The organism is Xenorhabdus lircayensis (assembly GCF_016306625.1).
Lineage (GTDB): Bacteria > Pseudomonadota > Gammaproteobacteria > Enterobacterales > Enterobacteriaceae > Xenorhabdus > Xenorhabdus lircayensis.
In genome coordinates this window covers 1-45,486 of sequence record NZ_JACOII010000036.1, presented here as the reverse complement: position 1 = coordinate 45,486, position 45,486 = coordinate 1, and the positions used below count along the sequence as shown (strand labels likewise).

Below are 45,486 nucleotides of genomic sequence, written 5' to 3'. Positions count from 1 at the left end.
CTAACTATTTAATACATAACCCATTATTTGGCCTGTTTATATTCTCATTTACATATGGATATTTCGCAGGCTATCTGCTCGTCTTCAAGAAAAAGGGATGAGTGCGTTTATCAATACGTGGTGGAATCCATATACTTTTTACGGATTTTGCAGATTCGTCGTTTACTTACCCATCATCTTTCTTTTGTATATTTTGGTTCGCATCATTATTGGAAGATAAACAGAGAATTTCAAAAAAACCCAGCCAACACCAACAATGACTGGGTCTTTAATATAGCTTCTTTAGATTATTGTCTTACAAAACGCTTTTCGCCTGCTGAACAATATCAATCAGCGGTTGTGGCCAAACACCGAGGATCAGCACCAGTAATCCGGTAAGCAATACGACAATCCCGCCAGCGGTGAATGCCCAGTTATTTGGTGTATCACGGTTCAGTGCTTTCGGTGCTGGCAGGTACAAACTCACCATCACTCGCAGGTAGTAGTAAAGGCCGATGGCACTACCCAATACTACCGCGCCGGTCAGCCACCATAGTTTGGCTTCAACACCTGTTGCAATGACGTAGAACTTACCGATGAAACCGAAGGTTAATGGTATCCCCGCCAGTGACAGCATCATGATGGTCATGACGGCGGACAGGATCGGTTTATGCCAGAACAGGCCGCGATATGAGAACAGTGAATCCGCATCTGGCCCTCTGTATGGGCTGGACATCAAGCTGACTATGCCAAATGCCCCGATACTGGCAAGCAAATAACCGACCAGATAGATACCCGCCGTCTCTTCTGCCAGTGTGTGATCTTTGATGGCAATCAATACCACCAGCAAATATCCCAGATGTGCAATGGATGAGTAACCCAGCAGACGTTTGATATTGCTTTGTGTCAACGCCAGCAAGTTACCAAACAGGATAGATGCAATGGCAATAACAGTCAGCACAATGCGCAGGGTTTCACTTTCGGTGACCGGCGCTTCAATGAACAAGCGCATGACCACCGCGAAGATAGCCACTTTACTTGCCGTCGCCAGAAAGGTTGATACCGGTGCTGGTGCGCCTTGATAAACATCCGGTGTCCACAGTTGGAACGGTACAAGGGAGAGTTTGAAGCCCAGTCCCACAAGCATCATGCCCAACCCTGCCAAAACTAGCGGTTCATGCAGTTTGCTGTCACTCAGGCTTTTGCCCAGTGATGCGAAGGACAAATCACCCGATTCTGCATACAGCAGCGCAATACCAAATAGCAGGAACGAGGATGCCGCGGCAGACAGCAGCATATATTTGATACTCGCTTCCAACGAACGCTTCTGGCGATACGCATAACCCACCAAACCAAACAGCGGCAGAGTGATCAGTTCAATACCGATAAACAGCGATGCCATGTGGTTGGCAGAAGAAAGCAGAATTCCCCCAACAGCCGCAATCAGCACTAAAAGATAAAATTCTTCTTTGTTATCGGGATAATTCTCCAGCCACGAGTAAGCAAATGTCGTCGTTGCAAGGCTCGCAATCAGCACAAGAGCCGTATAGAACATTGCAAAACGATCCACATGAATCAGTGGCGTGACATCCATTGGCTCCTGCTGCCCCACAAAATAGAGGGAAAACAGAGCCAGGTTGAGACCAATCACTGTCAGGGTGACATTGGTGAAATGATCGCGTCGCCACGCAATGGACAGCATCACAACCACCACCGTCAATCCGACGATCAATAGCGGCAACAGTGCGATCAATTGTTCAGAAGTTATTGTCATGGCGAATTACGGCCTTGTAGTTAAAAGTGAAGCTGAATACCAATTCTGGATGTTACTCATCGCTGCGGCTGAGGTATCAAGGATTGGTTGCGGGTAGACACCCAAAATCACCAGCAAGACAACCAGCAGCAACAAGATGGAAATTTCACGCACATCCATCGGCGGTAGGGGTTTATCCGTTTTTGGCGTGCCGTAATAAGCCTTCTGCATTAAGTACAGCGCGTAAACAGACGCAAAAACCAAACCAAACACGGATACCGTAGTAATCAGAGTGAATTTGCCGAAGCTGCCGAACAGGATCATGAATTCACCAACAAAGTTACCGGTTCCCGGCATACCCAATGTCGCTACCGCGAAAAACAGGGATATCGCAGGCAAGAGTTGAATTCTTCCCCACAAACCGCCCATTTCACGCATGTCACGGGTATGCAGGCGTTCATATAGCTGACCACACAGGATGAACAGACCCGCGGCTGACAGGCCATGTGCAATCATCTGGATCACCGCTCCCTGATAAGCCAGCTGGCTGCCCGTGTAAATGGCGATAAGAACGAAGCCCATGTGGGAAACACTGGTATAGGCGATCAGGCGTTTGATGTCAGTCTGGCTGAAGGCCATCCATGCACCGTAGAAGATACCAATGACGCCCAGCCACATGGCAATCGGAGCAAACTCCGCAGAGGCTTGTGGAAACAGGGGCAGACCGAAACGCAGCAGACCATATGCCGCGGTTTTCAACAAGATCCCCGCGAGGTCAACCGAACCCGCCGTTGGCGCCTGACTATGGGCATCCGGCAACCAGCCGTGCAGAGGAACAACCGGCATTTTCACGGCAAACGCAATGAAGAAACCCAGCATCAGCAAGTATTGAACGGTATATGACATCGGCGTATTCAACAGTTTTTCATAGTTGAATGACCATTCACCCGTTGCATCATGATGAATGAAGGCCAGTGCCAGAATCGAAATCAGCATCACCAGACCACTGGCTTGGGTATAGATGAAGAATTTCGTTGCCGCCGTAATACGGGTTTTACCTTCCGAACCCCTGTGACCCCAAAGTGCGATCAAGAAGTACATTGGAACCAGCATCACTTCCCAGAAGAAGAAGAACAAGAACAGGTCGATGGCAAGGAAGACCCCCATCACACCGCCGAGTATCCACAACAAGTTCAGGTGGAAGAACCCTTGGTATGGCTGGTTTTCATTCCACGAACAGAGGATTGCCATCAAGCCCAGCAATGCCGTCAGCACCACCATCAGCAAAGATAGACCATCCAGAGCCAGATGAATGCTAATGCCAAAGCGTGGGATCCACGGAAGCAGGAATTCTGATTGCCACTGAGGAATGCCCTGTGGGTTGGTGAGTGTATAACCACCCTGCAACCACAGTTGCAGGGAGAGTAACAGCGTCAGCCCCATCGCCAGAAGCGCTATCCAACGCGGCATACGGGTGCCGAAGCGCTCCGCCTGCCAGCACAGCAGGCCTCCGATGAAGGGCAGAAGAATTAGCCAAGGTAATAGCATGGCGCAATGTGTCCCTTAATTAAACCAAAAGCAGCAGAGCTAAAACCAGCACTGCACCCAACCCCATAGAGGTAGCGTACCAACGGACTTGTCCGTTCTCACTCCAACGAAGCCCTTTATTGCCCCAACGTGACAATATGGCAGGAATGTTCATCAGTGAGTTCAAAGGATCATTTTGCAATAAACTGGTAATGCCTTTGAATGGTTTCACGAGTACCCAATCATACAGCGCATCGAATCCCCACGCATGAAACCACCATGTGGAGAAGAAGCGCCCCAGCGCACTGTTTGCCGTGGCATTGACCACACTGCGTTTGCCAAGATACAGCGCTGCGGCCAGCAAGATACCGACAACGGCAATCACACCAGAAACGATTTCCAGTGTCACTTTACCATCATGCCCTGCATCACTTTCTGGCAGAACACCCGCCAATGGCGGCACAATCAGTGCACCAACAAAGGTGGACAACACCAGCAATACGGACAGTGGCAAGGTATGGGTAATACCCTTAACCGGATGAGCATGGGTATTTTCTTCACCGTGAAACACGATGAAGATCATGCGGAAGGTGTACAGAGATGTCATCAATGCCCCAATCAGCCCCGCGAGCATCAGGTTCATATGACCATTTGCCAGTGCGCCCCACAGAATTTCATCTTTACTGTAGAAGCCAGCGGTCAGCAGTGGCAGCGCCGACAATGCAGAACCACCCACGAGGAAGCAGAGATAAACAAACGGAATACGCTTGCTCAGCCCACCCATTTTGAAGATGTTCTGTTCATGATGGCAGGCCAGAATCACCGAGCCAGAGGCAAGGAACAGCAATGCTTTGAAGAACGCATGAGTCATGAGGTGGAAGATGGCTGCATCCCATGCCTGCACGCCCAACGCCAGAAACATGTAACCAATCTGGCTCATGGTGGAATAGGCCAGCACGCGTTTGATATCGGTCTGTACCAGCGCTGCGAAACCCGCCAGCAGCAAGGTAACAGCACCAATAATACCCACCAAATGCAGAATGTCAGGCGCCATCAAAAACAGGGCATGGCTGCGGGCAATCAGGTAAACACCAGCAGTAACCATCGTCGCCGCGTGGATCAGGGCAGAAACCGGTGTTGGACCTGCCATCGCATCCGCCAACCACGTTTGCAGTGGCAACTGAGCTGATTTACCGACTGCACCACCCAGAATCATCAAGGTTGCCCAAGTAATCGCGGTGGAACCCGCTTCGATATGTTGTGGGGCCAATACCGCCAGTTCGCGGAAACTCAATGTACCGAGCTGGTCATAAAGGATAAACATGCCAATGGCAAGGAACACGTCACCGACACGGGTCACGATGAAGGCTTTCATTGCCGCTGCACCATTGGCAGGGGTTTTGTAGTAGAAACCGATCAGCAGGTAACTGCACAGACCCACGCCTTCCCAACCGAGGTACATCAGCAGCATGTTATCTGCCAGTACCAATACCACCATGCTAGCGATAAACAGGTTGGTATAAGCGAAGAAGCGAGAGTAGCCCTCTTCACCGCGCATGTACCATGAAGCGTAAATGTGGATCAGGAAACCGATGCCAGTCACAACACTCAGCATGGTCAGTGACAACCCGTCCAGTACCAGATTAATGGGGATACTGAAATTATCCACGGCCATCCAGTTCCACAATGTCTGACTGTAGACCTGCCCTCCAGCCCCATTCTGGGAAAGGCTATTTTGGGAAAGAAAGTCTATTCCTGCCCAGAGCGTAACCAATGCTGCCAGCCCAATAGAACCAATCCCAATGGTAGCTGACAGATTTTCAGACCAGCGGCCACGGGAAAATGCCAATAGCAAAAATCCCAGCAATGGAAGCAGAATTGTTAAATAGAGTAAGTTCATCCGCGCATCTCACTGACTGTATCAATATTCAGGTTTTGGCGACGACGGTGCAACTGTAGTAACAGTGCCAAACCGATACTCGCCTCGGCTGCTGCCAACGTGATGGCCAGAATGTACATCACCTGACCATCAGGCTGGAGCCAATAGCTACCGGCAACGACAAACGCCAGCGCTGAAGCATTGATCATGATTTCCAGCCCGATCAGCATGAATAACAGATTGCGGCGGATAATCAGGCAAGTGAAGCCCAATGTAAACAGAATGGCCGCCAGAATAAGACCATGTTGTAACGCTATCATTGTTGGTCCTCCGCACGATTGCTGACTACTTCACCCTGACGATTTTCACGGCCAATGTGGTAAGCCACCACCAGCCCAGCCAGTAGCAGTAAGGATGCCAGTTCGACCGCCAGGACATAAGGGCCAAACAGGCTAATGCCCACTTCTTTGGCACTGACTACTTCGCCACTGATTGCAGCAGGTGGCAGGGTGCTGATGGCGTAAGCCAACACAATCAGCAGCACGATAGACAAGATGGACGGGCCAATCCAAGCCCGGGGCTGCAACCATGCCCGCTCCTGTTCAACGACCGATTTTCCTAGATTCAGCATCATTACGACGAAGACGAACAACACCATGATCGCACCTGCGTAAACGATGATTTCCAGTGCACCAGCAAAATAGGCACCCATTGAAAAAAACACGACAGACAATGCCAGCAAGGAGATAATCAGGTACAACAGTGCATGTACCGGATTGGTATGGGTTATCACCCTGAGTGTAGCGAGGATGGCAACCAGCCCTGCGACATAAAATGTAAATTCCATGAATATCGCTCCTTATGGCAACAGGCTTTTAACGTCGATAGGCTTGGCTTCATTGTCAGCTTCGCCTTTATCCTTGCCGTCAATCGCCATGCCTGTCTTACGGTAAAAGTTATAATCAGGATATTTGCCCGGCCCTGAAATCAGCAGATCTTCTTTTTCGTACACCAGATCCTGACGCCTGAATTCACCCAGTTCGAAATCAGGAGTTAACTGGATAGCGGTAGTCGGGCAAGCTTCTTCACACAGGCCGCAGAAAATGCAACGCGAGAAGTTGACGCGGAAAAATTCAGGATACCAGCGACCATCTTTATGCTCGGCTTTTTGCAGAGAGATACATCCCACTGGGCACACCGCCGCACACAAGTTACAAGCAACACAACGCTCTTCACCGTCAGGATCACGCGTCAGAACGATGCGCCCACGGTAACGGGGTGGCAGATAAACTGGCTCTTCCGGATACATTTTTGTTTCGCGTTTATGGAAGGCATGGAGCCCTATCATCCAAATACTGCGTACCTGGGTGGCGAAACCGACCACTAACTCTTTCAATGTCATGGTTCAATCACCCCTTTATTGAGCGTTGTATAAAATCACTGCGGCAGTCGCCAGCATATTGAGTAATGTTAACGGCAGACAGATTTTCCAGCCAAACGACATCACCTGGTCATAACGTGGGCGCGGCAATGAGGCACGGATCAAAATGAACATCATCATGAAAAAGGCCGTTTTCAGCGCAAACCAGATGAATGGAGGCAAGAGAGGCCCATTCCAGCCACCAAAGAACAGTGTGACGATTAAGGCTGATACCGTCACGATAGCGATATATTCCCCGACAAAGAACAAACCGAACTTCATACCGGAATATTCGACGTGATAACCGTCGGCCAATTCTTGCTCTGCTTCCGGCTGGTCAAAGGGGTGACGGTGACACACCGCCACACCAGCAATGGCGAAGGTCAAGAAGCCGAAGAATTGGGGAATGATATTCCACACATGTTGCTGTGAGTTGACGATATCCACCATATTAAAAGAGCCAGCTTGTGCCACAACTCCCATCATGGACAGACCGAGGAAGACTTCATAACTCAACGTCTGCGCTGATGCACGCATCGCGCCCAGCAGGGAATATTTGTTGTTACTCGCCCAACCAGCAAACAACACGGCATAAACCGCCAGACCTGCCATCATCATGAAAAATAAGATGCCGATGTTCAGGTCTGCCACCATCCACGTTGGGCTTACTGGCACGATAGCAAAAGCCAGAAGCAATGAGCAGAACGCAATGACAGGGGCCAGGGTAAAAATGGCCCGATCAGAGAAGCGTGGTGCCCAGTCTTCTTTAAAGAACATTTTGATCATGTCTGCGACGAGCTGCAATGAACCGCCCCAACCGACACGGTTTGGTCCGTAACGGTTCTGGAACAGCCCAAGGATGCGGCGTTCAAAGAAACTCATGAACGCCCCGCAGACAACCACGACCAGCAGAATGACAGCCGCTTTCAGTACGGCAATCAGAATTTCAATCACGTCGGGAGTAAACCAACTCATTATGCAACCTCCCGTAAATTATTGACTGATTTGCCCGCCAGAACCGGAGGAATACCCGGCATTCCCAGCGGCAGACCAACTTGCCCCTGAGCCAGATTGCCACTCAAGCGCACTGCTAGACGCAGTTGCTGCCCTTCACAATCAAACGCCATTACGGTACCTTCTTTCACATTCAAATGTTCCGCATCTTTATGATTGATCATCACATACGGCTCAGGCATACGCTCTTGTATTACATCAGAACGCTGTGACAGTTCATCACTGCCGAACAAATGGAAATAAGGAGCAACATACCATTGATTTTTTTGCGCAGTGAATGCAGTCGGAATACTGTCAAAGTAGTTCAGCCCACCATCAACCGCTTCAATCAAACGCACCCCTGGATCACCGAAGCGCAGTTTACCACCCACTTCAGCTTGGAATTTGTTCCACGCCTGTGGTGAGTTCCAGCCGGGTGCCCACGCAAATGGAATTTGCTGACGCGGTGCATATGGGCTGTTGTTCCCTTCCATTGAGAAAGCAAATGCGGTGTCAATATCCTGCGGCTGACGCTGCTCATGCACACTGACATCAGCCAGCATGGCAGTACGGCCACTGTAACGATGAGGTGAGCGTGCCAATTTTTGCCCACGAATACGGAATGTGGCATCTGGTGCCGCAGTAACGATGCCTTTGAACTGCGGCATGGCTTTGACACAAGCGGCAATAACGTGGTCAAGTTGCGTCCAGTCAGTCTGGCATTGTGTATAAGTGGTATACAGAGAGTGCATCCAACGCCAGCTTTCCAGCATAACGATAGATTTGTCATAAAATGCGGGTTCGTAGACTTGGAAATAACGCTGTGCGCGGCCTTCCTGATTCACCAACGTACCGTCACTTTCAGCAAAGCTGGACGCTGACAGAATCAAATGTGCCTTGTCCATGATAGCGCTACGCTGATGATCAACAACGATAAGGTTTTTCAGGCTATCCAGTGCACGGTCAATTTTATCCGCCGGTGCATGACGATAGAGATCATTTTCCACCACAATGGCAGTATCTGAATTCCCTTTGGCAATACGCTGTAAAGCCGCATCCAATGGCTGCGCTTCCATCATCGCCAGACCAAGGCTATTGGCATATGCGGCAACATAAGAAAGCCCGACATTCGCACCTTTATCTTTCAGTGCCCACGCAATATTTGCCGCGGCCTGAATCAAGGTATCACTACCTGGATTGCTGCCACTGATAATCAGTGGTTTTTTCGCATCACGCAGAGCCTGTGCGATAATTTCCACTTTCGCTTTCAGTTCATCCGGCAGATCATTGACAGCAGGAGCGATGCTATTCAGAGCATGTGCCACAGCAAAACCAAAGCGTGCTTGATCATCAACTGGTGCGTGGTAACTCCATGCTGAAACATCATCCAGCCGAGTATTATCAACACTGGTCAGGAACAGAGGATATTTGGCCCGCTGACCGATATTCATGACTGCCGCGATCTGCCAATCTGCCACTTTCTGGGCAGCAGCCATTTCACGTGCCTTACCCTTCACTGCCTGACGCACTGATAACGCCATGCGAGCAGCGGTTTGGGTCAGATCTTCCCCTAAAACCAATACAGCATCGTAATCTTCAATTTCACGCAGGGGTGGCGTATAAACTCCGCCTTGCTGGAGAATTTCCAACATCATATCCAGACGGTGCTGTTCTTCCGCTGAAATACCGCTGTAGAAATTTTCCGCACCAACCAATTCACGCAAGGCAAAGTTACTTTCAATGCTGGCACGCGGTGAGCCGATACCAATGGCATTTTTTGCCTGACGCAAGATATCTGCGCCCCCTTGCATGACCTGCTCGGCATTCAGTGAAATCCACTGATCGCCACGCAATTGTTGTGGCTGGCGGGGACGGTCATCACGATTGACATAACCGTAACCGAAGCGCCCTCGGTCACACATAAAGTAATGGTTGACAGTACCGTTGTAACGGTTTTCGATCCGGCGCAATTCACCGGAGCGCTCACCGGGACTGGTGTTACAGCCAATACTGCACTGCTGGCAGATACTTGGCGCAAACTGCATGTCCCATTTACGGTTATAACGTTCTGAATGGGTCTTATCGGTAAATACCCCTGTTGGGCAGATTTCGACAAGGTTACCGGAAAATTCACTTTCCAACGTGCCACTTTCAGGACGACCAAAATAGACGTTGTCATGAGCGCCATAAACGCCAAAATCCGCTCCATCCGCATAATCTTTGTAGTAGCGAACACAACGGTAACAGGCGATACAGCGGTTCATTTCATGAGCAACGAATGGCCCCAGCTCCTGATTTTGGTGAGTACGTTTGGTAAAACGGTATTTACGGAATGAATGCCCCGTCATTACCGTCATATCCTGCAAATGGCAGTTTCCCCCTTCCTCACAAACAGGGCAGTCGTGGGGATGGTTGGTCATCAGCCATTCCACAACACTTGCGCGGAACTGCTTTGCTTCTTCATCATCAATGGAGATATACGAGCCATCTGATGCGGGTGTCATACAGGACATCACCAGACGACCGCGCGTATCTTCCGCGTTCTGATATTGCTTCACCGCACACTGGCGGCAAGCGCCAACGCTTCCCAGCGCTGGATGCCAGCAAAAATAAGGTATATCAAGCCCCAATGAGAGGCAGGCTTGTAACAGGTTATCAGCCCCGTTTACATCATAATCTTTGCCGTCTACATGTATCGTAGCCATAGTCAGCATGCTTCCCAATGGCCTGCCGTGGCAGGCGTTAATCAAAAATTCTGCTTTAGCGAATTATTTGTTTTTGCAAACTATTCTTGCAAAAGCAACCTTACCAACGCTGCTTAAGCAAGTTTGGTTGAATGCCCGCAATCAGGCTGGTATTGCCATAATCGTTGGTGACAATGCCCGCTTCAAACTCTTCACGGAAGTATTTGATAGCGCTCTGCAAAGGCTCTACGGCACCGGGTGCATGGGCACAGAAAGTTTTACCGGGGCCAAGAAAGCGACAGAGTTGTTCCAACGTTTCGATATCACCCGGCTGACCTTTGCCACTCTCAATAGCACGGAGTATTTTGACGCTCCACGGCAAACCATCACGACATGGTGTACACCAACCGCAAGATTCACGAGAGAAAAACTCTTCAAGGTTGCGGGTCAAGGAAACCATATTGATCTCATGATCCACTGCCATCGCCAGTGCGGTTCCCAAACGGCTGCCGGCTTTGGCGATGCTTTCGAAATCCATGGGTAGATCAAGATGATCTTCTGTTAGAAAGTCGGTTCCAGCACCACCCGGTTGCCATGCTTTGAATTTCAGCCCGTCACGCATACCACCCGCGTAATCTTCGAGAATTTCACGAGCCGTCGTACCAAAAGGCAGCTCCCAAAGACCCGGATTTTTGACTCGGCCGGAGAAACCCATCAGTTTAGTGCCAGCATCTTTACTTTTGCCTTCACTCAAACCGATGTACCACTCTTTTCCATGCTCAAGGATGGCAGGAACATTACACAGGGTTTCAACGTTATTTACGCATGTTGGCTTGCCCCATGCCCCAGATGTCGCAGGGAATGGCGGTTTTGAACGAGGATTTGCCCGACGCCCTTCAAGCGAGTTAATCAGTGCGGTTTCTTCACCGCAGATATAACGTCCCGCGCCGGTATGAACAAACAGTTCAAAATCAAAACCACTGCCCAGGATATTCTTGCCAAGTAATCCCGCAGCTTTGGCTTCTTCAATCGCTCTGCGCAAATGAACGGCAGCCTCGACATATTCACCACGTAAGAAGATGTAGCCACGATAAGCTTTCAGCGCAAAGGCACTGATTAACATGCCTTCTACCAGCAGATGAGGCAGTTGTTCCATCAACAGACGGTCTTTGTAGGTCCCCGGCTCCATCTCATCCGCATTACACAGTAAATAACGGATGTTCATGCTTTCGTCTTTTGGCATCAGGCTCCATTTCAAGCCTGTGGAGAAGCCCGCACCACCGCGGCCTTTTAAGCCAGCGTCTTTCACCAGTGCGGTAATTTCATCAGGAGCCATGCCCTTCAGTGCTTTTTCGGCTCCTTTGTAACCATTTTGGCTTCGGTATTCATCCAGCCAGACAGGTTGTTGGTCATCACGCAACCGCCATGTCAGGGGATGAGTTTCCGCTGCGCGGATAATTTCTTTCACTCCTGAATGCGTTGTCATGGATACTGCTCCAGTAATTTTTCAATTTCTTCAGGTTTTACGTAACTGTGGGTGTCCTCATCAATCATCATGGCTGGCCCCTTATCGCAGTTACCTAAACAGCAGGTTGGCAACAGTGTGAAACGCCCATCTGCCGTAGTTTGCCCCGGACAAATGTTCAAGTGCGATTCTATCGCTGCCTGAACACCCTGATAGCCCGTGATGTGACATACAACGCTGTCACAGTAACGAATAATGTGGCGTCCTACTGGCTGACGGTAAATCTGGCTGTAGAACGTCGCCACACCTTCCACATCACTGGCCGGAATACCTAATACCTCACCAATGGCATAAATAGCACCATCCGGCACCCAGCCACGCTGTTTTTGAACAATTTTCAGTGCTTCGATTGACGCAGCACGCGGATCTTCGTAGTGGTGTTTTTCGTGCTCAATGGCATCACGTTCTTCTGCACTCAGGACAAACTTATCCGGTGTCTGAGCGTCCGTTACGTTAACCACATCAAGGCGTGCTTGCTTGTTTGCGTTAAATTCACTTTGCATCGTTAGCGATCCACATCAGACATAACAAAATCGATACTGCCCAGATAGACGATAAGGTCAGAAACCAGACAGCCGCGAATCACCGACGGAATTTGCTGCAAGTGAGCAAAACTTGGTGTTCGGATACGGGTGCGGTAACTCATGGTGCTACCATCACTGGTCAGGTAATAACTATTGATACCCTTAGTCGCTTCGATCATCTGGAATGATTCATTGGCAGGCATGACCGGCCCCCATGACACTTGCAGGAAGTGGTTAATCATGGTTTCGATATGCTGCAAAGTGCGTTCCCGCGGTGGCGGTGTGGTCAGCGGATGATCAGCCTTGAATGGGCCTTCTGGCATATTTCTGAGGCACTGCTCAAGAATGCGCATACTCTGACGAATTTCTTCTACTTTCAGCATCACACGGTCATAGCAATCGCCGTTGTAGCCTGTCGGTACTTCGAAATCGAAATTTTCATAACCGGAATAAGGACGCCATTTACGCACGTCAAAACCAATACCGGTTGCACGCAGACCCGCGCCAGTGACGCCCCAGTCCAGTGCCTGTTTCGCATTGTAGGCAGCCACACCAACAGAACGCCCTTTCAGGACGCTGTTTTTCAGCGCTGCCTTGACATAGGAATTTAAACGTTTCGGTAGCCAGTCCAGCAATTCGCGCAGGAGCTTATCCCAGCCACGTGGCAGGTCATGGGCGACACCACCGATACGGAACCACGCCGGATGCATACGGAACCCGGTAATGGCCTCAACCACATCGTAAACTTTTTGTCGGTCAGTAAAGGCAAAGAAAACGGGGGTCATCGCACCGACATCTTGGATGAATGTACTGATATAAAGCAGATGACTGTTGATGCGGAACAGCTCAGATAACATGACACGGATTGTTTTCACACGATCCGGCACGTCAATACCTGCCAGTTTCTCGACCGCCAGCACATAAGGCATTTCATTAACACAACCACCCAGATATTCGATGCGGTCGGTATAAGGGATATAACTGTGCCATGATTGGCGCTCACCCATTTTTTCAGCACCACGATGGTGGTAGCCAATATCGGGAACGCAATCGACGATTTCTTCGCCATCAAGTTGCAGGATAATGCGGAATGCACCGTGAGCAGAAGGATGATTTGGGCCGAGGTTGAGGAACATGAAATCCTCATTGTCAGTACCACGCTTCATGCCCCACTCTTCTGGTTTGAAAGTCAGCGCTTCCATTTCCAGATCTTCTTTCTGCTTGGTCAATATGAAAGGGTCGAATTCCGTCGCTCGCGCAGAATATTCCTTGCGCAACGGATGGCCTTCCCATGTAGGTGGCATCAAAATACGACGCAAATTCGGATGCCCGTTGAATGTAATACCAAACATTTCCCACGTTTCACGCTCATACCAATTGGCATTCGGGAAAATTGACGTGATAGTGGGGATATTCAGGTCTTGTTCAGCCAGCGCGACTTTCAGCATGATGTCACGGTTACGCTCAATGGAAATCAAGTGATAAAACACTGAAAAATCCGCAGCGGGCAACCCTTGTCGGTGAGAGCGTTGACGCTCATCCACACCATGCAAGTCAAACAGCATGACATAAGGTTTGGGCAACTTTTTCAGGAAAGTCATTACTTCCAGTAACTGTTCCCGCTTGACCCAAACAACTGGCATACCGGTACGGGTAGGCTGGACAGTAAAGGCGTCCGGACCAAATTGACGATTAAGCTCATTCACAACAGGATCATCAAGGTGATCTCGTGTTTCCCAAGCAGCCCGGGCGCTTTCTTGCGCTATCTGATCTGTCATCATTCTTCACCACAACGCTTGATCAGGGTTTTTGTGATCGCAACACATTGCTCTGGTTACGCTATAAATGGCTAAAAGCCTTAAATTTCATCTGGAGTACGCAGATTTTTCACTGCAATACGTTCACCGCGTTTCCGTTCTCTTTCTGATTGCATATTGGCGCGGTAAACCCCCTGATCGCCAACAACCCATGACAATGGGCGGCGTTCTTTGCCTATGGACTCCTGCAACAGCAGCAGTGCCTGCATATAGGCTTCTGGGCGGGGAGGACAGCCAGGAATATAAACATCTATAGGGATAAACTTATCGACCCCTTGAACCACAGAGTAAATATCGTACATACCACCGGAGTTTGCACAGGCTCCCATTGAAATAACCCACTTTGGTTCCAGCATTTGATCGTACAGACGCTGAATAACAGGCGCCATTTTTACGAAACAAGTTCCGGAAATCACCATGAAGTCGGCCTGACGGGGAGATGCTCGCAATACTTCTGCACCAAAACGTGCGACATCGTGAACCGCAGTAAATGACGTCACCATTTCCACATAACAACAAGAAAGGCCGAAGTTATAGGGCCACAGGGAGTTTTTTCTTCCCCAGTTCACCATGTCATGCAGAGCATGCTCTAATTTGCCCATATAGACACTACGGTGAACGTGCTGCTCCAGGGGATCGCTAACAATTTCCTGTTTTTGCAGGGGATAACGGTCATTCTCACCGTTCGGATCTATGCGGGTGAGCGTATAATCCATCTTTATGCCTCGCTATTACTGCCTATGACTGTTGTTGGTATAAGTGTCAGCACTAGGTTTACTGACTTGACGTTTTGAACGCGCTGGCGTCCAATCCAACGCTCCAATTCGCGCCAGATAAACCAAGCCTGCCAATAACACCAAAATGAAAATACTTGCTTCGGCAAAGCCCAACCAGCCACTCTCTTTGATTGAGACGGCCCATGCATATAAGTAAAGGGCTTCAACGTCGAAGATGACAAAGAACATGGCAACCAGATAAAACTTCGCCGACAGACGGAGACGAGCACTGCCGACTGAGTCGATACCTGATTCATAAGGTATGTGTTTTGCCCTGGCTTTCGCTCTGCCACCCATGAAGTATCCGCCCAGTAACATGAGCGCACACAGACCAAGGGCACCTATTAGGAAAACCGCAAATGCCCAGTGATGGGCTAAAATTCCAGTGGATGTAGACATACTCGTTGCTTACTCATCAAAAGTGGTGTCAAGGTATCTGCTCTTTTTGCTGGCAGTATTGCACCACATCGATTCATGGGAAGGGATAACAACCAAATATGAAACAGCGCTAATAAATATTTCCTATCGCTTGAATCGTCTTGGTTTTTATTCCTCTCAACAATATTTTGCCGCAATGGCAAAAGTGCTTACATATTTATTTACAAACCACAAACCATTGATTAACAGATTGTGCTGGTATATCGCTAAAACGTGTCAGTCGTGTAAAAAAACACCTTCCTGATACAACTAGTCTAACCGATAACTCGACTTTACTACACCATTATCGCAGGAAAAACCTGTCTTTCCACTGCACTGACTGGGGTATTTTTATGATCAAGCGCACAGTTTCATTGAAAAACATTCAACACTTGAACGAAATTCATTCAACCCTTAATAAATTGTTTCTAAAAAGAACTATCGAACGGCGATAAGACTGCTATTTCCGAAAACGGATTTATATTATCAATTTAGCAAAATAGAATTTGTTAACACAGCAACATTCTTTTAACTAAAATTCGAAAGAGATAGGAAAATTAATAGAGTATATTTCTTATTGGAAATATCAGAAATGGAAATGAAAACCTAGGAGGATTATTAATAGACAATTAGCAACAGGCTAATATCTCCACAAATAAAATGGAAATATTAGCCTATAAAAACACTTAATACTTATTCGTCTATATTTTCGACGGAAGTTTCATCAACTGATTCAGTCGATTTGGTGGGTTCAATAGATTCATCCGTTTCGTCGGATTCAACAGATTCAACAGGCGTTACGGTATAAGGTGTTTTCTTATTTTCTATTGCATCAAAAACAGTCAAAACAGATTCATTCTGTTCGTTACTGTTACGATATAAGAAGAATTGAATTTCCGGCAGGCGTGGTAAGCCTTCACTTTCACCCAGAATTCTCAGATCTGCATTATGCATTTCCAGAGGGCGAGCGGTAATACCAACTTCTGCATTCACAGCTGCACGAACGGCAGACAGGGAAGCAGCTTCATACGCAATGCGCCACGAAATACCTGCCATATCTAGCGTATCCAAAGCTATCTGGCGGAATGGGTTGGTTTCATCCATCGTAACCAAGGGTACAGGCTCGTTTGTCTGCAATTGGAAATCCGGCGCACAGTGCCACAAAACAGGCGAAGAGCGTAGGATCGTTTTAGGATGGTGGTTAATTTTTGCTGTGGTTAATGCCAAATCAATCTCATGGTTATCCAACATGCTTTCGATAAACTGAGCGCGCTTAATCCGCACATCAACGGCCACACGTGGATAGACAGAGGCAATACGGTTCAATAAGAAAGGAAGAAGTGTATCAACAGCGTCATCTGATACGCCTATTCTCAGTTCACCGTCTGCATCATTGTAGGTTAATGATGCTGTTGCATCGTCATTGGCACGAAGGATCTGGCGTGCGTAACCAAGAAGTTGAAGCCCATGCTCGGTCAGAAGCTTATTGCGGCCGTGACGAGCAAATAGTTCTCTCCCCACAAGATGCTCTAACCGCTGCATTTGCTGACTCACAGCTGACTGCGTTCTAGAAACAGCTGCTGCTGCTGCTGCAAAAGTATTTAAGTCAGCAACGGCAACAAAAGTTCTTAGCAGATCGAGATCGAGGTTTATTATCTGACGATTTGCATTTATCATTGTTTATTCATCACTTTTTTTTGATTTTAATTACTAACTAACCTGGTGTTTTACTTCAGCAGTATCAAATAAAATAATACCGATTGTGACATTACTCTACTCTATTAAATAGGGCAAAGGTTTACTGCATTTTTTTTACTATTTAGAACATCATGGGGTTTTATTTTCTCCTTACTTAACAAAATTTATGCAATCCAAAAATAAATTAGAGATAAAACTCTATTTACATCACATAATCCCCAATTTCCAGTACAAATATCCTTTTTCTGACTTTCTTCAAAGAATAACATAACCTGAATTAGGAAAACTTAATGCGGCAAGATAATATTAGTATTTTTAATGAATTAATCTTTCCATAAAATAGGCCTGAAAATGTTATGGGTAAAAACTCAAAAAAATTGTCTAACTATCATATGATAAAAACCTAAATTAACTTTACGTCAGTAAAGATAAATTATAAGAATACATTATACAAATCTTCTTACTTTTATTGACAATTCAAGGTTCCCTAAACAAATTGACTAAAAAAACCATTGTCAAAATGTCATCCCATCACTCTCAACCAACTAAAAACCTTCCATTATGCAGAATTTAACTTCAATTTAAATTCTAAATTAAGAATAATAAACCAATAAATAGTGTAATTTCAGAGAGCAAGCTTAGGCATTTATTCTTAAAACAACCGTTTTAACCAAAGATATCAAAGTCTCTTCAAAAGACAGACCGAGAAGAGTACATTGAACATTACACTTTTTATGCCGGATAGTATCCATTTTTCCAAGAGGTTAAGGCGGCTCTCTATGTTTTCCATTAATAAATCCAGTAAATTAGACAATGTCTGCTATGACATCCGGGGGAATACCCTCAAAGAAGCCAAGCGACTCGAAGAAGAAGGCAATAAAATACTGAAATTAAACATTGGTAATCCGGCGCCATTCGGCTTCGAAGCACCCGATGAGATTTTAGTCGACGTCATCCGTAATTTACCCACAGCCCAAGGTTATTCTGATTCAAAAGGGTTGTATTCTGCGCGCAAGGCGATCATGCAGCATTATCAAGCCAGAAATATGCTGGATGTTACCGTTGAAGATATCTTTATTGGCAATGGTGTTTCTGAACTTATCGTCCAATCCATGCAAGCCCTGTTGAATACAGGGGATGAAATGCTGGTTCCTGCGCCTGACTACCCTCTTTGGACCGCGGCAGTATCACTTTCCAGCGGCAATGCCGTCCATTATCGGTGTGATGAGCAACAAGGCTGGTTTCCTGATTTAGATGATATCCGCCGTAAAATTACCCCGCGTACCCGTGGCATTGTTATTATTAACCCGAATAACCCAACCGGTGCGGTATATAGCAAAGAATTGTTACTGGAAATAGTGGAAATAGCCCGTCAGCATAATCTGATTATTTTTGCCGATGAGATTTACGACAAGATTCTATATGATGATGCCCAGCATCACTCGATTGCGGCATTAGCTCCTGACCTCTTTACCGTCACCTTTAATGGCCTGTCAAAAACCTATCGCGTTGCCGGTTTCCGTCAAGGCTGGATGGTACTGAATGGCCCGAAAAAACAGGCAAAAGACTATATTGAAGGGTTGGAAATGCTGGCATCAATGCGCCTGTGTGCCAATGTGCCAATGCAGCACTCAATTCAAACGGCATTGGGCGGCTATCAGAGTATCAGTGAATTTATTCTTCCCGGCGGCAGACTCTATGAACAGCGCAATCACGCATGGGAATTGATTAATCAGATCCCGGGAGTTTCCTGTGTGAAACCAATGGGCGCACTGTATATGTTCCCCAAAATAGACATCAAACGTTTCAATATTCATGACGATCAGAAAATGGTGCTAGATCTGTTACTACAGGAAAAAGTTCTGTTGGTTCAAGGCACAGCATTTAACTGGCCAGAGCCAGACCATTTCCGTATTGTCACCCTGCCGCATGTCACTGACTTACAAATGGCTATTGATAAATTTGCCCGCTTTATCGGTAACTATCACCAATAACCATAATATTCATCATTCAGAGCCTATCCCAGTCAATATTAATAACCTAATGGGGTAGGCCCTTATCCAAAATAAGCAAACTTATTTCTTACTTACCGCTATTTTTCAAGTTACTGCTTGAAAGATGGATGGGATATATTGGAGAAAATGAGCGCTGAATAGGTTTACTTCCCCTCTCCATCCGCTCACAATTAATCATATTATTCCTCTGCAAGAGAAAATTATGAGCCATTTTTTCGCCCAATTATCCCGCTTGAAATTAATCAACCGTTGGCCTCTCATGCGAAATGTGCGCACAGAAAATGTTTCAGAGCACAGTTTGCAGGTCGCTTTTGTCGCACACGCACTGGCGGTAATCAAGAACCGCAAATTCAACGGTAATGTCAATGCCGAGCGAATCGCCCTGTTGGCGATGTATCACGATGCCAGCGAAGTCATCACCGGGGATTTACCTACGCCGATTAAGTACTACAATCCCCAAATTGCCTATGAATATAAAAAAATAGAAAAAATTGCCCAACAGAAATTATTGAATATGCTGCCAACTGAATTACAGGATGATTTTCGTTTCATCTTGGATGAGCACTGCCATACCGAAGAAGAAATTCGCATTATTAAACAGGCTGATGCGTTATGTGCTTATTTGAAATGTTTAGAAGAACTTTCGGCGGGAAATACTGAATTTAATCAGGCCAAAACTCGGTTGGATAAAACGCTGACAGAACGCCACAGCGAAGAAATGGATTATTTTATGAATGTATTTGTGCCAAGTTTCAGCCTCTCCCTTGATGAAATCAGCCTATAGCTATCTATGGTCATCCTACGATGACACCCATCCGAAAAATCTGATCTATAGCCATGATGCGGCTTCACATTATGCTGAAGCCGCATCATGGAAGCATCAGAACGGAAAAAGTATTGGGATAATCGCAACGCTAATCCCCATAACAATAAATGTAAAAGGTACGCCCAGTTTCAGGAAATCTGCGAAGCGATATCCGCCAGGCCCCAATATCAATGTGTTAACGGGAGATGAAACGGGTGTCATGAATGCCGCCGAAGCCGCTACGCCAATAATCATTGCAAAAGGCAAAGGGGAGACAGACATCTCATTCGCCGCAGCAATCGCAATCGGTGCCATTAATACCGCCGTCGCAGTGTTGGAAATAAATAATCCGATAATGGCACAAAGCACAAACAGGCACATTAACATCACCCGCGGCCCCATATTACCTGCAATATCCATCAATCCACGGACAATTAAGTCAATGCCGCCCGTTTTCTGCAATGCCAGTGCAAAAGGCATCATGCCGACAATCAAAATAATGCTCGGCCAGTGAATGGCACGGTAAGCGCTTTCCATATCGATACAGCGAAATTTCCCCATCAGCAAACAGGCAATCAACGCAGCAATAAAATTCGGAATTTCATTAGTGAGCATCATGGCAACCATCAAGGCAAGACAAAACAACGCATGAGGCGCCTGTGATGCTGCGGGAGCCGCGCTTTCCACCTCAATGGGCAGATTCAGCACAATGAAATCAGGTGTTTTAGTTTTCAACGCGCGAACCAGTTTCCAATCGCCAATCACGAGCAAAGTATCACCGAGTAACAAAGGCTCATCAACTAACTTGCCCTCCAATGCCTTGCCGCCGCGCCGAATCCCCACCACATTAAGACCATAACGTGTGCGGAACTTCATACCACACAACGATTGCCCCAATAAATCAGATTCAGGGATCACGGAAACCTCAGCCATACCGACATCACGGGATTGCTCCGAAAAATACTCCCCGCGTAATACCATCGGCTCTAACTGTTGCTCACTGCAAAATTCCCGCAAATCGACATCACTATCAGACATATCCACCAGCAGGACATCCTGATCCTGCAATTCCATATCTCCAGTGGCTGCAACCATCACCCGGCGAAACTTACGCCAGCGCTCAATACCAATAACATTGGCGCTATAACGAGCACGCAGCCCCGACTCATCCAGTGTGTAACCAATCAAAGGTGAAGTTTTGCGGATAGCAAGGCGGCGAGCGCGACCAGACAATTTATAGTCGCGGATCAAATCACGAAATGTTCGATGGTAACGTTCGTCCACTGCCTGATGAGAATTTCCTCCCAGCCAACGGCGGGCGATCAGCATATAAACCACCCCTGCCATCAACACTAAAATACCAATCGGTGTAATGGAGAAAAAATCAAAGCCTCTCAACCCCTCACGCACCAGCTCACTGTTGACGACCATATTGGGCGGCGTCGCTACCAATGTCATCATGCCACTGATCAAGCCCGCAAACCCCAACGGCATCATCAAGCGTCCCGGTGAAATTTTCATTCTGGCTGCCACACTCAAGACAACAGGAATGAAGATTGCCACAACTCCGGTTGAGCTCATGAAAGCCCCCAACCCCGCAACCGACAACATTAACCAAGCCAACATCTTGGTTTCACTGTTACCGGCAACACGAACCAGCCAATCCCCCATCTGATAGGCAACCCCCGTCCTCACCAGCCCTTCGCCAATGACAAACAGAGCGGCAATCAACAACACATTGGGATCACTAAAACCGACAGTGGCTTCACTTAACGTCAGTGTGCCACTCAAGACAAATGCAATGATCACCAATAAAGCCACAACATCCATTCTGACTTTATTGGTGGTGAAAAGCACAATAGCTATCAATAGCAGGGTCAATACCCACAACAGTTCGCTATTCAATCTGGCCTCTATCAACGATACCTTTAAACGATACAAACGTTAATTGGGTAAGTAGACCATTCTTCTCAAGGAAAATCCCACGTTATGATCAATAATCTTCCTGATTTGTGGTGTAAATCGATACATAACCGCCAGATTTGGCAATTTCAATATCTTCCAGATTATTAATCGTCAAATGGATCTCATCACGGCGCGGAATATCTGGCAAATCGTGGACTACCACCACCTGACAGCCCGCATCCAGCCCAGCATGCACTCCCGCAATGGCATCTTCAAAGACCACACATTCCTCTGGCAATAACCCCAGTTTTTGGGCCCCTAGCAAATAAGGTTCAGGGTTTGGTTTTCCATTTTTGACAGATTCAGCCGTCACCCAATGGGCAGGTTCCGGTAACCCCGTCACTTTATGGCGCGCAGAAGCGAGGGGAACGGTCCCTGACGTCACGATTGCCCACGGAATATCCAGCGCATTCAACTTATCAATCAGGGCAACGGCACCGGGCAAAGCAGTAATGCCTTCCGTATCTTCTGTTTCGAGTTTTTCAATCCATTTGAAAGTGCGAGCGATTTCCTCTTCACTGGCATCAGGCATAAAATGACGTAGTGATAATATCGCCGGGGTACCATGAACATAGTTCAACACTTTATTTCGATCGATAGCCATCTTATCGGCAAACTGGCACCATGCCCGCTCAACCGCGGGCAGTGAATCGATCAGCGTACCATCCAAATCGAATAAAAAACCTCTACATTTCAGTACCAAATCGGACTCCTTCAAACGCCGCAATGCGTTAATAATCTGATCAATCTCAACGGTGCTCAGATGGTATTATATAATTCCCCTCTGTATTCACCATAACTCACCAAAACCGCGATCCAACTCACGCAATTATAAACAAAAACCTGTTCGATAATGGTCTGGTAACGGCGATAACGTTCGACATATTCAGGCTCCAGCATGGACATGAGTTTGACAACCATTTATTGATCCGGACGGGGAATTTATCGATTAATTGATTCAGCAACTGCCAGAATACGGGTTCTGGCAGTTTAAAATGAGGATTTTCGGTGGCTTAAATATCATCAAGAAAAGAGTTGTCCAACTGCTTAAATGCCCGTTTGAGCAAATCAGCCAGCGAGAAATAAGTTGGGGCATTTTCCACAGGCGCCATTGCAATTCCTGCTTCCACAAATTTCTCCCTAATTTCATAAAACCATTTCAGCAGCCCTTCCGGTAAAGGTGTTGCCGCACGTTTTCCCAACCACCACAACCCCTGCAACGGCAAACTACAAGCAAACAGTGCCGTCGCCACCGACGGGCCCAATTGACCACCTAGTGCAATTTGCCATGTCAGAGTAAAAATTGCCAGTGGCGGCATAAAACGAATGCCAAAACGAGTCGCTTTAATCACGCGATTTTCAGGAAAAGCAGGCGCAAGCTGCTTTTCCAGTGGCCACGTTTTCAAATATTGCTGACCTAATTGCACTCGCTTGAACCAACCTTGGTTGATGGGTGGTGTCGTATTCATCATGACCTCAATCAATTAAAGGTATAGTTTTTAAAAAATTTCTACAAAAGATAAAAACTTTTTTGTAGTATTAATACTATTAAGTATATTTTGTCTTTATTGCTAGCAAACGGTATCCTACACAGACTTTTATATTGTTGCAGCAGCAAAACAGAAATTTTGACCTTTTTCGCAACAATTGGGTTCAGTTCGTTAACAAATTATTTCATTTCTTAACATTGTTCTTATTTAAGATTAGATCACAACAAGATAATAGGTATTTCCATGTCAAGTAAGCTGGTACTGGTTCTTAATTGCGGTAGCTCCTCCCTGAAATTCGCTATCATCGACCCTGCTAATGGTGAAGAGTATCTTTCTGGTTTATCAGAGTGCTTTAACCTGCCTGAAGCCCGTATTAAATGGAAAATAGATGGCGCGAAAAATGAAGCTGCTTTAGGTGCCGGCGCAGCACACAGCGAAGCGCTGAACTTCATTGTTAATACTATTTTGGCTGAAAAGCCAGAACTTTCCGCTCAAATTTCAGCCATCGGTCACCGTATCGTTCACGGCGGTGAGAAATTTACTTCTTCCGTGGTTATCACTGATGAAGTTATCAAAGGCATCGAAGCAGCTATTCCATTCGCACCACTGCACAACCCTGCTCACCTGATCGGTATCGCAGAAGCGAAACAAGCATTCCCTCATCTGGTTGAGAAAAACATTGCGGTATTTGACACTGCATTCCACCAGACTATGCCTGAAGAATCATACCTGTACGCACTGCCTTACAACCTGTACAAAGAGCATGGCATTCGTCGTTACGGCGCACATGGTACCAGCCACTTCTACGTTTCCCGTGAAGCAGCTAAGATGCTGAACAAGCCAGTTGCAGAACTGAATGTCATCACCTGCCATCTGGGCAACGGTGGTTCTGTTGCTGCGATTGTTAACGGTCAGTGTGTTGATACTTCTATGGGTCTGACCCCGCTGGAAGGTCTGGTTATGGGTACCCGTAGTGGTGACATCGACCCAGCCATCGTATTCCACCTGCACGATGCAATGGGCATGACCGTCGCTCAGATCAACACCCTGCTGACCAAAGAGTCTGGTTTCCAAGGTCTGACCGAAGTGACCAGCGACTGCCGTTACGTAGAAGATAACTACGAAACCAAAGCTGATGCTAAACGTGCTATGGACGTATTCTGCCACCGTCTGGCGAAATACATTGGTGCTTACAGCGCACTGATGGAAGGCCGTCTGGATGCGATTATCTTCACTGGCGGTATCGGTGAAAACTCTGCACTGGTTCGTGAACTGACCATGAAGAAAATCGCTCTACTGGGCTTCGAATATGACCACGAACGTAACCTTACAGCCCGCTTCGGCAAATCAGGTGTTATCAGTAGTGATAACAGCCGCCCTGCTCTGGTTATCCCAACCAATGAAGAATTGGTAATCGCTCAGGATTCAGCACGCCTGACCGCATAAGCAGCATGATTTTCAAGAACCGCCGGCAATGCCGGCGGTTCTCTATTCATGAATGTATTGATTTATATTTCCTTAATAAATATTGCGTTGGCTCATGGTGCATATTTCGTCTATTCATATAGCATTGAACCTATCGCATTGAGTCACATTTATTGACTGACGAGCAACCGTTAAAGAGGTTTCCGTGTCCCGTACAATTATGCTAATCCCCACTGGCACCAGCGTTGGTTTAACCAGTGTCAGCTTGGGTGTCATTCGCTCCATGGAGCAAAAAGGCGTCCGCCTGAGCGTTTTCAAACCTATCGCACAACCACGTCAAATGGGCTCTCAGGATCAAACTACTTCCATTATCCGCTCACACTCCGGCATCCACACTGCTGAACCCCTGGATATGGCACATGTGGAATCACTGCTGACCACCAACAAGAAAGACGTGCTGATGGAAGAGATCGTGGCGCGTTACCACGAAAACTCCAAAAATGCAGAAGTGGTTCTGATCGAAGGTCTGGTTCCGACTCGCAAACATCCGTTTGCCCAATCTCTGAACTACGAAATCGCCAAGACACTGAATGCTGAAATCGTATTTGTGACTGCGCTGGGCACCAACTCCCCAGAACAGCTAAAAGAGCGCATTGAACTGAGCCGTGCAGAATACGGTGGTATCAAGAACCAAAACATCATCGGTGTTATTGTTAACAAACTGAACGCACCCGTTGATGATCAAGGCCGTACTCGCCCAGATTTGTCTGAAATCTTTGACGAATCCACCAAAGCGACCATTGTACACGTTGATCCAAAAACCATATTCAAAAACAGCCCACTGCCAATCCTCGGCTGCATTCCATGGAGTTTTGACCTGATCGCTACCCGTGCGATTGATATGGCTAAACACCTGAAAGCGGACATCATCAACGCAGGTGACATCGAAAATCGCCGCATCAAATCCGTGACTTTCTGTGCCCGCAGCATCCCTAACATGCTGGAATACTTCCGTCCGGGTTCTCTGCTGGTGACTTCTGCTGACCGTCCTGACGTACTGATCACCGCATGTCTGGCTGCCATGAATGGCATTGAAGTCGGTGCCGTACTGCTGACCGGGGGTTACTCAATTGATGACTCCATCCGTGAACTGTGCGAACGCGCATTCAGCACTGGCCTGCCAGTTTTCACCGTGAAAACCAACACATGGCAGACTTCCCTGAACCTGCAAAGTTTCAGTCTGGAAGTTCCGGCTGATGACCATGAGCGGATCGAAAAAGTACAAAACTACGTTGCACAGCATATCAGCAGCGAGTGGATCGACTCTCTGGCCGCGGCATCAGAGCGTCCGAACCGCCTGTCTCCACCAGCATTCCGCTATCAGCTGACCGAATTGGCGCGTCAGGCTGGCAAGCGTGTCGTTCTGCCGGAAGGCGATGAACCACGCACCGTTAAAGCAGCAGCTATCTGTGCTGAACGTGGCATTGCAGAATGTATCCTGTTGGGTGATCCAGAAGAAATCCGTCGTGTAGCCGCGGCTCAAGGCGTTGAACTGGGTGCGGGCATTGAAATCGTTAATCCGGCGGCAGTGCGTGAACGTTATGTTCCGCGTCTGGTTGAACTGCGTAAAAACAAAGGCATGACCGAAGTGGTTGCCCGCGAACAACTGGAAGACAACGTCGTTCTGGGCACACTGATGCTGGAACAAAGCGAAGTTGACGGTCTGGTTTCCGGTGCAGTACACACCACGGCGAACACCATTCGTCCGCCATTGCAGTTAATTAAAACTGCACCAAACAGCTCACTGGTTTCTTCTATCTTCTTCATGTTGCTGCCAGAGCAAGTATTGGTTTACGGTGACTGTGCGATCAACCCAGATCCAACCGCAGAACAACTGTCTGAAATCGCTATTCAATCAGCGGATTCTGCGAAAGCATTTGGTATCGAGCCTCGCGTTGCGATGATCTCCTACTCCACGGGTAACTCTGGTGCGGGCAGCGATGTTGAGAAAGTGCGCGAAGCAACCCGTTTGGCCCAGGAAAAACGTCCAGACCTGATCATCGACGGCCCATTGCAGTACGACGCGGCTATCATGGCAGACGTGGCGAAATCCAAGGCTCCAAACTCACCCGTTGCAGGTCAGGCGACCGTGTTCATCTTCCCGGATCTGAATACGGGTAACACCACTTATAAAGCGGTACAGCGTTCTGCGGATCTGGTTTCCATCGGGCCAATGCTGCAAGGTATGCGCAAGCCTGTTAACGACCTGTCTCGTGGCGCACTGGTTGATGATATCATTTATACCGTTGCACTGACTGCAATTCAGGCAACTCAGCAAGAAAACGCGTAATTTATTGCGTGGTATTATATGAAACAACCCCATGCAGTTAGCTGGGGTTGTTTAAAAAACCCTTCCCTCTTTTGTTTCATAACACGGTTTCATTACACGTCCATCCAATACCGAATTAACCTTCTCCCCCAATCCAGCTGTTTTCTTTGATAATCATACAACTACAATTCATGCACCATGACGTCTAATCCCATCACACCTTTCCAGACAACAAAAAGTATCGACATCACATGCATTTTTCACTAATTTATCTGTGATTACCCTTATTAGAGTAGGTTTTCAGTTTAAAACTCTAATTTCATGACAGCCAGTCAATTCATTATTTTTACTCAGTACTCAATTTAATCAAAGTATTCAGGTTAATCAAAATCGATAGTTCTTTTCTTTCCAAATCGAAAAATCTGATTGGATCTAAACTACTACACAGCGGAAATGAGTATGTCACACAGCAAAAATCGCTCCTCAGAAATTTCCTTAGCAGTTGATAACAAAGTTGATAACAACAATTCTCTTTTCTTTCATACATATCCCCTTAGCTCTCCTCAGGAAGTCATCTGGCTCGATCAGGTTATCCATTCCGATTCTCCCAAATATAACATTGGTCTTTTTACCTGCATCGCAGGGGAATTGAATGAAGCCTTGTTCGCTCATGCCTTTAAAACCCTTGTTTCCCGTCACGACACATTGCGTTTACAGCTCATCAACACCCACGCATTACCTCGCCAAAAGATTGATGTTACCCTTCCTGTATCCGTGGCCATTCACGATTTTTCGTCGCATTTAGACGCAGAAACCCAAGCCAGACAACATATCGATGCCGAATTCATGCGCCCATTCAACTTGGATGGTGAACTGTGGCGTGCCGAAATATTGCGGGTAAGTAATACGCGTCGGTACTGGCAATTTTGCTGCCATCATTTGATCATGGATGGCTCTAGTTTGTTCATGCTCCTTGGCGAAGTTATCAATGCCTACAATCAGCTGGTGAGGAAAGAAGCACTAAATGAGACGGCTCCCTCTTATCTGGATTTCATTGCGGATGACCGGGCTTATTTTGCTTCCCAACGCTACTCACATGATTTGCAATTTTGGGGGAAACGCTATGAAAACCTGCCGCAACCATTGCTCTTGCCTGCCAGCTCCAACAAAACAGAAAATGGTGGGCAAGCCAAACCTCTTTTTTGGCAAATAGACAAAGCACTTTTTCAACGTATTAATGAAACTGTAACCCAGCAGGGATTATCCATTCTGCATTTCATGTATGCCGTGCTGGCTGGCTATTTCGCGCGTACAACAGAGGCGGATGAAATTGTCATTGGTATTCCCGTGCACAACCGCAAAAATGCCCGACAAAAAAGTACAATGGGGATGTTCGCGTCCATTATTCCGATTGGCGTGACAGTATCACTGACGGACACATTCCTTGATATCATGCACAAAGCCGAGACAGAATTACGGCGTTGCTATAAGCACCAACGTTTGCCCGTTGCGGAGATCAGTCGACAAGCTCAAATCCAGCAGAAAACGGGGCGTGCTCAATTATTTGACATGACCTTGTCACTCGAACCGTTTAAAACCAATCTGCACATGGAAGGTGAAGATACCCGCATCGAACGTTTTGACCTATACCACGGTGCACCCTATCCTCTGTCGGTCATCATCAAGCAATACACAGACACCGCCTATCTTGAAGATGACTGTCACCCCATCACGATTGAGTTCAATTTCTCTACCGATTACCTGAGCACCACAGAGGTCATGACCCTCCAATCCCGCCTTGCCGTATTGCTTGATGCCGCCATCACAGCACCGGATACGCCGATAGCAAATTTGCCCATCTTGCCAGAGGCAGAACGTCAGCAAATATTGGTGGATTTCAACGCCACGCAGGCCGATTTCCCACAAAACGCATTGATTCATCAACTGTTCGAAGCGCAGGTACAACAGAATCCTGACGCCATCGCCGTGGTCTTTGAAGACCAATCCCTGAGCTATGACGAACTAAACCACCACGCCAATCGCTTGGCTCATCATCTCATTGGACTGGGTGTGCGCCCAGATGATCGGGTGGCGATTTGTGTCGAACGCAGTCTGGATATGGTGGTCGGATTATTGGGCATCCTCAAGGCCGGTGGGGCATATGTGCCGCTCGATCCAACTTATCCAACCGAACGACTGGCGTATATGCTCAATGATTCAGCACCAATGGCACTGATTACTCAGGCTGCTCTGGTAGAAACGCTGGGCAGTAATCTTCCAATCCATAACCGGCCAATCGGTAAGCTGCCGACCATAGTGCTTAATGCTCAAGAGCGTTCTGTTTTGGATGAAAAGTCGGAAGAGAATCCAGATACTCAGGCACTGGGACTGGCCCCACACCATCTGGCTTATGTCATTTATACCTCCGGCTCCACTGGGCAGCCCAAAGGGGTCATGGTCGAACATCACAGTTTGTGCAATTTGATTGCCACTCAGCAAGACACGTTGTCTCTCACCCCAGACAGTCGCGTCTTACAGTTTGTCTCGAACAGTTTCGATGCCTGTATTTGGGAATGCTGCATGGCACTCCTGGCGGGATCCCGCCTCCACCTTACCAAACGTGCCAATATCCTGCCCGGTGTCGCCCTGTCCCGTTACTTAGAAACCAGCGCCATTACCCACACCTTCTTGTCACCCACAGCCTTGGCGGCAATGGACTCCATACCCGACACGCTGCAAATTTTGATCGTGGGGAGTGAGACTTGTTCGTCAACTCTGGTCAAACGTTGGGCGCAGGGGCGACAGATGATCAATGCCTATGGGCCGACGGAAATCGCCGTCTGTGCCACCCTTTATCCATGTGACAGTCAGGCAAAAAATGCTCCGCCGATTGGTCGCCCCATCGCCAATACTCAAATTTATCTCCTTGATGCCCACAGCCAACCCGTTCCGATCGGTGTCATGGGGGAAATCTATATCGGCGGTGTTGGTGTCGCCCGAGGCTACCTTAACCGCCCAGAACTGACAGCGGAACGATTCCTGCCTGATCCTTTCTCGACGGTAGCCGGAGCACGCATGTACAAAACCGGCGATCTGGCCCGGTGGCTGCCTGACGGCAATATTGAATACATTGGCCGCAACGATTTTCAGGTCAAACTGCGCGGCTTCCGAATTGAGCTGGGGGAAATAGAAGCTCGCCTCACCCAATGCCACGGTGTGCGCGAAGCCGTTGTGGTTGCCCGTGAGGATATTTCAGATCAGAAGCGCCTTGTCGCTTACCTGCTCGCCGAACCAAATACGGAATTGGTGCCGGCAGAACTACGCCAACAACTCTCACAGCAACTTGCCGAGTATATGATCCCCAGTGCCTTTGTGACGCTCGGCACTTTCCCGCTGACGCCCAATGGCAAACTCGACCGTCAGGCCTTGCCGGAACCGGATCAGGCGGCAATCGTAACACGCGGCTACGAAGCGCCTGTGAGTAAAGCAGAAACCGCGCTGGCCCGGATTTGGCAAACGTTACTGGGATTGGACAATATTGGCCGCCATGACCACTTCTTCGAACTAGGCGGGCATTCGCTGATGGCGGTCAATCTGATCGAACGGCTGCACAGTTTGGGTTGGGTTCTTGATATCCATACTGTGTTCGCTACACCCGTGCTGACCGAAATGGCGAAAGCGATGCTGGCAGCTAAGGACAACACAGCCACGTTCACGGTGCCGCCTAATCTCATCCCTGATGGCTGTACCGCCATCACGCCTGACATGTTGACTTTGGTCTCTTTGTCCCAAAACGAGATTGATACCATCGCCGCCGCCATTCCCGATGGCGACGCCAATATTCAAGATATCTACCCGCTTGCACCACTACAGGAAGGCATTCTGTTCCATCATCTACTGCAAACACAGGGCGATGCTTATCTATTACGCAACTTGTTTGCTTTCGACACCCGCGAGCGCCTTGATGCCTTTCTGGCAGCCTTGCAACAGGTCATTAACCGCCATGATATCCTACGCACCGCCGCCTGTTGGCAAGGGTTAGCAAAGCCAGTGCAAGTTGTCTGGCGTCAAGCCCCCCTGTGCATTAACACGTTTGTACCGGAAGGCGAACAGAATGTTTTTCCCCAATTGCTGGCGCATACCGATCCGTACCAGCGCCGCCTTGATGTGAGTCAAGCCCCACTCTTCTCGGCCGACATTGCCCATGACCCGCATCAGAATGAGTGGTTGCTGGCCTTGTGCTTCCACCATCTGGTCAGTGACCATATGACGCTGGAATTTATCATCGCTGAAATCAGAGAACTGATGCACTGTTATGTCGAAAACAGTCATACCAAAAACAAGCGGGCTGAAAATTTGTGTATCGAGAAATTACCTGCGGCATTGCCTTACCGCAATTTTATCGCCCAATCCCTGCGAGTGGCGGCATCAGAACACGAAACTTACTTCCGTGAAGTACTCGCTGATATTAATGCTCCGACCGCGCCCTTCGGGATACTGGATGTCCTCAGCGGGGATAGACAGATAATGGAAGTCACCCAGTCAATTGACACAACTCTGGCCAAGGCGATCCGTATGCAGGCCCGCCGTCAGGGAGTGAGTCCCAGTGTGCTGTTCCATGTCGCATGGGCACAGGTTCTGGCACACACCAGTGGGCGGGATGATGTGGTCTTCGGCACGGTCTTGCTGGGGCGTATGCAGGGGAATATCGGCATCGAGCGGGTTTTGGGGCTGTTTATTAATACCCTGCCTGTGCGGATCCGGCTGGCAGAAAACAGTGTACAAGCGACTGTTCAAGCAGCTTACCGCGGTTTGATGGGGTTGCTAGAGCACGAGCAGGCACCACTGGCACTGGCGCAGCGCTGTAGCGGTGTGGCACCGTCCCTGCCTCTCTTCAGCGCACTACTCAACTATCGTCATAGTCAACCAGATGCAATCCATATCGCGTGGGAAGGTATACGCCTGCTGGCGGTACAGGAGAGAACCAACTATCCCCTCACCTTGTCCGTGGACGATTTGGGTGAAGGATTCAGTTTGGTTGCTCAAGCCGTATCGGGCATCGATCCGACGCGTCTGATCGCCTATATGACCGCTGCGCTGACGGGTCTGGTGGAAGCCTTGAACACTGAGCCCCAAAGACCGATCATGCTCATCCCCATTCTGCCCGCAACAGAGCGTCAGCAATTGCTGGTCGATTTTAACGCCACTCAGGCCGACTTCCCGCAAGATACGTTGATCCATCAACTGTTCGAAGCACAGGTGCAACACCATCCCGACGCCATCGCCGTCGTCTTTGACAAACAATCCCTGAGTTATGATGAACTGAACCGCCGGGCTAATCGTCTGGCTCATCATCTGATTGCGCTGGGGGTACGCCCTGATGACCGGGTAGCACTTTGTGTCGAACGCAGTCTGGCTATGGTGGTCGGTTTATTGGGTATTTTGAAAGCCGGCGGGGCCTATGTGCCGCTCGATCCGACCTATCCCGCCGAACGGCTGGCGTATATGCTTGAAGACGCGACACCGAAGATAGTACTTACCCAAATGACGCTGGTCGACCCGCTAGCCTGTTCTGTGCCTACAGTGGTACTCGACAACCCAGCACCGTTCCTTGATGCCATGCAGCCCGATAATCCAGACTCACAGGCACAGGGCCTGACTTCACACCATCTGGCCTATGTGATTTATACTTCGGGTTCGACCGGACTGCCCAAAGGAGTGGCGATCGAACATCGCAATACGGTGAATTTCCTCACTTGGGCACAGCAAACATTCTGCCCTGAGGAATTGGCACATACCCTTTTCGCGACCTCACTGAATTTTGACTTGGCCGTGTACGAATGTTTTGCACCGCTTATTTCGGGTGGCACGGTACATCTTGTCCCTAATGCACTTTCACTGACCAGCACAAAACAAGCAGTCAGCCTGATAAATACAGTGCCATCGGCTATCGCACATTTGATCGACACCAACGCGATCCCTGCGGCTGCCCGCACAGTCAATTTGGCTGGTGAAGCCCTGAAACCCCATATCGTTGGACAATTGTTCACGCGAACTTCTGTACAAGATATATGCAATTTGTACGGCCCCTCGGAGACGACAACCTATTCAACTTGGGTACGCATGAACCGGACAACGGGCTTTACCCCTCATATTGGGCGCCCAATCGCCAATACCCAAATCTATATCCTCAACACCGACGGTCAACCAGCCCCACTCGGTGTTGCGGGAGAAATCCATATCGCCGGTGCCGGTGTTGCCCGCGGTTACCTCAACCGCCCAGAACTGACGGCAGAACGCTTCCTACCCGATCCGTTCTCCGGCATACAGGAAACCCGCATGTACAAAACCGGCGATCTGGGCCGCTGGCTGCCTGACGGCAATATTGAATACCTCGGTCGCAACGATTTTCAGGTCAAGATACGTGGGTTCCGTATCGAACTGGGTGAAATTGAGGCTCAACTGGTACAATGCCACGGGGTACGCGAAGCCGTGGTGCTGGCTCGCGAAGATATTTCCGATGAAAACAATTCCGATAAAAACAATTCCGATGAAAACAGTTCCGCTGAAAATAGGCCGGGGCAGAAGCAACTGGTTGCCTATCTGCTGCCTCAAGCGGGTGTTGAACTGGAGCCAGCGGAACTGCGCCAGCAACTCGCGCAACACCTTACCGAGTATATGCTGCCCAGCGCCTTTGTGACGCTTAATGCCTTCCCGCTGACGCCCAACGGAAAACTCGACCGTCAAGCACTGCCCGCCCCTGACCAGTCTGCCATTGCGACACGCGGCTATGCAGCCCCCATCGGTAACACTGAAATGGCACTCGCCGAAATCTGGCAGGAGCTGCTGAGACTAGAAAAGGTAGGGCGTAATGACCATTTCTTTGAACTGGGCGGCCATTCCCTGCTCGCTGTCCAGCTCGCCGCACGGATACGTCAGAAACTGGCGCGGGAATTGTCTTTGCCGCAACTCTTTGCCCATCCAGTTCTCACTGATCTGGCTACCGTGCTCATCAACGCATCAGTGGCTACTCTGACTGCCATTCCTGCTGCCGATCGCCGTCAGCCATTGCCGCTCTCTTTCGCCCAGCAACGCCTGTGGTTCCTCGCTCAACTCGATCCCGCAGCCAGTCTGGCCTATCATATCCCGGCAGTCCTGCGCCTCAGCGGACAACTCGATCACTCAGCATTGACGACCGCGCTTGATCGTCTCGTCACCCGACATGAAAGTCTGCGCACCCGTTTTATCCTCGTTGATGAACAGCCTTACCAGAACATCGACGCCGCAGATATCGGATTTAATCTGACCCGTCAGGATCTGCGCGGATTAGACGAAACCTCCCGCATAACCCGTATTGATAAACTCGTGGAACTCGAAACACGAACTCCGTTTGATTTCGCCAAAGAATCACTGGTTCGGGGTCAATTGCTGCAACTCGCGGATGAAGAACATGTATTGATCCTCACCCAACACCACATTATCACTGACGGCTGGTCAGTGGGGATATTGATCCGTGAACTGGGCGCCCTCTACCGTGCTGCACTTGAGAAACATGATGATCCTCTGCCATCCCTGCCTATTCAGTACGCCGACTATGCCATCTGGCAACAAGAGTGGCTGCGGGGTGAAGTTCTCACCGCACAACGGAGTTTCTGGCAACAGCAACTTCAGGGCGCGCCGGCACTGCTGGATCTCCACACCGACCGGCCACGCCCACCAGAACAGCATTACACAGGCAGTCACGTGCCTGTCCATCTGGATGCTGACTTATTGACCGCACTCCGGTCGCTCGGACAGCGTCAGGGCACCACGTTATTTATGACCCTGCTGGCAGCTTGGGGGATCGTGCTTGCCCGCTTGAGTGGTCAGGATGATATCGTCATCGGCACCCCCGTCGCTAACCGCCAACGGAGTGAACTGGAAGGACTGATCGGCCTTTTCGTCAATACCCTGCCATTACGGGTCGAGCTGGAGAATTGCAACACCGTGGCAGAATTGCTCGCCCACGTCCGCGAACGGGCGTTGGCCGCTTATGCGCATCAAGACCTGCCTTTTGAACAGCTGGTGAAAGCCCTGCAACCTCACCGTAGCCTGAGCTACAGCCCGATCTTTCAGGTCATGCTGGCTCTGGACAATACGCCTGCCCAGGCCTTTGAATTACCCGGTTTGTCCGTCTCATTGATGGAACAGGCACATCGCAGCGCACACTTTGACCTGACGCTGTCACTCACTGAAACTCTGAATGGCCTTGGTGGCTATCTGGAATATGCTTCAGACCTGTTTGATCGTGCGACAGTTGAACGCATGGTCAGTTATCTCACGAATGTGCTGACCAGCATGGCGGCCGATGAAACGCAGGCCATTGCCCGTCTGCCGATATTATCCGTTGCCGGGCGCCAACAGTTACTGATCGACTTCAACCCCGCTCAGGCCGGATTCCCACACAATGCGTTGACTCATCAAGTGTTCATTCATCAATTGTTCATTCATCAACTGTTTGAAGCGCAAGTGCAACGCACACCGGACGCCACGGCCGTGGTCTTTGAAGATCAATCACTGAGCTATCAGGAACTGAACCACCGGGCCAATCAACTGGCGCACAGCCTGATTGCCTTTGGCATTCGCCCTGACGATCGGGTGGCGATTTGTGTTGACCGGGGTTTAGACATGATCATCGGACTGTTCGGGATCTTAAAAGCGGGAGCGGGTTATATCCCCCTCGATCCAGAATACCCCACCGAACGGCTGGTCTATCAATTGTCGGACAGCAAACCCGCAATATTGCTGACTCAGAAGCACTTACAGCAACATTTACAACAGCATTTACAAACATGCTTGCCAATACAAGACCTGCCCATCTGGCTATTGGACGATGAAATTCATCAAAATAGCATGGCGAAACAGCCTGCGCATAACCCTGACAGCAAGCAAATGGGGCTTCAGCCGCACCATTTGGCCTATATCATCTACACTTCTGGTTCAACCGGACGCCCAAAAGGCGTCATGCTGGAACATCACAATGTAGTGAGCCTTATCCATGCCCAATGTCAGATCAGTAAGCCCCAATTGGGCGATCGTATTCTGCAATTTGTAACCGTCGCGTTTGATATTTCGGTATCGGATATTTTCCCCACTCTGGCATCGGGCGCTACGCTGGTTCTGCGACCATCCCATATCAAAATACCGGATATTACTTTTGTCGACTTCTTGCGCGAACAAAAAGTGACTATCATAAATATACCGACCGCTTTCTGGCACCACTGGGTACAGGAAATAGTGGCCGGACGCGGCGGTTTCAGCCCATATCTGCACACCGTTATTGTGGGTGGCGATAAAGTGGAACACCGCTATTTAATGGATTGGCTATCGTGCCCAGAGACACAGTCCTGCCGTTGGTTCAACGCCTATGGCCCCACCGAAGTGACTGTCACCGCCACGGCAATGCTGATAGATAGCAAACATACATCGACTATCACTGACAACATTCCAATTGGTCACCCGTTGTCCAATACCCGCATCTATATTTTGGATACACTCGGTCAGCCAGTTCCTATCGGTGTGAGCGGCGAAATCCATATCGGTGGCATGGGTATCGCCCGTGGTTATTCGAACCAACCGGAACTGACGGCAGAGAAATTTATCGTTGATCCATTCAGCGACCGCCCCAATGCCCGCATGTATAAAACCGGTGATCTGGGTCGCTGGCGGCCTGACGGCAATATCGAGTACCTTGGCCGTAATGATTTTCAGGTCAAGATACGCGGTTTCCGTATTGAACTGGGGGAAATTGAAGCCAGATTGGTACAATGTCACGGCGTACGTGAGGCTATCGTGTTGGCCCGTGAATTCCTTCCCCATCAATCTATTACCGCTAAAGAAATATCGGGTGAAAAGCGCCTTGTCGCTTATCTGCTCGCCGAACCGAATGTGGAATTAGTGCCGGCGGAATTGCGCCAGCAGCTGGCACAGCACCTCGCCGACTATATGCTGCCCAGCGCCTTTGTAACACTTGATGCTTTCCCGCTGGCACCCAATGGCAAGCTCGATCGTAAGGCATTGCCGATGCCAGATCAGACGGCGATCGTGACCCGCGCTTATGAAGCACCAACCACCGACATGGAAATAGCCTTGGCCAAAATTTGGCAAGCATTGTTGGGGCTGGAAAAAGTGAGCCGTTATGACCATTTCTTTGAACTCGGTGGTCATTCGCTGATGGTAGTCCATCTGATCGAACGGCTGCGTAATCAGGGTCATGGCCTTGATATCCGTACTGTGTTTTCTACACCCGTGCTGGCCGAGATGGCGAAAGCAATGCTCACAGCCCAAGACAACGCGGCTACATTTTCCGTACCGCCCAATCTTATCCCTGACGGATGTACCGCCATCACCCCTGACATGTTGCCTCTGATCTGCCTGACGCAACACGAGATTGATACCATCGCCGCAACCCTTTCCGGTGGTGCTGCCAATATCCAAGATATCTACCCGCTCGCGCCATTACAGGAAGGCATGCTGTTCCATCATCTACTGCAAACACAAGGGGATATTTATCTGTTACACATCTTGCTTGCTTTCGACACCCGCGAGCGCCTTGATGCCTTTCTGGCGGCCTTTCAACAGGTCATCAACCGCCATGATATTCTGCGTACCGCTGTCTGCTGGCAAGGATTAACAAAACCGGTGCAAATCGTCTGGCGACAGGCATCCCTGCACGTTAATACCTTCGTGCCGGACAGCGACAAAGACGTCCCGTCTCAGTTGCTGGCACATACCGATCCATACCAGCGTCGCCTTAATGTAAGTCAGGCCCCGCTCTTCTCCGCCGATATCGCCCATGATCCGCATCAGGGTGAGTGGCTGTTGGCCCTGTGCTGCCACCATATGCTCAATGACCATATGTCGCTGGACATGATCATCACTGAAATCTATGAACTATTGCATCACCGTACCGGGCACTTGGCTCCGGTAGCGACTTACCGTCATTTTATCGCCCAGTCCCTGAGGGTGCCGACGTCAGACCACGAGGCCTATTTCCGTGAGGCGCTTGCCGACGTGGATGCGCCGACTGCGCCCTACGGGATACTGGATGTCTACAGTGGAGATAGACAGGTAACAGAGATCATAAAGCGACTTAATGCAAAACTGGCCAGAGCTATCCGCGCGCAAGCACGCCGTCAGGGAGTCAGTCCCGGTGTGCTGTTTCATGTTGCGTGGGCGCTAGTGCTGGCAAAATTAAGTGAGCGGGATGATGTGGTCTTCGGGACAGTTTTGCTGGGACGTATGCAGGGAGGAACCGATATCAATCGGATTCCGGGTCTGTTTATCAACACCCTGCCAGTGCGGCTCCAACTTGCAGGGAACAGCGCACAAGAGACCGTGCAAGCAGCCTACCGCAGTTTGACACAACTGCTGGAACACGAGCAGGCACCGCTGGCACTGGCCCAACGCTGTAGCAGTGTAGTTCCCCCCTTGCCGCTCTTCACCGCACTGCTCAACTATCGCCATAGCCAATCAGATGCGACCCGCAACACGTGGGAAGGTATACGCTTGATAACAGCGCAGGAGAGGACTAACTATCCCCTCTACTTGGCCGTGGATGATTTGGGCAAAGGCTTCCGGTTGGCTGCCCAAACCGTGCCAGGCATCGATCCCACCCGTCTGATCGCCTATATGACGACCGCTCTGGCTAATCTGGTTAAAGCATTGGAAACCGAACCACAACGGCCGATCGTGAACCTCTCCATCCTACCGGATACCGAGCACCCACAATGGCTGATTCACCCCGATGACAAGCTCGATCGTCAGGCTCCGCCCGCATCTGCCTCGTCTGCCGTTGCAATTACGACACACAACTATGAAGCCCCTATCGGTGACGTGGAAACGACACTGGCCCAGATCTGGCAGAAATTGCTGAAACTGGAACAGGTGGGTCGCCATGACAATTTCTTCAAGCTGGGTGGTCATTCATTGATAGCGATACAACTGCTGGCCCGTATGCGTGAGCAAAACATGGAAATGCCATTGTCAGCCTTGTTCATTCACCCAACCTTGTGTGAGCTGGCTTTGGCTGTGGGTGACACTTCCATGTTCCATCCTGACGGTACACACCACACCATCATACCGTCCCCCTCGCCCAACCAAATGGCGGACTCTATAACCGGACTTTCATTGCCGACATCCCATTACGATCCACTGGTGGCCCTCCAAAGTGGTTCTCAAACACACTCACCGCTGTTCTGCATGCCGGGTGCAGGTGCCAGCGCTTCCAGCCTGCTTGAGCTTGCCTTGTCGTTCCCGTCATCTCTGCCTGTCTATGTCTTGCAGTCACGCGGTTTGACCAATCCCCAGCTTCCGCCTTATGTCAGTGTCGAAGAGGCTGCCCGTGATTATCTTAAAACAATCCGTCAAACCCAGCCCAAAGGCCCCTATCACCTATTGGGCCATTCTTTTGGTGGTTGGATTGCCTTCGAGATAGCGTTACAGCTACAAGCGCAGGGGGAGCAGGTCGCTGACCTTATTCTTATTGATACCGAAGCACCTACGCCGCAAGGCTGCAAGCCTGAATCATTCAACCGTATCGGGACGCTAATGGAATTAATTAACATCTACAACATGATGCTCCGCCAGCCGTTGCCACTCACGCAACAGGATTTTGAGGGTCAGGATCACAGTGAACAGCTTCAGTATCTACATCAGGCTCTGGTGAGTTCTAGGCTTTTCACGGCTAATTCGCCTATATCATTGTTGCAGGGAATTGTCCAAGTCATGCACGCCAATCTGAATACGTGCTATACGCCTCGTACCAACTATGACGGGCGGGTACATTTGATCAATGCGAAAGAGGAGAATATAGATGAAGCTCAAGCCCATGCCAGACAATGGAAAACCTACGTCACTGAGTTAAGCATGATGCGGGTGTCCGGCAACCATATAACCATGTTGTCCATACCCAACGTCGAGCCATTTATCGCTGCGTTATGGCAGGAATTAAATTACCCGAAAGGCTGAAATGCCGCTCCGTTCCCCAAAGAACGGTAACGGTGCACTAGATACTTACCGTACAAGTGGCTGTTTTGGCAGCCACTTGTTTTTAATCTGATTTTTAATACCTTTTTAACCCAGGGTTATCAATGCCGCCGATGTACCGTGAACGAACAATTTACCATTTTCCAATTTCAGGCAATGGTCAGCCAAGTGAAAAAAGCTATCGTCATGGGTAATCACTAATACCGCCTTGCCACTCGCGGCCAGCTCAGGCAGCAATTCGCGATAAAACACCGCCTTAAACTGTGGATCTTGATCCGCAGCCCATTCATCAAACAAGTAGAACGGCCTGTCTTCCAAATAGGCAACCACCAATGCAAGGCGTTTCCGTTGGCCTTGAGACAGATCACGGGTCGAAAATCGCCCATTTTCGACTTTAACTTTATGTTCCAGATGCAGCTTGGCGATCAACCTGTTGGCCCGGGCATCCAGTGCTGAATCAGTATTATCCATACCCACCAGAGTTTCGAACAGATGAAAATCGGAGAAAACCGCCGAAAATAGCTGGCGGTAATCCGCACAGTGATCATCGCTGACAACATGACCATCAAGGCTAATCGTACCGCTTTCTGGCGTGTAGAGACCAACGAGTAACTTGGCAAGTGTCGTTTTTCCACTGCCGTTACCGCCGATCAGAAAAGTAATTTCACCACGTTTGAGTTCCATGTCGATCGGGCCTAGCTGAAATACCCCATCCTCTTTCTCTCGGTAATAACTATGGGTAAGCGCAGACAAACGCAGTGAACTGACTTCACCGAATTGATTGATGGCAACCGGCTGCTCCATGTGTTCCTGTTCGTTCAGTTTAATCAGCACCTGCTCGATTCGGTTCAATGATACTCGGGCTGTATTCAATATCGGCAAGTTATTCAACAGGCTATCCAATGGGACAAGCATAAATAGAAATACAATCACATAGCCAGCCAACACAGTAGGTTCAAGACCAGGCAAAGCAGCAGGAGCAAACACCACCACACCCAGAAACACGTAAAACAAAAAAAGTATCCAACCGACGCCAAAAGCATAGGCTCCATAAGCACGGGTTCGATGTTGACGTACCGCGTTGATCTCATTGCCGAGTATACTGTTGAGAAAGGTATGGGCACGGGCGAGATGCAATTTCAACTCTTTGGCGCCAGAGAACAGGGCATTGAAGTGAGTAAACAAGCGATCCTGCGCTTTACCTGCCGCTTCCAGCGAAGCCAGTGCCTGACCGCCGCCAAGAGCATAACCGAGTGAACCGATAAAGACGACGACCAACGCCAGAAAAAAGACTGCCCACGATAGCCAAGCCAAATAAGCCAGACAACCGAGTACAATTGAGCCTTGCATCACGATATTAGGCAGCGCGAAGAACAACAACGACACATTGGTTGCATCTTCAGTGATGATAGACTGCGCGCGTGAAGTACCGAGTATCTCGATCTGACGAAATGGCGCGCAGGCAACACGGGTTGATATGTGTTCACGCATTTTAGCCATCGTCCCCTGACTCAGTTTGGCGAACACCACACCACCAAACACACGGCTGATGAGCGCCAGCAACGCCAGTAGCCCAAAGCGCCAGGCAAGAGAAACATGTTCATCGCCTGACGCATTTAAGGAACCGTTAATTAAAGTGACCAATGACACGCTGGAAACACCGTTAATAACACAAGAAACAGTGGCAATGATCAATGTCCAACGAGAACTGTGCATAAGAGAGAGCAAAAGCCGGATGGCTGGTCGTTTAGACCCCGTTGCTTTAATTTCACTCCAAGAGGTATCGGTACTTAGGTGTCTTGGCAAAATAAATACTCCCGTTTCAAGCAGCCCAATGCAGACTCCCCGTATTTTGGGTATAAATCTTAATTCTGAACAAGAAAGTGAATTAAGTGCCTATTTCAAGGTAAGAATTTTCAATTAAAAATTGAAATAATAAAAACGATTATAGATAAATAAATTAAATCACCATTCAATGTCGATACGATTTGTTATTTTTTTCATCCTGCAATGAGAATAACAGTGTCATGACATCGCAAAATAGCTTATTACCTCAAAAATAGCTTATTACCTCAAAGAGAAAAAACTGTCGCTGGATATCTTCTATATATCTTTTAATTAGAAATTCAGGTGCTAAATAATAGAAAATAAATTATCAAATAAAATAAATCAAATTACCAATAGCTGTTTAGTTACTGTTTATTCTCTGAGAGAAAATCATTGCTTTATATAATTAACAACAAAAAAATATAAGATTAATTAATACCAATATTTCCCCTTAATAATCACATAAATACACTTTATTTCACCATAACGCTCACACTTACCACGCTGCTTTTATCAACAAAAAAATATCGACACCGCATAACAATTAAATTAATTTGTCTATTAATTGCACCTAATGAGACATATTTAAATCTAAATTTCTTTTTCTGCAATACATGTCAAGTGCATTTTTTTATTACAGTTTTTCCCAAAATTCAGTTAATTAAATTTGATAATTCTCTCCTTTCCAAATCGAAGTATCAGATTGGGCTTAAACTACTACCCGGAGAAATTGAGTATGTCACGCAACTACAATCGCTTCTCAGAAATTTCCTTGTCAGTTGATAATGATGATTCTTTTCCCTTTCATGCACAGCCTCTTAGCTCACCTCAACAAGTTATCTGGCTCGATCAGGTTATTCATCCCGATTCTTCCAACTACAACATCGGGTTTTTTATCTGTATCGACGGGAAATTGGATGAAATCTTATTCAATCTTGCTTTTAGAGCCGTTGTTTCTCGCCATGACACACTGCGCTTACACTTCATCCAAACCCACGATTTTCCCCTTCAAGCGGTTGCTGATACTCACCCTATGCCCGTGGTCACGCACGATTTTTCACCACATGTAGACGCAGAAGACCAGGCCAGACAACATATCGATACCCTGTTCATGCTTCCGTTCCACTTGGATGATGAAACACTGTGGCGTTCTGAATTATTGCGCGTCAGCCATACACGCTGCTACTGGCAGTTTTGCTGTCATCATTTGATCATTGATGGTATCGGTTTGGGCCTATTCCTTGAGGATATTGTCGAAGCCTATAATTATCTGGTAAGGGGAGAAATCCTGAACAAGGCCGCTCCCTCTTATCTGGATTTCATTGCGGATGACCAGACTTACCTTGCTTCTCAACGCTACTCACACGATTTACAATTCTGGTTGCAACGCTATAAAAGCCTGCCGCCACCCTTGCTCCCGCCGGTCAATCCCAACCAGGCAAATAACCACGGGCGAGCCGAACCTCTTTTTTGGCACATAGACCAGACACTGTTTCAACGTATCGAAGAAACGGTGGCTCAGTATGGATTATCCGTCCTGCATTTAATGTATGCCGTTCTGGCTTGCTATTTTGCCCGGACGACGGATGCGAAGGAAATTGTCATCGGCATTCCCGTGCACAACCGCAAAAATACCCGACAAAAACGCACGATGGGCATGTTCGCATCCGTGATCCCGGTTGGAGTGACCATTTCCCCTGAGGATACATTCCTTGATGTCATACACAAAGCCGCCACAGAGCTGAGTCGTTGCTATAAACACCAACGCTTGCCCATTGCAGAGATCAATCGACAAACCCAAATCCAGCAGAAAACGGGGCGTACACAATTATTTGACATTGCATTGTCATTTGAGCCGTTTAAAAGCAATCTGCATATGGAAGGGGAAGACACCCATATCAAATTTTTAGAAACGCACCATGGTGTGCTATACCCTCTTTCAGTCATTATCAAGCAATACACCACCGGCCTTGAAGATGATCGCTCTCCCGTCACGATTGAATTCAATTTCTCTACTGACTACCTGAGCACCACCGAGGTTATGGCTATCCAATCCCGCCTTGCTGCGTTGCTCGAAGGAGCCATTACCGATCTGGATACACCGATCGTGAAACTGCCCATCCTGGCAGAAGCAGAGCGCCAACAGATATTGGGGGATTTCAATGCACATCATGTCGATTTGCCACAAAATACCTTAATCCACACGCTTTTCGAGGCCCAAGCCCAAGACACACCAGACGCCATTGCCGTAGTCTTTGAAGAACAATCGCTAAACTATGGTGAGCTGAACAGGCGTGCCAATCGTCTGGCGCACCATCTGATTGCCCTGGGAGTACGCCCTGACGACCGCGTGGCGATTTGCGTCGAACGCAGTCTGGATATGGTGATCGGGTTGTTGGGTATTCTGAAAGCCGGCGGAGCCTATGTGCCGCTCGATCCGGCCTACCCCGCGGATCGTTTGGCGTATATGCTCGACGATGCCGCCCCCGTTGCTCTGCTGACCCAAAGTACCCTGATTGAAACACTTGATGCACTGGACTGCCCTGCTTCTATCGTCTTACTGGATACCGTCTTACTGGATACTGTCTTGCCGGATACCGTCGTACAAGGTGACGTCGTGCTAAATAACGAAGAACGGTCTGTCCATGCAGCCATAACGGACAATAATCCAGATATCCACACACTCGGCCTGACTTCACACCATCTGGCCTATGTGATTTATACCTCAGGTTCCACCGGTCAACCGAAAGGCGTTATGGTCGAGCACGAGCATGTCACTCGCCTTCTGGCTGCCACTCAAGATCGTTTCCAGTTCAACAGCAACGATATCTGGACATTATTCCACTCTTTCGCGTTCGATTTCTCCGTGTGGGAATTATGGGGCGCCCTGACTTACGGTGGCCGGCTTGTTGTGGTTTCAGCAGACTGTGCCCGTTCTCCGCAGAAGTTCTATTCCCTGCTGTGCCGTGAACAGGTGACGATCCTGAATCAAACCCCCAGCGCTTTTCGACAATTAATTCCGGCTCAGGATGAAACATTACATTCCCTGCGCTGCATCATCTTCGGCGGTGAAGCATTGGAACTGCATACGCTCGTCCCTTGGATCGCGCGTAATTCACTCCAGCAAACCCGTCTGGTCAATATGTACGGCATCACCGAAATCACCGTCCATGCCACTTACCGTGAACTCACAGAAGCTGACATTTTGTCAGGACGCGGTAGTCTGATCGGTCAACCGTTACCTGATCTGCGGGCATACCTCCTCGACACTCAGGGTCAACCCGTCCCGATCGGTGTCATCGGTGAGCTTCATATAGCCGGTGCAGGAGTTGCCCGTGGCTACCTGAATCGCCATGAACTGACTACAGAACGTTTCCTGCCCGACCCCTTCAGCAACGTTCCCGGTGCACGTATGTACAAGGCGGGCGACCTTGCCCGCTGGTTGCCTGACGGTCATCTCGAATATCTCGGCCGCAATGATTTTCAGGTCAAGCTGCGCGGTTTCCGGATTGAACTGGGGGAAATCGAGACGCAATTAGTGCAATGCCACGGCGTACGCGAGGCGGTGGTGATTGCCCGCGGAGACGACGCCGATCAGAAGCGTCTGGTGGC

The 45,486-nt window shown here is 48.8% G+C and carries 24 protein-coding genes and 1 pseudogene; 6 read left to right on the top strand and 19 right to left on the bottom strand.

Annotation, left to right across the window (positions count from 1 at the left end):
- Positions 1-295 precede the first annotated feature (295 nt).
- The 14 genes from nuoN to hexA all read right to left on the bottom strand — a co-directional run bounded on the left by nuoN (position 296) and on the right by hexA (position 16,971).
- Positions 296-1,753, bottom strand: a complete 1,458-nt coding sequence (gene nuoN / locus H8A87_RS09800) for an NADH-quinone oxidoreductase subunit NuoN (protein ID WP_198689787.1) — start codon at positions 1,751-1,753, stop codon at positions 296-298.
- Between the two features lie 6 nt (positions 1,754-1,759).
- Positions 1,760-3,280 (bottom strand): NADH-quinone oxidoreductase subunit M, encoded by a 1,521-nt coding sequence (gene nuoM, locus H8A87_RS09795; RefSeq protein ID WP_198689786.1) that lies wholly within the window; start codon positions 3,278-3,280, stop codon positions 1,760-1,762.
- Positions 3,281-3,299: 19 nt separating this feature from the next.
- Positions 3,300-5,159: an NADH-quinone oxidoreductase subunit L gene (gene nuoL / locus H8A87_RS09790; protein ID WP_198689785.1), complete on the bottom strand. Its 1,860-nt coding sequence runs from the start codon at positions 5,157-5,159 to the stop codon at positions 3,300-3,302.
- Positions 5,156-5,458: an NADH-quinone oxidoreductase subunit NuoK gene (gene nuoK, locus H8A87_RS09785; protein WP_198689784.1), complete on the bottom strand. Its 303-nt coding sequence runs from the start codon at positions 5,456-5,458 to the stop codon at positions 5,156-5,158. The genes nuoL and nuoK overlap by 4 nt, the downstream gene beginning before the upstream one ends.
- Positions 5,455-5,985, bottom strand: a complete 531-nt coding sequence (nuoJ, locus tag H8A87_RS09780; RefSeq protein ID WP_198689783.1) for an NADH-quinone oxidoreductase subunit J — start codon at positions 5,983-5,985, stop codon at positions 5,455-5,457. The genes nuoK and nuoJ overlap by 4 nt, the downstream gene beginning before the upstream one ends.
- Positions 5,986-5,997: 12 nt before the next feature.
- Positions 5,998-6,540: an NADH-quinone oxidoreductase subunit NuoI gene (gene nuoI / locus H8A87_RS09775; protein ID WP_198689782.1), complete on the bottom strand. Its 543-nt coding sequence runs from the start codon at positions 6,538-6,540 to the stop codon at positions 5,998-6,000.
- Between the two features lie 15 nt (positions 6,541-6,555).
- Positions 6,556-7,533 (bottom strand): NADH-quinone oxidoreductase subunit NuoH, encoded by a 978-nt coding sequence (gene nuoH, locus H8A87_RS09770; RefSeq protein WP_198689781.1) that lies wholly within the window; start codon positions 7,531-7,533, stop codon positions 6,556-6,558.
- The gene (gene nuoG / locus H8A87_RS09765; RefSeq protein WP_198689780.1) at positions 7,533-10,256 is read right to left on the bottom strand and encodes an NADH-quinone oxidoreductase subunit NuoG; all 2,724 of its coding nucleotides are present in this window, start codon (positions 10,254-10,256) and stop codon (positions 7,533-7,535) included. Before nuoG ends, nuoH begins: the two co-directional genes overlap by 1 nt.
- Positions 10,257-10,356: 100 nt before the next feature.
- On the bottom strand, positions 10,357-11,721 hold the full coding sequence (gene nuoF, locus H8A87_RS09760) for an NADH-quinone oxidoreductase subunit NuoF (protein ID WP_198689779.1): 1,365 nt from the start codon (positions 11,719-11,721) through the stop codon (positions 10,357-10,359).
- Positions 11,718-12,263 (bottom strand): NADH-quinone oxidoreductase subunit NuoE, encoded by a 546-nt coding sequence (nuoE, locus tag H8A87_RS09755; RefSeq protein WP_198689778.1) that lies wholly within the window; start codon positions 12,261-12,263, stop codon positions 11,718-11,720. The genes nuoF and nuoE overlap by 4 nt, the downstream gene beginning before the upstream one ends.
- 2 nt (positions 12,264-12,265) lie before the next feature.
- Entirely contained in the window at positions 12,266-14,065 is a 1,800-nt protein-coding gene (gene nuoC / locus H8A87_RS09750) for an NADH-quinone oxidoreductase subunit C/D (RefSeq protein ID WP_198689777.1), read from the bottom strand.
- A gap of 77 nt (positions 14,066-14,142) precedes the next feature.
- On the bottom strand, positions 14,143-14,817 hold the full coding sequence (locus H8A87_RS09745) for a NuoB/complex I 20 kDa subunit family protein (RefSeq protein WP_198689776.1): 675 nt from the start codon (positions 14,815-14,817) through the stop codon (positions 14,143-14,145).
- Positions 14,818-14,832: 15 nt separating this feature from the next.
- Positions 14,833-15,276, bottom strand: coding sequence for an NADH-quinone oxidoreductase subunit A (locus H8A87_RS09740; RefSeq protein ID WP_198689775.1), 444 nt, complete (start codon positions 15,274-15,276; stop codon positions 14,833-14,835).
- Positions 15,277-15,987: 711 nt separating this feature from the next.
- Positions 15,988-16,971, bottom strand: coding sequence for a transcriptional regulator HexA (hexA, locus tag H8A87_RS09735; protein WP_198689774.1), 984 nt, complete (start codon positions 16,969-16,971; stop codon positions 15,988-15,990).
- 800 nt (positions 16,972-17,771) lie between these two features.
- On the opposite strand from hexA, the gene H8A87_RS09730 reads away from it, so the two are divergent.
- Together H8A87_RS09730 and yfbR are read left to right on the top strand one after the other, a co-directional pair.
- Positions 17,772-18,986 (top strand): pyridoxal phosphate-dependent aminotransferase, encoded by a 1,215-nt coding sequence (locus H8A87_RS09730; protein ID WP_198689773.1) that lies wholly within the window; start codon positions 17,772-17,774, stop codon positions 18,984-18,986.
- A 223-nt stretch (positions 18,987-19,209) separates the two neighbouring features.
- Entirely contained in the window at positions 19,210-19,791 is a 582-nt protein-coding gene (yfbR, locus tag H8A87_RS09725; RefSeq protein ID WP_198689772.1) for a 5'-deoxynucleotidase, read from the top strand.
- Between the two features lie 96 nt (positions 19,792-19,887).
- Here the strand turns inward: yfbR and H8A87_RS09720 are convergent, their stop codons facing one another.
- From H8A87_RS09720 to yfbV, 4 genes and pseudogenes are all read right to left on the bottom strand, one after another.
- Positions 19,888-21,717, bottom strand: a complete 1,830-nt coding sequence (locus H8A87_RS09720; RefSeq protein WP_198689771.1) for an SLC13 family permease — start codon at positions 21,715-21,717, stop codon at positions 19,888-19,890.
- An 88-nt stretch (positions 21,718-21,805) separates the two neighbouring features.
- A complete protein-coding gene (locus H8A87_RS09715; protein ID WP_269749538.1) occupies positions 21,806-22,480 on the bottom strand; it encodes a sugar phosphatase in 675 nt (224 codons plus the stop codon).
- A gap of 93 nt (positions 22,481-22,573) precedes the next feature.
- Positions 22,574-22,698: pseudogene (locus tag H8A87_RS09710) on the bottom strand (YfbU family protein); the annotation flags it as partial.
- 92 nt (positions 22,699-22,790) lie between these two features.
- A complete protein-coding gene (gene yfbV / locus H8A87_RS09705) occupies positions 22,791-23,246 on the bottom strand; it encodes a terminus macrodomain insulation protein YfbV (RefSeq protein ID WP_198689789.1) in 456 nt (151 codons plus the stop codon).
- A 264-nt stretch (positions 23,247-23,510) separates the two neighbouring features.
- On the opposite strand from yfbV, the gene ackA reads away from it, so the two are divergent.
- From ackA to H8A87_RS09690, 3 genes are all read left to right on the top strand, one after another.
- Positions 23,511-24,713 (top strand): acetate kinase, encoded by a 1,203-nt coding sequence (gene ackA / locus H8A87_RS09700; protein WP_198689770.1) that lies wholly within the window; start codon positions 23,511-23,513, stop codon positions 24,711-24,713.
- Between the two features lie 184 nt (positions 24,714-24,897).
- Positions 24,898-27,042, top strand: a complete 2,145-nt coding sequence (gene pta / locus H8A87_RS09695) for a phosphate acetyltransferase (RefSeq protein ID WP_198689769.1) — start codon at positions 24,898-24,900, stop codon at positions 27,040-27,042.
- Positions 27,043-27,480: 438 nt separating this feature from the next.
- Complete coding sequence (locus H8A87_RS09690; protein ID WP_198689768.1) at positions 27,481-40,029, top strand: non-ribosomal peptide synthetase; 12,549 nt, start codon at positions 27,481-27,483, stop codon at positions 40,027-40,029.
- A gap of 105 nt (positions 40,030-40,134) precedes the next feature.
- Here the strand turns inward: H8A87_RS09690 and H8A87_RS09685 are convergent, their stop codons facing one another.
- The gene (locus H8A87_RS09685) at positions 40,135-41,853 is read right to left on the bottom strand and encodes a cyclic peptide export ABC transporter (RefSeq protein WP_232370168.1); all 1,719 of its coding nucleotides are present in this window, start codon (positions 41,851-41,853) and stop codon (positions 40,135-40,137) included.
- A 757-nt stretch (positions 41,854-42,610) separates the two neighbouring features.
- On the opposite strand from H8A87_RS09685, the gene H8A87_RS09680 reads away from it, so the two are divergent.
- Positions 42,611-45,486 (top strand): non-ribosomal peptide synthetase (locus H8A87_RS09680; RefSeq protein ID WP_198689767.1); only part of this gene is annotated, 2,876 nt, incomplete at its 3' end.

What these genes read in the sequence shown, in the direction of transcription:
- nuoN (WP_198689787.1), bottom strand. Translation starts at nt 1,753, where the DNA reads ATGACAATAACTTCTGAACAATTGATCGCACTGTTGCCGCTATTGATC.
- nuoM (WP_198689786.1), bottom strand. Translation starts at nt 3,280, where the DNA reads ATGCTATTACCTTGGCTAATTCTTCTGCCCTTCATCGGAGGCCTGCTG.
- nuoL (WP_198689785.1), bottom strand. Translation starts at nt 5,159, where the DNA reads ATGAACTTACTCTATTTAACAATTCTGCTTCCATTGCTGGGATTTTTG.
- nuoK (WP_198689784.1), bottom strand. Translation starts at nt 5,458, where the DNA reads ATGATAGCGTTACAACATGGTCTTATTCTGGCGGCCATTCTGTTTACA.
- nuoJ (WP_198689783.1), bottom strand. Translation starts at nt 5,985, where the DNA reads ATGGAATTTACATTTTATGTCGCAGGGCTGGTTGCCATCCTCGCTACA.
- nuoI (WP_198689782.1), bottom strand. Translation starts at nt 6,540, where the DNA reads ATGACATTGAAAGAGTTAGTGGTCGGTTTCGCCACCCAGGTACGCAGT.
- nuoH (WP_198689781.1), bottom strand. Translation starts at nt 7,533, where the DNA reads ATGAGTTGGTTTACTCCCGACGTGATTGAAATTCTGATTGCCGTACTG.
- nuoG (WP_198689780.1), bottom strand. Translation starts at nt 10,256, where the DNA reads ATGGCTACGATACATGTAGACGGCAAAGATTATGATGTAAACGGGGCT.
- nuoF (WP_198689779.1), bottom strand. Translation starts at nt 11,721, where the DNA reads ATGACAACGCATTCAGGAGTGAAAGAAATTATCCGCGCAGCGGAAACT.
- nuoE (WP_198689778.1), bottom strand. Translation starts at nt 12,263, where the DNA reads ATGCAAAGTGAATTTAACGCAAACAAGCAAGCACGCCTTGATGTGGTT.
- nuoC (WP_198689777.1), bottom strand. Translation starts at nt 14,065, where the DNA reads ATGATGACAGATCAGATAGCGCAAGAAAGCGCCCGGGCTGCTTGGGAA.
- H8A87_RS09745 (WP_198689776.1), bottom strand. Translation starts at nt 14,817, where the DNA reads ATGGATTATACGCTCACCCGCATAGATCCGAACGGTGAGAATGACCGT.
- H8A87_RS09740 (WP_198689775.1), bottom strand. Translation starts at nt 15,276, where the DNA reads ATGTCTACATCCACTGGAATTTTAGCCCATCACTGGGCATTTGCGGTT.
- hexA (WP_198689774.1), bottom strand. Translation starts at nt 16,971, where the DNA reads ATGATAAATGCAAATCGTCAGATAATAAACCTCGATCTCGATCTGCTA.
- H8A87_RS09730 (WP_198689773.1), top strand. Translation starts at nt 17,772, where the DNA reads ATGTTTTCCATTAATAAATCCAGTAAATTAGACAATGTCTGCTATGAC.
- yfbR (WP_198689772.1), top strand. Translation starts at nt 19,210, where the DNA reads ATGAGCCATTTTTTCGCCCAATTATCCCGCTTGAAATTAATCAACCGT.
- yfbV (WP_198689789.1), bottom strand. Translation starts at nt 23,246, where the DNA reads ATGAATACGACACCACCCATCAACCAAGGTTGGTTCAAGCGAGTGCAA.
- ackA (WP_198689770.1), top strand. Translation starts at nt 23,511, where the DNA reads ATGTCAAGTAAGCTGGTACTGGTTCTTAATTGCGGTAGCTCCTCCCTG.
- H8A87_RS09690 (WP_198689768.1), top strand. Translation starts at nt 27,481, where the DNA reads ATGTCACACAGCAAAAATCGCTCCTCAGAAATTTCCTTAGCAGTTGAT.